The sequence below is a fragment of the Pseudomonas sp. ICMP 3272 genome (assembly GCF_001466905.1).
Taxonomy (GTDB): Bacteria; Pseudomonadota; Gammaproteobacteria; order Pseudomonadales; family Pseudomonadaceae; genus Aquipseudomonas; species Aquipseudomonas amygdali.
Genome location: NZ_LKEK01000013.1, coordinates 114619 through 162255, shown reverse-complemented (window position 1 = coordinate 162255; position 47637 = coordinate 114619). Strand labels below are relative to the sequence as shown.

General features: G+C 57.1%; 49 protein-coding genes, 2 tRNA genes and 3 pseudogenes (1 of these 54 only partly in view). 39 read left to right on the top strand and 15 right to left on the bottom strand.

From position 1 onward, the window contains the following. Positions 1–431: 431 nt before the first annotated feature. Positions 432–1760: an MFS transporter gene (locus AO068_RS03090; RefSeq protein WP_058407621.1), complete on the bottom strand. Its 1329-nt coding sequence runs from the start codon at positions 1758–1760 to the stop codon at positions 432–434. 617 nt (positions 1761–2377) lie between these two features. Between AO068_RS03090 and quiC the strand changes: the two genes are divergently transcribed. Together quiC and AO068_RS03080 are read left to right on the top strand one after the other, a co-directional pair. After that, the gene (gene quiC, locus AO068_RS03085; protein WP_057401620.1) at positions 2378–4285 is read left to right on the top strand and encodes a 3-dehydroshikimate dehydratase QuiC; all 1908 of its coding nucleotides are present in this window, start codon (positions 2378–2380) and stop codon (positions 4283–4285) included. Positions 4286–4392: 107 nt separating this feature from the next. Continuing rightward, complete coding sequence (locus AO068_RS03080) at positions 4393–5064, top strand: TetR/AcrR family transcriptional regulator (protein WP_010212247.1); 672 nt, start codon at positions 4393–4395, stop codon at positions 5062–5064. Positions 5065–5067: 3 nt separating this feature from the next. Here the strand turns inward: AO068_RS03080 and AO068_RS03075 are convergent, their stop codons facing one another. After that, complete coding sequence (locus AO068_RS03075) at positions 5068–5922, bottom strand: shikimate dehydrogenase (RefSeq protein ID WP_058400196.1); 855 nt, start codon at positions 5920–5922, stop codon at positions 5068–5070. A gap of 184 nt (positions 5923–6106) precedes the next feature. Here AO068_RS03075 and AO068_RS03070 point away from each other — a divergent pair, with 184 nt between their 5' ends. Beyond that, positions 6107–6997, top strand: coding sequence for a pseudouridine synthase (locus tag AO068_RS03070; RefSeq protein WP_058407620.1), 891 nt, complete (start codon positions 6107–6109; stop codon positions 6995–6997). Between the two features lie 76 nt (positions 6998–7073). Here the strand turns inward: AO068_RS03070 and AO068_RS03065 are convergent, their stop codons facing one another. Both AO068_RS03065 and mobA read right to left on the bottom strand, forming a co-directional pair. Continuing rightward, the gene (locus AO068_RS03065) at positions 7074–7298 is read right to left on the bottom strand and encodes a YgdI/YgdR family lipoprotein (protein WP_002553129.1); all 225 of its coding nucleotides are present in this window, start codon (positions 7296–7298) and stop codon (positions 7074–7076) included. 104 nt (positions 7299–7402) lie between these two features. Then, a complete protein-coding gene (mobA, locus tag AO068_RS03060) occupies positions 7403–8002 on the bottom strand; it encodes a molybdenum cofactor guanylyltransferase MobA (protein WP_058407619.1) in 600 nt (199 codons plus the stop codon). 75 nt (positions 8003–8077) lie between these two features. Here mobA and moaB point away from each other — a divergent pair, with 75 nt between their 5' ends. From moaB to AO068_RS03045, 3 genes are all read left to right on the top strand, one after another. Next, entirely contained in the window at positions 8078–8617 is a 540-nt protein-coding gene (moaB, locus tag AO068_RS03055; protein WP_002553131.1) for a molybdenum cofactor biosynthesis protein B, read from the top strand. 6 nt (positions 8618–8623) lie between these two features. Then, a complete protein-coding gene (locus tag AO068_RS03050) occupies positions 8624–9835 on the top strand; it encodes a molybdopterin molybdotransferase MoeA (RefSeq protein ID WP_058407618.1) in 1212 nt (403 codons plus the stop codon). Positions 9836–9922: 87 nt separating this feature from the next. Next, positions 9923–10849 carry a glycosyltransferase family 2 protein gene (locus AO068_RS03045; RefSeq protein ID WP_058407617.1) on the top strand — a complete coding sequence of 309 codons (927 nt, stop codon included), beginning with the start codon at positions 9923–9925 and terminating at the stop codon, positions 10847–10849. A 42-nt stretch (positions 10850–10891) separates the two neighbouring features. Here AO068_RS03045 and AO068_RS03040 read toward each other — a convergent pair whose 3' ends face one another. Further along, positions 10892–12700 carry a monovalent cation:proton antiporter-2 (CPA2) family protein gene (locus tag AO068_RS03040; RefSeq protein ID WP_058407616.1) on the bottom strand — a complete coding sequence of 603 codons (1809 nt, stop codon included), beginning with the start codon at positions 12698–12700 and terminating at the stop codon, positions 10892–10894. Positions 12701–12943: 243 nt separating this feature from the next. On the opposite strand from AO068_RS03040, the gene AO068_RS03035 reads away from it, so the two are divergent. Then, positions 12944–13132 carry a hypothetical protein gene (locus AO068_RS03035; RefSeq protein WP_005779813.1) on the top strand — a complete coding sequence of 63 codons (189 nt, stop codon included), beginning with the start codon at positions 12944–12946 and terminating at the stop codon, positions 13130–13132. Between the two features lie 33 nt (positions 13133–13165). Here AO068_RS03035 and AO068_RS03030 read toward each other — a convergent pair whose 3' ends face one another. After that, positions 13166–13558 (bottom strand): hypothetical protein, encoded by a 393-nt coding sequence (locus AO068_RS03030; protein ID WP_058407615.1) that lies wholly within the window; start codon positions 13556–13558, stop codon positions 13166–13168. A gap of 228 nt (positions 13559–13786) precedes the next feature. Then, positions 13787–14815, bottom strand: a complete 1029-nt coding sequence (locus tag AO068_RS03025; RefSeq protein WP_058407614.1) for a FecR family protein — start codon at positions 14813–14815, stop codon at positions 13787–13789. A 255-nt stretch (positions 14816–15070) separates the two neighbouring features. On the opposite strand from AO068_RS03025, the gene AO068_RS03020 reads away from it, so the two are divergent. The 4 genes from AO068_RS03020 to map all read left to right on the top strand — a co-directional run bounded on the left by AO068_RS03020 (position 15071) and on the right by map (position 17547). Then, positions 15071–16102, top strand: a complete 1032-nt coding sequence (locus tag AO068_RS03020; protein ID WP_058400202.1) for an Ldh family oxidoreductase — start codon at positions 15071–15073, stop codon at positions 16100–16102. A 102-nt stretch (positions 16103–16204) separates the two neighbouring features. After that, entirely contained in the window at positions 16205–16414 is a 210-nt protein-coding gene (locus AO068_RS03015) for a hypothetical protein (protein ID WP_058407613.1), read from the top strand. 87 nt (positions 16415–16501) lie between these two features. Further along, positions 16502–16759 carry a ParD-like family protein gene (locus tag AO068_RS03010; protein WP_002553140.1) on the top strand — a complete coding sequence of 86 codons (258 nt, stop codon included), beginning with the start codon at positions 16502–16504 and terminating at the stop codon, positions 16757–16759. After that, the gene (gene map / locus AO068_RS03005) at positions 16756–17547 is read left to right on the top strand and encodes a type I methionyl aminopeptidase (protein WP_058407612.1); all 792 of its coding nucleotides are present in this window, start codon (positions 16756–16758) and stop codon (positions 17545–17547) included. The genes AO068_RS03010 and map overlap by 4 nt, the downstream gene beginning before the upstream one ends. A 78-nt stretch (positions 17548–17625) precedes the next feature. Here map and AO068_RS26115 read toward each other — a convergent pair whose 3' ends face one another. The 3 genes from AO068_RS26115 to AO068_RS02995 form a co-directional block, all read right to left on the bottom strand. Beyond that, positions 17626–17862, bottom strand: coding sequence for a DUF6555 family protein (locus AO068_RS26115; RefSeq protein WP_058428135.1), 237 nt, complete (start codon positions 17860–17862; stop codon positions 17626–17628). A 234-nt stretch (positions 17863–18096) separates the two neighbouring features. Next, a complete protein-coding gene (locus AO068_RS03000; protein WP_058400205.1) occupies positions 18097–18798 on the bottom strand; it encodes an endonuclease in 702 nt (233 codons plus the stop codon). A 4-nt stretch (positions 18799–18802) separates the two neighbouring features. Further along, positions 18803–19054, bottom strand: a complete 252-nt coding sequence (locus tag AO068_RS02995; protein WP_004662361.1) for a DUF1654 domain-containing protein — start codon at positions 19052–19054, stop codon at positions 18803–18805. A 133-nt stretch (positions 19055–19187) separates the two neighbouring features. Between AO068_RS02995 and AO068_RS02990 the strand changes: the two genes are divergently transcribed. The 8 genes from AO068_RS02990 to AO068_RS02955 all read left to right on the top strand — a co-directional run bounded on the left by AO068_RS02990 (position 19188) and on the right by AO068_RS02955 (position 26579). After that, positions 19188–19412, top strand: a complete 225-nt coding sequence (locus AO068_RS02990) for a YgdI/YgdR family lipoprotein (protein WP_005746777.1) — start codon at positions 19188–19190, stop codon at positions 19410–19412. A 232-nt stretch (positions 19413–19644) separates the two neighbouring features. Beyond that, positions 19645–20565 carry a sugar ABC transporter substrate-binding protein gene (locus AO068_RS02985; protein WP_371875231.1) on the top strand — a complete coding sequence of 307 codons (921 nt, stop codon included), beginning with the start codon at positions 19645–19647 and terminating at the stop codon, positions 20563–20565. Positions 20566–20618: 53 nt separating this feature from the next. Further along, positions 20619–22172, top strand: coding sequence for a sugar ABC transporter ATP-binding protein (locus AO068_RS02980; RefSeq protein WP_058407611.1), 1554 nt, complete (start codon positions 20619–20621; stop codon positions 22170–22172). Next, positions 22169–23161 carry an ABC transporter permease gene (locus AO068_RS02975; protein WP_002553148.1) on the top strand — a complete coding sequence of 331 codons (993 nt, stop codon included), beginning with the start codon at positions 22169–22171 and terminating at the stop codon, positions 23159–23161. Before AO068_RS02980 ends, AO068_RS02975 begins: the two co-directional genes overlap by 4 nt. 1 nt (position 23162) lies before the next feature. Next, complete coding sequence (locus AO068_RS02970; RefSeq protein WP_058407610.1) at positions 23163–24179, top strand: LacI family DNA-binding transcriptional regulator; 1017 nt, start codon at positions 23163–23165, stop codon at positions 24177–24179. 30 nt (positions 24180–24209) lie between these two features. After that, on the top strand, positions 24210–25130 hold the full coding sequence (gene rbsK, locus AO068_RS02965) for a ribokinase (protein ID WP_058407609.1): 921 nt from the start codon (positions 24210–24212) through the stop codon (positions 25128–25130). After that, a complete protein-coding gene (rbsD, locus tag AO068_RS02960) occupies positions 25127–25531 on the top strand; it encodes a D-ribose pyranase (RefSeq protein ID WP_044323545.1) in 405 nt (134 codons plus the stop codon). The genes rbsK and rbsD overlap by 4 nt, the downstream gene beginning before the upstream one ends. A gap of 22 nt (positions 25532–25553) precedes the next feature. Next, positions 25554–26579 (top strand): nucleoside hydrolase, encoded by a 1026-nt coding sequence (locus AO068_RS02955; protein WP_057402304.1) that lies wholly within the window; start codon positions 25554–25556, stop codon positions 26577–26579. A gap of 27 nt (positions 26580–26606) precedes the next feature. Here the strand turns inward: AO068_RS02955 and AO068_RS02950 are convergent, their stop codons facing one another. After that, complete coding sequence (locus tag AO068_RS02950) at positions 26607–26801, bottom strand: hypothetical protein (RefSeq protein ID WP_002553154.1); 195 nt, start codon at positions 26799–26801, stop codon at positions 26607–26609. Positions 26802–27111: 310 nt separating this feature from the next. Between AO068_RS02950 and AO068_RS02945 the strand changes: the two genes are divergently transcribed. Next, complete coding sequence (locus tag AO068_RS02945; RefSeq protein ID WP_058407608.1) at positions 27112–27459, top strand: I78 family peptidase inhibitor; 348 nt, start codon at positions 27112–27114, stop codon at positions 27457–27459. 65 nt (positions 27460–27524) lie between these two features. Here the strand turns inward: AO068_RS02945 and AO068_RS02940 are convergent, their stop codons facing one another. Both AO068_RS02940 and AO068_RS02935 read right to left on the bottom strand, forming a co-directional pair. Continuing rightward, on the bottom strand, positions 27525–27737 hold the full coding sequence (locus AO068_RS02940) for a cold-shock protein (protein WP_003315566.1): 213 nt from the start codon (positions 27735–27737) through the stop codon (positions 27525–27527). Positions 27738–28032: 295 nt separating this feature from the next. Beyond that, positions 28033–28338, bottom strand: a complete 306-nt coding sequence (locus AO068_RS02935; RefSeq protein WP_058407607.1) for a hypothetical protein — start codon at positions 28336–28338, stop codon at positions 28033–28035. Positions 28339–28698: 360 nt separating this feature from the next. On the opposite strand from AO068_RS02935, the gene thrS reads away from it, so the two are divergent. The 12 genes and pseudogenes from thrS to AO068_RS27870 all read left to right on the top strand — a co-directional run bounded on the left by thrS (position 28699) and on the right by AO068_RS27870 (position 38346). Then, the gene (gene thrS / locus AO068_RS02930) at positions 28699–30621 is read left to right on the top strand and encodes a threonine--tRNA ligase (RefSeq protein WP_002553158.1); all 1923 of its coding nucleotides are present in this window, start codon (positions 28699–28701) and stop codon (positions 30619–30621) included. Next, the gene (infC, locus tag AO068_RS02925; RefSeq protein ID WP_170855886.1) at positions 30621–31172 is read left to right on the top strand and encodes a translation initiation factor IF-3; all 552 of its coding nucleotides are present in this window, start codon (positions 30621–30623) and stop codon (positions 31170–31172) included. The genes thrS and infC overlap by 1 nt, the downstream gene beginning before the upstream one ends. A 60-nt stretch (positions 31173–31232) precedes the next feature. Further along, on the top strand, positions 31233–31427 hold the full coding sequence (gene rpmI, locus AO068_RS02920) for a 50S ribosomal protein L35 (RefSeq protein ID WP_002553160.1): 195 nt from the start codon (positions 31233–31235) through the stop codon (positions 31425–31427). A 29-nt stretch (positions 31428–31456) separates the two neighbouring features. Continuing rightward, positions 31457–31813, top strand: a complete 357-nt coding sequence (rplT, locus tag AO068_RS02915; protein WP_002553161.1) for a 50S ribosomal protein L20 — start codon at positions 31457–31459, stop codon at positions 31811–31813. A gap of 104 nt (positions 31814–31917) precedes the next feature. Then, the gene (gene pheS, locus AO068_RS02910) at positions 31918–32934 is read left to right on the top strand and encodes a phenylalanine--tRNA ligase subunit alpha (RefSeq protein ID WP_003367019.1); all 1017 of its coding nucleotides are present in this window, start codon (positions 31918–31920) and stop codon (positions 32932–32934) included. Between the two features lie 28 nt (positions 32935–32962). Continuing rightward, positions 32963–35341 carry a phenylalanine--tRNA ligase subunit beta gene (pheT, locus tag AO068_RS02905; RefSeq protein WP_058407606.1) on the top strand — a complete coding sequence of 793 codons (2379 nt, stop codon included), beginning with the start codon at positions 32963–32965 and terminating at the stop codon, positions 35339–35341. Positions 35342–35344: 3 nt separating this feature from the next. Beyond that, positions 35345–35647, top strand: a complete 303-nt coding sequence (gene ihfA, locus AO068_RS02900) for an integration host factor subunit alpha (protein WP_002553164.1) — start codon at positions 35345–35347, stop codon at positions 35645–35647. After that, complete coding sequence (locus tag AO068_RS02895; RefSeq protein WP_002553165.1) at positions 35628–35984, top strand: MerR family transcriptional regulator; 357 nt, start codon at positions 35628–35630, stop codon at positions 35982–35984. The genes ihfA and AO068_RS02895 overlap by 20 nt, the downstream gene beginning before the upstream one ends. An 88-nt stretch (positions 35985–36072) precedes the next feature. Then, a tRNA-Pro gene (locus AO068_RS02890) sits at positions 36073–36149 on the top strand. 321 nt (positions 36150–36470) lie between these two features. Then, positions 36471–36964: pseudogene (locus AO068_RS02885) on the top strand (Hcp family type VI secretion system effector). Positions 36965–37059: 95 nt separating this feature from the next. Further along, positions 37060–37752, top strand: a complete 693-nt coding sequence (locus tag AO068_RS02880) for a DUF4225 domain-containing protein (protein WP_404944496.1) — start codon at positions 37060–37062, stop codon at positions 37750–37752. A 519-nt stretch (positions 37753–38271) separates the two neighbouring features. Continuing rightward, positions 38272–38346, top strand: a tRNA-OTHER gene (locus AO068_RS27870). 642 nt (positions 38347–38988) lie between these two features. On the opposite strand, the pseudogene AO068_RS26430 reads toward AO068_RS27870, so the two are convergent. Next, positions 38989–39840 (bottom strand): annotated as a pseudogene (locus AO068_RS26430) (IS5 family transposase). An 86-nt stretch (positions 39841–39926) separates the two neighbouring features. After that, positions 39927–40131: pseudogene (locus AO068_RS29160) on the bottom strand (DNA-methyltransferase); the annotation flags it as partial. A gap of 112 nt (positions 40132–40243) precedes the next feature. On the opposite strand from AO068_RS29160, the gene AO068_RS29480 reads away from it, so the two are divergent. The 7 genes from AO068_RS29480 to AO068_RS02835 form a co-directional block, all read left to right on the top strand. Further along, positions 40244–40534 carry a hypothetical protein gene (locus AO068_RS29480; RefSeq protein ID WP_058407626.1) on the top strand — a complete coding sequence of 97 codons (291 nt, stop codon included), beginning with the start codon at positions 40244–40246 and terminating at the stop codon, positions 40532–40534. A gap of 791 nt (positions 40535–41325) precedes the next feature. Then, the gene (locus AO068_RS02860) at positions 41326–43296 is read left to right on the top strand and encodes a hypothetical protein (RefSeq protein WP_235592571.1); all 1971 of its coding nucleotides are present in this window, start codon (positions 41326–41328) and stop codon (positions 43294–43296) included. 614 nt (positions 43297–43910) lie between these two features. Further along, positions 43911–44633, top strand: a complete 723-nt coding sequence (locus AO068_RS02855; RefSeq protein WP_019741340.1) for a GntR family transcriptional regulator — start codon at positions 43911–43913, stop codon at positions 44631–44633. Then, the gene (locus tag AO068_RS02850) at positions 44630–45418 is read left to right on the top strand and encodes an SDR family oxidoreductase (RefSeq protein WP_003432996.1); all 789 of its coding nucleotides are present in this window, start codon (positions 44630–44632) and stop codon (positions 45416–45418) included. The genes AO068_RS02855 and AO068_RS02850 overlap by 4 nt, the downstream gene beginning before the upstream one ends. Positions 45419–45502: 84 nt before the next feature. After that, entirely contained in the window at positions 45503–46435 is a 933-nt protein-coding gene (locus AO068_RS02845) for a 3-keto-5-aminohexanoate cleavage protein (protein WP_010200522.1), read from the top strand. Positions 46436–46481: 46 nt separating this feature from the next. After that, positions 46482–47360 carry an SMP-30/gluconolactonase/LRE family protein gene (locus tag AO068_RS02840; protein ID WP_058407604.1) on the top strand — a complete coding sequence of 293 codons (879 nt, stop codon included), beginning with the start codon at positions 46482–46484 and terminating at the stop codon, positions 47358–47360. Between the two features lie 82 nt (positions 47361–47442). Beyond that, positions 47443–47637: the beginning of an MFS transporter gene (locus tag AO068_RS02835; protein ID WP_058400212.1), read on the top strand. Its footprint extends 1128 nt past the window's final position; the window shows 195 of its 1323 coding nt (coding positions 1–195); its start codon is at positions 47443–47445; its stop codon lies beyond the right edge, outside the window.

Genomic DNA, 47637 nt, shown 5'->3' with positions numbered 1-47637 from the left:
CCTACTTTGGCCCCATCAAAGTAGGTCGCCGAGGGGCGAAAAGGTGACCTGATTCGACCCCCAATCCACCTGAAACCACAGAACCGCTTTGTGACGCGGAGCGTCACGAACTGCATTCCCACGCGGAGCGTGAGGAACGAGCGGCGTCTGGGATAACAAAGGTGACCTGAGTCGAACCCTAATCCACCTGAAACCACAGAATCGCCGTGTGACGCGGAGCGTCACGAACTGCATTCCCATGCGGAGCGTGAGGAACGAGCGGCGTCTGGGATAACAAAGGTGACCTGAGTCGAACCTCAATCCACCTGAGGTCGCAGACCCACGAGAGGCGTCCGGGAGAGCACTTTTCGTCACTCTGCGCAAAGCGTGGGGACAATAGCAAAAAGGCCCGGTCACTGAGTGAGCCGGGCCTTTATGACGGTGTCAGACGATTACTCGCTGAGCGTCGGCACCTTGCGCGGGGCCATGAAGTACAGCCAGATCAACGCGATGAAGTACATCGCCGGGATCATGGTGAACAGCACGTTGTAATTGTTGTTGGTGGCGGTCAACACGGCACCGACAATCTGGGTCATGAACATACCACCAATGGCCGCACACATGCCGCCGAAGCCGAACACGGTACTCATCATGTGCTTGGGCGTGTAGTCCATCACCAGGCTCCAGATATTCGCGGTCCAGGCCTGATGCGCACCCACCGCAAGCGAGATGGCCAGTACCGCCACCCACAGGCCGCTGGCGTTGGCGGCGAATACCACGCTGCAGATAGTGACGGCAAAGATCAGCATCGACAGCAGACGCGCAGTGGTCGCACGCATGCCGCGCCCGATCAGCCAGGAGGACAGGATGCCGCCACCCACGCTGCCGAAGTCAGCGGTCAGCCAGATCAGGATCAGCGGGATGCCCATCTGCGTCACGCTGATACCCAGGTTGTATTGCTGATTGAGAAACGGCGGCAACCAGTACAGGTAGAACCAGAACACCGGCGCAGTAATGGCGTAAGCCAGCGCGAACGCCCACGTGCCGCGCATCTTCAGAATGCCGGTGAAGGGCACCTTGACCGGCGCAGGTTCGACTTCCTGATTAATATAATCCAGCTCGGCCTTGCTGACGGTCGGATGCTCTTCGGGGTTGTAGTACTTCAGGCGCCACATGGTGACCCAGATCAGCCCCAGCGAACCCATCGCTATAAAGGCGGCCTGCCAGCCCCAGACGGTAAGGATCAGCGGCAGCAGCGCCGGCGTCAGCATTGCGCCGACGTTGGTGCCAGCGTTGAAAATGCCAGTCGCCACGGCACGTTCACCCGCCGGGAACCACAGACGTGTGGTCTTTACACAGGCCGGGTAGTTGGCAGCCTCGGTCAGGCCCAGAATGAACCGGCAGACCATGAAGCCCACAGCGGAAGTCGCAAGGCCATGAGCGCCGGTCGCCAGGCTCCACAGCAGCACCGCGAGGAAGAACGCGCGCTTGACGCCGACCTTGTCGATAAAGCGGCCTTGCAGCACGAAGCCCACCGCGTAACCGACCTGAAACCAGAAGTTGATGTTGGCGTAGTCCATCGCCGTCCAGCTCATTTCCTTGGCGAGGATGGGCTGCATGACGCCAAGCGCCGCTCGGTCGATGTAGTTCAGCGTGGTGGCGAAGAACACTAGGGCGAGCATGCCCCAGCGCGTCTTGCCCACGGCGAGTGCGCCGCGAATCTTTTCGCCCATCCCGGCACGGGCGGCCTGGGCGACAGGGTTGGTCTGGGTGTTAAGCATGATGTTCTAACCATCCGTTCCAGGACTGTGCTGCTGGCAACAGTCGGACTGAGAAGTCCACTCGATGCAGGCGTTGTGCAGGTAAAGTGAAGTCGTAGAACCGTGATTCGACTGGCCTGTTGACTCAGGCTTTCATCGAGACGATCCGTCGGGCCGACAATTTACAGGTTGGGCCGCGCAAGTGTGTTGGAATGTTTCAGGCGACGCAGATCCGCGCGGGGCTTTTGGCCGGACGAGTTCGTTGAACCTGACGTCTGGTGAGACGGACGGGCGAGCGGGCGAGCAAAGCGAGAAGGGTGCACATGAGCAATGTTCCTGTTTTTTGAATTGTTATGGGTTGCTGCTGATGAAGCAAAAGATCAAAACGTTTGACTGCGGGTCTACCCTGCAATGTGATGCTGATGTTGAGCATTGCGTGGTACAGCGTCAATTGAGTAAAACGGCTTTTGTTCGATAATCGAACGTAAAACTAACCGGTTCGTACACTTTATGTTGCTGTAGTATTTTGACAGGCAAATACTTTACTCGCACCTCTGAATAAGGCCGGGAAAGGCCAGGAATGCGGTGCTGTCCAGTCGCGACCGAAACAGGTCGCGTTCATCCAGGAGCTGAAAAGCATGCAGCGTTCAATTGCTACCGTATCCTTGAGCGGTACTCTGCCCGAAAAGCTCGAAGCCATCGCCGCAGCCGGCTTTGACGGCGTCGAGATTTTCGAAAACGACTTGTTGTATTACGACGGTAGCCCACGCAACGTCAGGCAGATATGTGCTGATCTGGGCATTGCCATTACCCTGTTCCAGCCGTTCCGGGATTTTGAAGGCTGCCGCCGTGATCGCCTGCAGCGCAATGTCGACCGTGCCGAACGCAAATTCGATCTGATGCAGGAACTGGGCACCGATCTGGTGCTGGTCTGCAGCAATGCGTCTGCCGATTCGGTGGGCGACGAGAACATTCTGCTGGATGACCTGAGCCTGCTGGCCGAGCGTGCCGGAGCCCGTAACCTGCGTGTCGGTTATGAGGCGCTGGCCTGGGGCAAGCATGTGAACACCTGGCAACAGGTCTGGAACCTGGTGCGTCAGGTTGATCATCCGGCACTCGGTGTGCTGCTCGACAGCTTCCATACCTTGTCACTCAAGGGCGACCCGAGCGCGATTGCGCAAATCCCGGGTGACAAGATCTTCTTTGTGCAAATGGCCGACGCGCCGATTCTGGCCATGGATGTGCTGGAGTGGAGCCGCCATTTCCGCTGCTTCCCCGGTCAAGGCGAGTTTGATCTTGCGGGTTTCCTCGCGCCGATTCTGCGCAGTGGCTACACCGGTCCGTTGTCGCTGGAAGTGTTCAACGACGGTTTCCGTGCCGCCCCGACTCGCGCCAATGCGGCGGACGGTTTGCGTTCGCTGCTTTATCTGGAGGAAAAAACCCGCCAGTTGATGGCGCGTGACGAGCCAGCCGCTGCGCCTGAAATACTCTTCAACCCGCCCGCTGCCAGCACTTACAACGGCGTCGAGTTTCTGGAGTTCGCGGTCGACGAGAGCCACGGCGCGCGCCTGTCAGGCTGGCTGCAACGGCTGGGCTTTGCCAAGCTGGGTCAGCATCGCTCCAAGGCGGTCAGTCTGCTGGGGCAGGGTGATATCAAGATCGTGCTCAATGCCGAACCCTATTCTTTTGCCCACAGCTTTTTCGAGGCCCACGGGCCGTCGCTGTGCGCCACTGCCTTGCGCGTCGATGACGGCCATCAGTCGCTGGAGCGTGCTCGGGCCTTCAAAGGCCAGCCGTATCGCGGGCTGGTCGGCCCCAATGAGCGGGAGATTCCTTCGGTCCGCGCGCCCGACGGTAGCCTGATCTATCTGGTTGATAACGCTGCGCCCGGAGAATCGATTTACGACAGCGATTTTGTCGTCGACCCGCAAGCGGTTGCCAAGGGTGGTTTACAGCGTATCGACCACATGGCCATGGCGCTGCCCGCTGACAGCCTGGACAGCTGGGTACTGTTCTACAAAAGCATTCTGGACTTCGAGGCCGATGACGAAGTGGTCTTGCCCGACCCCTATGGTCTGGTGAAAAGTCGTGCCCTGCGCAGTCGTTGCAGTACCGTGCGCCTGCCGCTGAACATTTCCGAGAATCGCAACACGGCCATTTCCCACGCGCTGTCGAGCTATCGCGGCTCTGGGGTGCATCACATTGCGTTCTCCTGTGAAGACATCTTTGCCGAGGTCAGCCGCGCCAAGGAGGCGGGGGTGCCGTTGCTGGACATCCCGCTCAATTACTACGACGACCTGGCAGCCCGCTTCGATTTCGATGAAGAGTTTCTCAGCGAACTGGCGTATTACAACGTGCTTTATGACCGCGATGCGCAGGGCGGCGAGCTGTTCCACGTCTACACAGATGCCTTCGACGGGCGCTTCTTCTTCGAGATCCTGCAACGCAAGAATGGCTACGTGGGCTATGGCGCGGCCAACGTGCCGGTGCGTCTGGCGGCGATGGCCAAGGCGCGCAATGTGGCAGCGCGTCAGGCGCGGCTGTAACGCGAGACCGAAAGTAGAGCTGCTGCGAGGGTTCGAATTCCTCGCAGCTTCCCTCTGCCTGCGGTCAGCTTCATACTTCGCGCATTACCCGTGGTCATGAGCCAACAATGAAAAAAATCGACTCCGCCGTTGCCGTTGAACCTGCCGCTACCGTGCCCAAGGGCCGCAAGAACAATCCGGAAAAAACCCGCGAAGACATTCTTCAGGCTGCTGTCGCCGAATTCGTTGCCCACGGTCTTACAGGAGCGCGCGTCGATGCCATCGCCGAGCGCACTAAAACCTCGAAACGGATGATCTATTACTACTTCGGCAGCAAGGAGCAGCTGTATGTCGAAGTGCTGGAAAAACTCTACGGTGCGATTCGCAACACCGAGAGCGAGCTGAACCTGAGTGAGTTGGAGCCTGTCGAGGCTATTCATCGCGTGGTGGAGTTCACTTTCGATCACCACGACAGCAACGTCGATTTCGTCCGCATCGTGTGCATCGAAAACATACATTACGGCGAGAACGTCAAACAGTCCGATTCGATCCAGGCCAAAAGCCAGAACATCATCAGGGCGCTCGACGGCATCCTGCGTCGCGGCGAGGCCAGTGGCTTGTTCCGCGATGGCGTTCATCCCGTGGACCTGCACCTGATGATCAGTTCGTTCTGCTTTTACCGGATCTCCAACCGCCATACCTTCAGCGAAATTTTCCAGATCGAGCTGTGGAGCGAGGAGGTCAAACAGCGTCACAAGGCGATGATTTGCGACGCTGTGCTGCGTTATCTCAAGCGCTGAGGTTTACAGCGTATGGAAGTGCGCCATCATCCGTTCTGCATCGGCTGACTGGCCACTGAACAATTCGAACGCCTTGACCGCCTGAAACACCGCCATGGTGCTGCCATCCAGCGTGCGGCAGCCCAGTGCACGGGCATGCTTGAGCAGTTCGGTTTCCAGCGGGAAGTAGATGATTTCCGCGACCCACAGCTCAGGGCGCAGCAACTCGACCGGCAGCGGCGTACCTGGCAGTTTGGTCATGCCGACCGGCGTGGTATTGACCAGGCCATCGGCTTTGGCCATCGCGGCAGGCAAATCGACACCCACCTGCGCCCGTCCGGCACCGAAATGCGCGTTGAGGTTGTCCACCAGGCCTTGCGCGCGTTGCGGCTCGACTTCGAATACCGTCAGGCATTCGACGCCAGCGCTCAATAACGCATGAGCCACGGCAGCGCCTGCGCCACCTGCGCCCATTTGCACCACCTGCTGACGTGGAGCCTTGTCCAGGCCGCGTTGGAAGCCTTCGGCAAAGCCCAGGCAGTCAGTGTTGTGACCGATGCGCTTGCCGTCCTTGAACACCACGGTATTCACTGCGCCGATACCGCGGGCTTCGGCGGACAGCTCGTCGAGTAAGGGGATAACTGCCTGCTTGCACGGAAAGGTGATGTTCAGGCCGGTGAAGCCGCAGTTTTGCGCGCTTTCGATAAGCCGGGGCAGGGCGCTGATGTCCAGTTGCAGGGCGTCGATATCAATCAGCCGATACAAGTAGCGCAGGTTCTGTGCATCGCCTTCGTGCTCGTGCATGGCGGGCGTTCGCGAGGCCTGGATACCCGAGCCGATCAGGCCGGCGAGAACGGATGTTTTTTCAGCATGGGTCATAGAATACGTCTCTTGTTTTTGTGCCACTGCCCGGTCCAGAGCAGGTGTTGAGCGGAATGTACCAGATGGTTAATAGTGCCGCAGGTGGCAGGCGATTACTACGCAGCGATGTTGTGCGGTGATCGCCCTAATCAGTGATAATCCACGGCCAGCCGCTTCAGATCAGCCAGAGTTCACGCCGCACATGCCCGATTCCGTTTTCAGCGCCGCACAGCAACAAGCCAGCACGTTGTACCTGCCACCGGGCGCGTGGGCCACAGTGCTTGATTGCCTGTGCGCGAAATTCACCGCCATCAGCCGCGAACAATGGCTGGACCGTATTGCCCGCGGGCGGGTACTGGACGAAAACGGCAAGGCCATCGCGCCTGACCTTGCGTACCGGGAGGGCCTGCGCATTCACTATTTCCGTGAGGTGCCCAATGAAACGCCGATCCCGGTGCTCGAGACGATTCTGTACGCCGACGAGCATCTGGTGGTGGCGGACAAACCGCACTTTTTGCCCGTGACACCCGCAGGCGAGTACGTCGAGCAGACGTTGCTGCGCCGTTTGATCCATCGCCTGGGCAACCCCGATCTGGTACCGCTGCACCGTATCGACCGGCACACCGCGGGGCTGGTGCTGTTTTCCGCCAACCGACAGACGCGCTCGGCTTATCAGGCACTGTTTCCCACCCGGCAGATCGACAAGTTCTACCAAGCCATTGCGCCAGCGCTGCCGGGCCTGGAGTTTCCACGTTTGCACGAAAGCCGTCTGGTTGAAGGCGAACCGTTCTTTCGCATGCAGGAAGGAGCAGGGGCGAGCAATACCCGGACGCAGATCGAGGTGCTCGAGCGGCAGGATCAATTGTGGCGGTACGGGCTTTATCCGGTGACCGGCAAGAAACATCAACTACGCGTGCACATGGCAGCGCTGGGCGCGGGGATCTGCAACGATCCTTTCTACCCGGACGTGGTAAAAGACCCTGTCGACGATTATCAAAACCCTCTGAAGCTGCTGGCCAAGGGCTTGCGCTTCATCGACCCGCTCAGCGGTGAACAGCGTCAGTTCGAGAGCCTGCTTGAACTCGACTGGTAAGCGCTAAAGCCGGGCTGACGGCCAAAAAAAACCCGCACTCGGCGGGTTTTTCCAAATCAGTCACGCGACGCCCGGATCACAGATCCTTGACGGTACGTACCTGATCCTTGTTGATGCGGGTCTGCTTGCCGTCGAGTTGCTTGAACTCGTAGAAGCCCGATTCTTCATCGTACTTTGGCGTGTCGACAGCCTGGATTTCACGACCATCGTTCAAGGTGATCACAGTGGGCGATGCGCAGCCGGCGAGGGAGGCAATGCTCAATGCAAGCAGGAAGGCAGCGGGAAGGGTCCGTTGTTTCATTACTGTGTCTCCAGATGGATTCTTGATTTACTGAACTCTCAGACGGATACACCGTCGGCAAAGTTCCGTATACACCGTCAGCAAGTTCAATAGCCAGCCACTTGCTACGGTTTCTCGCTGATCCCGGTCAATAGACAGGGGGTGTTCAGGTTGGCCAGGCGTGAATCACCGGCTTCCAGTTGCAGGGCGACTGGTTGCAGCGGTTCCAGGGCCCGTCTCGGGCTGCGTTCGCCGGCCTGCCATGCGGCTTCCAGCGTTGCGGCGTGAGCGATGGGGATCATACATAAAAGCGGCTGCCAGTGCTGGCCTTCACGCACCATTATTGGTCGCTCCGGGCATTCAACAGCCTTCTCGCGCAACGCTTTCAGCAACGGTTCATCGACCAAAGGTACATCGCAGGGCAAAACCAGCAACCACGGATGCCGGGCGAGTGGCAGGGCGGCGCGAATTCCGGCCAGAGGGCCGTTGAAATCGGCATCATCGTCCTGCACCAGTTGATCGGCGTACTGCGCATAGCGCTCGATGTTGCGGTTGCAGGAAATAATCAGGTCGTCGGTCAGCGGCCGGGTCAGCCGGTGCAGATGCTCGATCAGCGTCTTGCCCTGCCACTCGATCAGGCCCTTGTCGCGCCCGCCCATGCGCTGCCCGCGACCTCCGGCCAGCAGCAGGATAGAGCAGGGCGGCAGTGCGGCAAGGACATTCATCAAACACTCGGCGGGCAGTCAAAAGGAGTGCTGTGATATAACACCGGCCTGTTTCCTTAACAACTGGATGAGGCCATGAAAGCCAAGGCTGACACACCTTTCGTACCCCTGAATATCGCCGTGCTGACCGTCAGCGATACCCGCACCCGTGAAACCGATACCTCGGGCCAGATGTTCGTCGACCGCCTGACCGACGCCGGTCATGGCCTGATCGAGCGTGTGCTGCTCAAGGATGACCTGTACAAAATCCGCGCTCAGGTAGCGACCTGGATCGCTGACGATCAGGTGCAGGTCGTGCTGATCACCGGTGGCACCGGCTTTACCGGCCGTGACAGTACGCCGGAAGCCGTGGCTTGCTTGCTGGACAAGCAGGTTGATGGTTTTGGTGAGCTGTTCCGGCAGATTTCGGTGCCGGATATCGGCACCTCGACCATTCAGTCTCGTGCATTGGCGGGCCTGTCCAATGGCACCCTGGTGTGCTGCCTGCCGGGCTCCACCAATGCGGTGCGTACGGCGTGGGACGGTATTCTCGCCCAGCAACTGGATTCGCGCTTCCGGCCCTGCAACTTCGTGCCGCACCTAAAGCAGGCCGAGCCCTGTGCGACTCGTGGTTGAGTGCTGATGAACAACGAGCCGAAAACCTTGCTGCCTGTCGAAGAGGCTATCGCGCGGCTGCTGGCGATGGCCGAGGCCACGCCGATCACTGATCGCCAGCGTGTTCCGCTGGCCGATGCCGAAGGCCGCGTACTGGCGGTAGATCTGGTCTCCACGCTGGATCTGCCGCCCTGGCCGAACAGCGCCATGGACGGTTATGCCTTGCGCACGGCGGACTGGAGCGGCGAGCCGTTGACGGTCAGCCAGCGCATCTTCGCCGGTCAGGCACCCGAGCCGCTGGCCCCTGGCACCTGTGCACGAATCTTCACCGGCGCGCCGATGCCTGAAGGTGCCGATTGCGTCGAGATGCAGGAAAACGCCGAGGTGCTGGCGGATCAGCGCGTGTGCTTCAGCGAGCCGCTGAGCGTCGGGCAGAACATTCGTCCACAGGGGCAGGAAACCCGCGTTGGCGATACCGTGCTGGCGGCCGGAACGCGGCTTGGTCCTATTGAATTGGGCCTGGCCGCTTCGCTGGGCCTCGCCGAGCTTGAGGTGATCCGGCGGGTGCGTGTCGCGGTGCTGTCCACCGGCGACGAGTTGATTGAACCAGGTCAGCCATTGGGGCCGGGGCAGATCTACAACAGCAACCGGGTGTTGCTGTGCAGTTGGCTGAAGCGGCTCGAATGCGAGGTGGTGGATGCAGGCATCCTGCCGGACGATCTGGCGAAGACTCGTGCTGCGCTGGCGAATCTGCACGATGTCGACCTCATCCTCTCCACGGGCGGCGTCTCGGTGGGCGAAGCGGATTTCCTGGGTCACGCATTGCGCGAAGAAGGCGAGCTGACGCTCTGGAAGCTGGCCATCAAACCCGGCAAACCGCTGACCTTCGGGCATTTTCGTGGCGTACCGGTGATTGGCCTGCCCGGCAATCCCGCCTCCACGCTGGTCACCTTCGCTTTGCTGGCGCGCGCTTACCTGCTGCGCCGCCAAGGTGTGATTGACGTAGCACCGTTGCAGTTTCCGGTGCCCGCAGGTTTTGTCTGGACGCGTCCGGGCAATCGTCGCGAATACCTGCGCGGGCGTCTGGAACAGGGCAGGGCCGTGGCCTATCGCAACCAGAGCTCGGGTGTATTGCGCAGTGCTGCCTGGGCTGACGGCCTGATTGAAGTGCGTGAAGGTTCAACCGTGGCCGAAGGGGACTGGGTCAACTTCATCCCGTTGAGTGAAGTGCTGGGCTGAGTGGATTAATGGTTGGGCGGGCACGCATGAGCTACTCTCAACATCGCTGACAAGTTGGGCAACCGGACTTCGCCCTGGAGTATTGTTATGGCGCCATTGAGAGTGGCTTGTGTGATCCCGACCTACAACGGACGCAAGGATCTGGAACGTCTACTGGACTCGCTGGCTACGCAGACTGCGAGCTTCGATACACTGATCGTCGACTCCAGTTCTTCAGATGGCACGCTGGAGCTGGCGCAAGCCCGTTGTGCCAACGTATTGCGCATCGACAGCGAGGACTTCAACCACGGCGGCACCCGGCAGATGATGGTCGATCTGCATCCCGACTATGACGTCTATGTCTACCTGACCCAGGACGCCTACGTTGAAGATATCAATGCCATTGCCAACATTCTGTTGCCTTTCGCCGACCCCAAGGTCGGCGCGGTCTGCGGGCGTCAACTGCCGCACAAGAATGCCAACCTGTTGGCTCAGCATGCACGGTTGTTCAATTACCCTCCGACGTCGCAGATCAAAACCTTGGCCGATGCCCGCACGCTGGGCATCAAGACGCCATTCATGTCCAACTCGTTCGCGGCCTATCGCGGTGAAGCGTTGCGGGAGATCGGCGGCTTTCCCCGGCATGTGATTCTTTCCGAAGACATGTACGTCACTGCCAAAATGCTGATCGCTGGCTGGAAAGCAGCTTATGAAGGTTCGGCCGTATGCCGTCATTCGCACAACTACAGCCTGCGCGAGGAGTTTTGCCGTTACTTCGATATCGGTGTGTTCCAGTCCCGAGAAGCCTGGATCTACGAAACCTTTGGTGGCATCGGCGGCGAGGGCATGCGTTACGTCAAGTCCGAGCTTAAATTCCTCGGACCCCGGCGAATTCTCTGGTGGCCCATGTCGTTCGTGCGTAATGCGCTGAAGCTGCTGGCCTACAAGCTGAGCAAGCAGGAAAAGCGCCTGCCCCGCGGTGTGAAAAAAAAGCTCGGGATGTACAAGCGCTACTGGGACAGCCCTTACGCCTGAGCGAACCCTGCGCCGGACGCTGAGCGCCCGGCGTCTGGCACATCAGCTTTTCGCGGCTTCTTCGTCCAGACGGTCTGCCTCGAACAGTTGCGCGAGGTCGGCCCTGGCTTCGCGGGCGGTCTGCAGAACCTTGGCGTCGTCGTCATACACTTCATGCTGTGCGGCCAGCACTTGTTCGTCGTGGCGCTTGAAGCGACTGATGCGCGCGTCGGCCTGTGCTTCGGTCAGGCCCAGCCCCATCAAGGTCTGACGGCTCATCTCCAGGCTTGAATAGAACGTCTCACGTACGGCATGAGCGCCAATGTCCATCAACCGGTGAACGTGCTGGCGGTTACGTGCGCGGGCAATGATCTTCATGTGTGGATACAGCTTGCGGATCAACTCGGCGGTCTTGATGTTGGTGTCCGGATCATCCGTCGCAATGACAAAGTATTCCGCTTCATCAACCTTGGCTGCACGCAGTATTTCCGGACGCAGCGGGTCGCCATAAAACACCGGCACATTACCGAAGCTGCGCGAAAACTCGATCGATTCCACGGCGGTATCCAGAGCGATGAAAGGGATTTTCTGCGCCCGCAGGATCCGCGCTACGATCTGCCCCATACGGCCCATGCCTGCGATGACCACGCGTGGTTTGTCAGTCTGGATATCGCGGTATTCGTCCGGCACGTTGACGGCCTTGGCCTTGGGTTTGATCCAGCGCGCCAGAGCAATGAACAACAGCGGCGTGATCGCCATCGACAGCGTGATGGTCAACACCAGCATGTCGTAAAGCCCTGCCTCGAACAGCCCTTGAGCGCTGCCGATCTTGAACACCACGAAGGCAAATTCGCCACCGGCGGCCAGCACCAGGCCCAGTTGCAGCGCGCTGCGGTTATTGAGGCCGCCAGCGGTACGACCGATCAGGAACAGCATCGGCAGCTTGATTCCGATCAACAGCAGCGTCAGGCCCAGCACCGCGAGGGGCGAACTGAGCAACAGGCCGACGTTGGCACCCATGCCGACACTGATGAAGAACAGCCCCAGCAACAACCCCTTGAACGGTTCGATCTGTGCTTCCAATTCGTGACGGTATTCGGAGTCTGCCAATAGCAGACCGGCGAGAAATGCGCCCAGTGCCATGGACACGCCCACCAGTTCCATCAGCCACGCCGTACCAATCACTACCAGCAAGGCAGTGGCGGTCGAGACTTCCTGGATTTTGGTCTTGGCAACGATGCGAAATACCGGACGCAGCAAATAGCGTCCGCCGATCACCACGATGGCAATGCTGCCCAGCACGCGCAGGCCGTGGTTGATGCTTTCGCCGGTGTCCATTGCGTGATCGGCCCCGGCGAGGAATGGCACCATGGCAATCAAAGGAATTGCTGCAATGTCCTGAAACAGCAGGATAGCGAACGCCATCCGGCCATGCGGGCTGTTCAACTGCTTGCGCTCGGCCAGACTCTGCAAGCCGAAGGCCGTGGATGACAGCGCCAGGCCAAGACCCAGAATGACCGCAGTGTTCAGCGACTGGCCGAAGGCAAACAACGCGATCCCGCCAATGACCAGGCCTGTCAGCAACACCTGCGCCATGCCGACGCCGAACACCGATTTGCGCATGACCCATAAACGCTTTGGCGACAGCTCAAGACCAATGATGAACAGCAGCAAGACCACGCCCAGCTCTGAAATGTGGCTGACGCTCTCCGTGTCGCCTATCAAGGCCAGCACCGAAGGGCCGATGATCACTCCCGCGAACAAATAGCCGATCACCGCGCCCAGCTTCAGGCGCTTGGCCAGCGGTACTGTCAGCACGGCGGCGAGTAGAAACACTACTGCGGCCTGCAACAGGCTGCCTTCATGGGGCATGTAAAACTCCTTGGTAATAATTGAACACACTGTTTGAGCAGGGCGGTATTAAAGCATGGGAGTTTTACACGGCAACGTTCATCGCGGCATGACAATAATCAACGCGGTTGATAGAGCGCGCGTGAAGGATGCGAAGGAGGGGAGCAGGGCAGGCTGACGATGCCATTCGTCGCGCATCGGCGTAAGCTATGCGCGCAAACAGGCAGTGCCAACTGCCCGCTCACGAGCATTCAGGAAACCGTTATGACCAACAAGCAGCGTTTGATTTACTCGATTCTGATCGCCCTCGGCGTTCTGGCGATCATGCTGGGCTTGTCGCACCTGCAAAACAGCGGTGTCATCACCGAAAAAACCTTTCAGTACATCGCAATCAGCGTGGCCGTACTGGTCGTGATTCTTAACGGGATCATGCGCCGCAAGGTCAAGCGGTAAGCGCGGCAAGTGGCAAGGATGACGAGGCCCGTTTTACTGGGCACCATCCTTGCTCGCATCACCCAGCCATTGTCGGGCACGAGGGTGCAGGCTGTAGGTCTTGTCGTCATTGAGATGAATCACGCCTTCATCGCACAGGCGCTTGAGCACTTCGCGCACACTTAGAAACGACAGCGGTACATCAAGCCTGAGCAGCTGGCTGTGCACGCCCCGTACTCCCAATGGCTGGCCTTCCTCGCTCGATACCAGAAGCGCATCAAGCACCTTGAGCCTGACCAGGCTGGTACGCAGACCAAAGCTTTTCAGGAGCAGTCGGATGTGCTCGTTTCCGGGCCGCTCTGTCTCCAGAGAGGGCGACTGTGCCTGCGCAGCCAGTGCTGTTTGGCGCAGCAGGGTGCGAGTCGTGATTCCTTGGCGATTGAACATCCACAAACTCCTTTTCAGGCTTTTTTAAACAATCTCAGTTACTAAGACGAACGAGCGCAGCAAAACCTCAGTTATCAATGGAAAAAAATAAAAACGCCAACACGCACGGGGTGGCCGCAGCGCTGTGCGTTTCAGGGTAGATGAAGATCGGGCAGTCGCGGGGGGACGGTTGATCCGGCTATCGGCGGATACAAAATCGCTCTGCGTCAGTCAGGTACGCGAGAGCGCTCAGCCTTTTGGCGCGTCGGGTATCCGGCGGTTGAGCACCGGGTTGCCGTTCTGGTTCTGCGTGACATAAACCGGCAGCACCTTGGGCAGAGAGGCCAGCAGGCTGGACAGGTCGCGCGTGTTGAAACTGCCGCCCAGGCGCATCGCACCGGTTGCGGTATCCGCCAGCAGAATAGGCGTTTGCAGGTAGCGATTGATAAGTGGCAGCGCCTGGCTGAGAGGCAGATCATTGAAGATCAGCTTGCCATTACGCCACGCCAGGCTCGAATCCTTTGTGTCGGTCTGGCTGATCAGGGGCGCGTCGTCGCCTGCCTTGTAGCTGGCCTGCATGCCAGGGTCAAGATGATGGCTTGATGACGGATGCGCGCGATCACTGCTGACCTGAACCGAGCCCTCGACCAGCGTTACACGTACCTGGTCCTGATACATCCACACATTGAAGCGTGTGCCCGTGACCTTGATGCTGCCCTTGCCGGCATCGACTACAAAGGGGTGTGTGTTGTCGTGGCTGACCTCAAAGAACGCCTCACCCTTTTTCAGCGTAACGCTGCGTCGATCCTTGTAGTTGGCGTAGGTCAGCTCGGTGCCGAGGTTCAGTTCGGCACGGCTGCCATCTGCCAATACCACAAGACGCGTCGCGGTATCGGCGTTGTAGGACTCATAGGCGTCAGGCAGCCAGCCCTGATTCCAGCCCACATAGCCGGTGACCGGGACAGCCAGAGCAATGACCGCAGCGGCAGCCGCGAGTGGTGCCAGGCGGCGCTTGCGACGAAGTACGGGCTGGTTGTTCTGGGTAGCCTGAATCGGAAGTGCAGGGGCTGGATTGAGCGGTTCGATTTGTCCGGTAATGTCCCAGACTTCCCGCATCGCCTCATACTCCACCGCATGCAGAGGATGGGCCTTCAGCCATTGCTCGAACGCTTTTCGTTCTGCGGCCGTGCAGTCTTCGGCATGCAGGCGCATGCACCAATGCGCAGCGGCATTGGTGATCGCGTCGTGTTCTGCCTTGCTGAAAAGAGGGTCGCTCATGGGCGCTCCGGCCTATACCGTTGGCGCATTCTACCCTTGGATATCAGGGAGAGAGAACATTTGCAGGAATTACCCGTCAACGCACAGCGTAATTCCTTGTGAATGCAAGCAGCTCTCATTGAAACCTGTTCGCGACAATCGAGCACACCGTAGTGCGCAGGGAGTGTTTTTGCAGAGCCTGCAGCGCTACTCTCGTTGCTGGTATTTCGTGCGGTTGTTCCCGGTACCTTGCCATGACATGAACAGGAGCCTCAGATGCGCGCCACCCCTAACGATCAGCCGGTCCGGACCGTTTCATATCAGCAACTGACAGATCTGTTGCGGCGGATCTTCCTTGCACACGGCACCTCCCCGGAAGTTGCCGATGTGCTTGCCGAGAACTGCGCCAGCGCCCAGCGCGACGGCTCGCACAGTCATGGCATCTTTCGCATGCCTGGCTACATCTCATCGCTGAGCAGCGGCTGGGTGGACGGCAAGGCAGTGCCGTTGATCGAGGATGTCGGTGCCGCGTTTGTCAGGGTCGACGCCGGTAACGGCTTTGCCCAGCCTGCGCTGGCGGCAGCCAGATCATTGCTGATCGACAAGGCGCGCAGTGCCGGGATTGCGATTCTGGCGATACGCAACTCTCATCACTTTGCCGCGCTGTGGCCGGATGTCGAACCTTTCGCCGAAGAAGGGCTGGTCGCCCTGAGCATGGTCAACAGCATGACCTGCGTAGTGCCACATGGTGCGCGTCAGCCCTTGTTCGGCACCAACCCCATTGCCTTCGCTGCACCGCGTGCCGGGAGCGGGCCTATTGTTTTCGACCTGGCGACCAGCGCCATTGCCCATGGTGACGTTCAGATCGCAGCGCGTGAAGGGCGACTGCTGCCGGCGGGTATGGGCGTGGATCGCGACGGCCGGCCCACTGAAGACCCCCGCGCCATTCTCGATGGCGGGGCACTATTGCCCTTTGGCGGTCACAAGGGTTCTGCACTGTCGATGATGGTCGAGCTGCTGGCGGCAGGGCTGACAGGTGGTAATTTCTCTTTCGAGTTCGACTGGTCGAAGCATCCCGGCGCGCAGACACCCTGGACCGGCCAGTTGCTGATCGTCATCGATCCGGACAAAGGCAGCGGTCAGCATTTTGCACAGCGTAGCGAGGAACTGGTAAGGCAGCTCCACGGGGCAGGGCAGGAACGCCTGCCGGGGGACCGACGCTACAGCGAGCGTGCGCGGTCGATGGCGCACGGTATCGACATCGCTGAGGCTGATCTGGAGCGCTTGCAGGGGCTGACGGGCGGTTGAGCCGCTTACAAATTCGCTGACCATTCGTCGCAGTCAGTCTTGTGTCGGCGCTCGGTTCTAAATACTGTATGCATGAACAGTAAAGAACGAATGAGGTCTGTCATGTCCCTTAAGTCAGTGCAAACGTCAGTACAAAGCCCTGTTGCTCAGCAGCATCGTACTCTCTCTACCGTCAATGAAATGCAGCGTGAGGATTTCCTCCGGCTGGCGGCGGGGCTGCGGCAGTTCAATGGCTACGAGCAGGATGTATCGATAGCCATTGCGGCAGCCCGCGCGAGTGGTGAATACCGTCAGGCAAGCGCGATGGAATAGTGCGGCCGATAGCGGTCATGACGCGTCTCGGGTTGATTGTAAGTATATGTAACGTATATGCTTCATATATTCAATTTGAGGTGAATCATGGGTCTGGTAAAGATTTCCGAAAACATGCACGCCAACCTGCGCTCTGCCAGTGTTGCGCTCAGTCGCTCCATCAATGCGCAGGCTGAGCACTGGATGCGCATCGGCATGCTTGCCGAATTGCACCCGGCACTGGATTACAGCGAGATCTGCCAGATGTTGATCCGTATCGAGAACGCAGGCGGCACGGTGCTGACTGCTTCGAACTTCAACGTTGCAGAGCTTTCTGCGTCCAGCCTTTCCAAGGCGGCCTCATGAGCAGCGCCATCGGTATCAAGACCGAACAGGACCTTGTGCAGTTGCGCATAGCCGGAATGCTGGCTGCCGATGTGCTCGCAATGATCACGCCTCACGTCAAGGCTGGCGTCAGCACCGAAGCGCTTGACGATATCTGCAACGAATACATCGTCAAAGAGCTGAAAGTGATTCCCGCGAATGTGGGCTATCACGGTTTTACCAAGACCACCTGTATCTCTCCCAATGCAGTGGTCTGTCATGGCATACCTTCTGCCACCGATATTCTGAAAGATGGCGATATCGTCAATATCGATGTCGCGGTCATCAAGGATGGCTGGTACGGCGATACCAGCCGTATGTATCTGGTCGGTGAGGTCAGCCCCCTGGCAAAACGTCTTGTCGAGACGACCTACGAGGCAACCCGCGCCGGTATTCATGCAGTGCGCCCCGGGGCGACGCTGGGTGATATCGGTTATGCCATTCAGAGCATCGCTCATCGTGAAGGCTTTAGTGTAGTGCGTGAATATTGCGGGCACGGCATTGGCCGCAAGTACCACGAAGAGCCTCAGGTTCTGCACTACGGCGCTCAGGGCAAAGGCCTCAGGCTGAAGCCGGGCATGGTGTTCACCATCGAGCCGATGATCAATGCCGGCAGGGCCGGTACTCGTACTCTGCCGGATGGCTGGACGGTTCTGACCAGCGATCTTTCATTGTCTGCGCAATGGGAGCATATGGTTGCAGTCACCTCTACCGGTTTTGAACTGCTGACGCCCTGGCCTGAAGGTACGGGTCATTATCCTGCCATTTAGACGTGAGTGGTCCGGTGATTTGAGTGCATAAAAAATGGCCTTCCCGAGAGGCCATTTTTTTTGATCAAGGGTGATGTTTCAGTATTGCGGCGAAGATCTTTTCCAGCGTACTTCTGTTACGCCAAAACGCTCTGCCTGCAAGGTCGCCATTCCTATCGGCCCTGCAGACATATTGCCACTCACTGTGCCAACGCCGGCGTGCAGCGTTGCGCAGTGCAATGCGTCGCACTGGCACAGTTGCCTGGTCTTGTGCAGGAAACAACGAGGTTCGCCATTGAACTGATAGTGAATTTCAAATTCCGTTTGATGATTCATCTTTCCTGCCCGTGAGCCTGACGGCATGCCATCAAAATAGTGTGATTATTCCAGTGGGGCATGCGCGAGAAACCTTCTCCGGTCACGCTGCTGTCTTCAGATCGTAGAGCGAAAATCGCGTCGTTTCGAGATGTAGTTAACAGTTGTCCGATGAGTGGTTTTGGGTTCACTCAAACGCATGAATGGATGACCGAATGGTCATCCAAACGAAGATCTTCTTTTTTGAGGCAAGCCTCATTTACAGGACTTGAGGTCTACCGGGCCGACAAAATCATTACCCCGTCCCATGACGCAAGCGACCTGCTGATTGCGCTGGCGCTCCCAGGCCTGGGGAGGATAAGTCTTGTCCCAGGCTTGATAAAGCTGCTGGTCCTGGCGCGACAGGCGCAAGTTGTATTGTTTACTCATGTAGAAGTAGGTGCGGGCGATCATGCCGCGAATGGAAGGGCGAGGCATGACCTTTTTCGCCTTGAAATCCACTTGCGTCAGGCATGAACCGTACTGGCCTTTTTGCTCGGGTATCCAGCCAAAGCTGAAGTTGCTGCGGTCGCCATTCACTTCGCCGATGCTGGGCACCAGGTTATGCAGGTCTGCCTCGGCGCGTTTATAAACGGCATCGGTCTTTGTGCAGTTTTTGCGCCCGCCGTTCTGCCAGCATTGGCGCAGATGGCCGATCTGCCAGGCCGGAACGATGTGTTCCCATTCAATACGACTGGCGCGCTTGGCGCTCTTGCGCGGGACATAGCCGCAGCCCGCAAGATCGACCCGGTTGCCGGTGTATTTGCAGCCGCAGTAAAATTCGGTCGATTGTGGTGCGTATAACCCCCAGGCGACTTTCTTGGCTTCGCTGAAAGTACGCGGAGCTTCGGCCTGAGCGCTGAATGAAGCGGTGATGAGCAGGGTGGTGCAAAGCAGTGTCGAGAATCGAAACATCATGCCGTCAGTCTTCCTTCGGCAACGTCCAGAATATTTGCACGCCACCATCGTCGCGCCAGGCGAGGGTGACGTTGTCGTTCTCGGCTATTTCTTCAAGAAGCTGCGCCCAGTCGTCCTCTGACTCATCCGGTTGACGAAAAAGCAGGGCAGCCCTGGATTTCTGCGCGGTAGGCGAGTTGATGATCTTCTGTACCCGCATGCCCATGCGCTCGTAAGGGCCGGGAGTGGAGGCGGTCGCTGCGGTTTGTTTGGCCACGGATAAGGTTCCTGATTTTTGCTGTACGGGCATACAGTATTTCAGTGTCGGATCTTTCGCAACATCTATGTAAGATAAAGCGCTTGAAATGGCACACTATTGTCTTGAAAAACCAACGCTCCCGGAGTCGCGCATGAATATCAAGTCACTGGCATTTCCGTTACTGGCCGCAACTGCTGTACTGCTGGCAGGCTGCTCCACGCCTTCGGTCGTCACGCTTCAGAACGGCACACAATACATCACCAAGGACATGCCCAAGACCAAGAGTCGTGATGGTTTCTACGAGTTTGAAGACATCTCCGGCAAGAGAGTCCGCATCAAGGCCGACGAAGTGGCTACGGTCAGACCGGAGGAGTGAAATCCGACTGAGCACTAATGCTCGTTCCCTGCGCGTTGGGGGCGAGCAGTACGAACAGATTTCATTTTCGACGGATTGACAAACCCTGCGGGTTTTTTCATAGTTCATCCCTCGCAAACGTTTGCGTGTTGATGCATTGCATCGACCCTGCGTCGTTCGCCCGAACAATAATCACAAGATCGGAGATGAACTCATGAAGCTGCCATTCGCTGGACGCCTTCTCGCTGTCGCCATGTTCGCTGCTGTTACCGCAGTCATGCCCCTCTCTGCTGCATACGCTCAGACGCCTGAAAAACCCAAGGTCGCACTGGTGATGAAGTCGCTCGCCAATGAATTTTTCCTGACCATGGAAGACGGCGCCAAGGCTTATCAGAAAGAGCACGCCACCGATTTCGACCTGATTTCCAACGGGATCAAGGACGAGTCAGACACCTCTGCGCAGATTCGTATCGTCGAGCAGATGATTGTCTCCAAAGTCGACGCCCTGGTGATCGCGCCTGCCGACTCCAAGGCGTTGGTGCCGGTGCTCAAGAAAGCGACAGACGCCGGTATCAAGGTCGTCAATATCGACAACCAGCTTGATCCCGACGTGCTCAAAAGCAAAAGCCTGATGATCCCGTTCGTGGGGCCGGACAACCGCAAAGGTGCCGAGCTGGTAGGCGACTACCTGGCCAAGCAGCTCAAGAGCGGTGACGAAGTCGGCATTATCGAAGGCGTGCCGACCACCACCAACGCTCAGCAACGTACCGCCGGTTTCAAGGATGCCATGGACAAGGCGCAGATGAAGGTCGTGTCTGTGCAGTCCGGCAACTGGGAAATCGACAAGGGTAACGCCGTTGCTTCGGCGATGCTCAATGAATACCCGAACCTGAAGGCCCTGCTGGCCGGTAACGACAGCATGGCGCTGGGGGCGGTTTCTGCGGTGCGTGCAGCAGGCAAGGCTGGCAAGGTCATGGTCGTGGGTTACGACAACATCAACGCGATCAAACCGATGCTCAAGGACGGCCGAGTGTTGGCCACTGCTGACCAGTTTGCAGCCAAACAAGCGGTCTTTGGTATTGAAGCTGCGTTGAAGCTGGTCAAAGGCGAGAAGGTCGACACCAACGAAAAAGGCGTCATCGAAACGCCAGTAGAACTTGTTACCAAACCTTGATCCACGCCGCGTAAAGGTGCCCGTCCTTGCAGGACGGGCACTGGGAGAAATGTATGTCAGCGTCTGTTCAGACAGCTGTTCTTTCGGTCAGTGGCATCGGTAAAACCTACGCTCAACCCGTGCTCGGTGACGTCGATCTGACGTTGATGCGTGGCGAAGTGCTGGCCCTGACCGGGGAAAACGGTGCCGGTAAAAGCACCTTGTCGAAAATCATTGGCGGCCTGGTGACACCCACTACCGGGCGCATGGAGTTTCAGGGGCAGCCTTATGAACCTGCGAGTCGTACCCAGGCCGAAAAGCTCGGGGTTCGCATGGTCATGCAGGAACTCAACCTGCTGCCGACCCTGACCGTTGCCGAAAACCTGTTCCTTGACGACCTGCCGCGTCGTGCTGGCTGGATCGACCGCAAGCGTCTGCGTGAAAACGCGATCAAGGCTATGGCTCAAGTGGGGCTGGACGCTATTGATCCCGATACGCTGGTCGGCGATTTGGGGATCGGTCATCAGCAGATGGTCGAGATCGCTCGCAACCTGGTTGGCGACTGCCATGTGCTGATCCTCGACGAGCCTACTGCCATGCTCACCTCCCGCGAGGTGGAAATGCTGTTCGAGCAGATCACGCGATTGCAGGCTCGTGGCGTCTCGATCATCTACATCTCCCACCGGCTTGAGGAGCTTGCCAGGGTGTCTCAGCGCATAGCCGTACTGCGCGATGGCAAGCTGGTGTGCGTCGAGCCGATTGCCCGTTACAACAGCGAGCAACTGGTCACGTTGATGGTCGGCCGTGAACTTGGCGAACACATGGACATGGGCGCCCGGCAGATTGGCGAAGTAGCGCTGTCAGTCAAGGGGCTCACTCGTGCCGGCAAGGTTCAGGATGTTTCCTTCGATGTGCGGCGAGGTGAAATCTTCGGTATTTCCGGGCTGATCGGTGCCGGACGCACCGAGTTACTGCGCCTGATCTACGGTGCAGATGTTGCCGACAGTGGTGCGATTGAAGTTGGGCAGCCACTGCAAGCCGTCACCATTCGTTCACCCTCGGACGCCGTGGAGCACGGTATTGCCCTGATCACGGAAGACCGCAAGAGCGAAGGGCTGCTGATGTCGCAGTCAATCAGCGCCAACATTGCGCTGGGTAATATGCATTCGATCTCCAGAGCAGGCCTGGTTAACGCCGACGACGAACTGAAGCTGGCGCAGCGCCAGGTGGCTGCCATGCGTATTCGCAGTTCCAGTCCGGACCAATTGGTCTCCGAGCTATCAGGCGGTAATCAGCAGAAGGTCGTGATCGGTCGCTGGCTGGAACGTGATTGCCCGGTGATGCTGTTCGACGAACCGACCCGAGGCATCGACGTCGGTGCCAAATTCGATATCTACGCGCTGCTGGCCGAACTGACCCGTCAGGGCAGGGCGCTGGTGGTGGTTTCCAGTGATCTGCGCGAACTGATGTTGATCTGCGATCGTATCGGTGTGCTGTCTGCCGGTCGCCTGATCGACACGTTCGAGCGCGACAGCTGGACCCAGGACCAATTGCTTGCCGCTGCCTTCGCCGGTTATCAGAAACGTGACGCGCTGCTCAATGACGCCGCGCCCAGGAACGACTCATGAAAAATACTCCTTCTCCGACGCTGACCGTGCCGGCCCGTCGCGGCGGCAATTACTTTGGTCTTGGCACCTACATCGGGCTGGCGGGTGCGCTGCTGGTGATGATCGTGCTGTTTTCCCTGCTCAGCGATCACTTTCTGTCCTATCAGACATTCAGCATGCTGGCCAACCAGATCCCTGACCTGATGGTGCTGTCGGTCGGCATGACGCTGATCCTTATCATCGGCGGTATCGACCTGTCCGTTGGGTCGGTGCTGGCGCTGGCTGCTTCGGCTGTGAGTGTGGCCATCCTGGGCTGGGGCTGGAGTGTGTTCCCGGCCGCCTTGCTAGGCATCGCCTGCGCGACCCTGGCAGGCACGATTACCGGCTCCATTACCGTTGCCTGGCGCATCCCTTCGTTCATCGTCTCCCTCGGTGTGCTGGAGATGGCTCGTGGCGCGGCCTACCAGATGACCAATTCGCGCACCGCTTATATCGGTGATTCGTTCGCCTGGCTATCTGACCCGATCGCGTTCGGTATCGCGCCGTCGTTCATCATCGCATTGCTGGTTATTTTCATTGCTCAGGCCGTGCTGACCCGCACTGTTTTTGGTCGCTATCTGATCGGCATCGGCACCAATGAAGAAGCGGTGCGTCTGGCCGGTATCAATCCCAAACCCTACAAGATCCTGGTGTTCTCGCTGATGGGCCTACTGGCCGGTGTGGCGGCGCTGTTTCAGATATCGCGACTGGAAGCGGCTGATCCGAATGCCGGTGCAGGTCTTGAGCTGCAAGTGATTGCCGCCGTCGTGATCGGTGGCACCAGCCTGATGGGCGGGCGCGGTTCGATCATCAGTACTTTTTTCGGCGTGCTGATCATTTCGGTATTGGCCGCAGGCCTGGCGCAGATCGGTGCGACCGAGCCGACCAAGCGCATCATCACTGGTGCGGTGATCGTGATCGCAGTAGTGCTGGACACCTATCGCAGTCACCGGGCACGGCGCCAGGGCTGATATGGCGACTATCAAGGATGTCGCGGCGCTGGCGGGGATCTCGTACACCACGGTCTCCCATGTGCTGAACAAGACCCGGCCGGTGAGCGAGCCGGTCAGGCTCAAGGTCGAAGCGGCCATCGCGCAGCTCGATTATGTGCCCAGCGCCGTGGCGCGTTCGCTGAAGGCCAGGAGCACATCGACCATCGGCCTGTTGATTCCCAACGGTATGAATCCGTATTTCGCCGAGTTGGCGAGGGGCATCGAGGACTACTGTGAGCGCAACGGTTTTTGCGTGATCCTTTGTAATTCCGACGACAACCCGGAAAAGCAGCGCAGTTACCTGCGTGTTTTGCTGGAAAAGCGCGTTGACGGGTTGATTGTCTCGTCTGTGGCGGGTGATGCCAGCGTCGCCTGTGGCCTCACCGAGGTGCGCACGCCGCTGGTAATCGTCGACCGCGAGCTGCAAGGCATCGAAGCTGACATGGTGCGCATCGATCACGAGCAGGGCGCCTGGCTGGCAACACGACATCTGCTGGATCTCGGGCATCGTCACATTGCCTGCATTGGCGGACCGCGCGACAGCATGGTTGCCGAAATGCGCCTGGCGGGTTATCGGCGGGCCATGCAGCAGGCATCTGTCGAGGTCGGCCCGGATTGGGCGGTGCACAGCGAATTTACCAGTTCGGCTGGCCACGCAGCTGCGGGCCTGCTACTGGCCAGGCATGCGCCGACAGCGATTTTTGCCGGCAACGATGTCATCGCCATCGGTGTGCTGCGCGCAGCTGCCGAGCGTTCGATTCGCGTGCCTCAGGATCTGTCGGTCATCGGCTTTGATGACATTCAGATGAGCCGCTACGTCTATCCGGCCCTCACCACTGTGGGGCAATCGATCATGCAACTGGGCGAAACCGCCGCCGAAATGTTGTTAAACCGAATCGCCGCACCGCATACAGGTCCTGTCGAAAAAAGACTCGTGACGCCTTGCGTCTTGGTGCGCGAGTCCACGGCAGCGCCGAACACTTTGTCCAATGAATGACGCGCACGCACAGCAACGGATTAATGAGCCATGCAAGCAAAAATAGTGATAGTGGGCAGTCTGAACATGGATCTGGTCATCCGCGCCCAGCGTCTGCCGCGCCCCGGCGAGACGCTGAGCGGGGAGACGTTCGACACCGTGCCTGGTGGTAAAGGCGCCAACCAGGCAGTTGCCGCAGCGCGCCTGGGTGGCAGTGTGGCGATGATCGGCTGTGTGGGTGCCGATGCCTACGGGGAGCAACTGCGTGCAGCACTGCTGGCCGAGCATATCGACTGTCAGGCCGTGACGGTCGTTGAAGGCGTGTCCACCGGGATCGCTTCGATTGTGGTCGACGCCAGCAGTCAGAATGCAATTGTCATCGTTGCCGGAGGCAATGGTCGGCTCACTCCGGCATTGATCGAGCGTTTCGACGCATTGCTGGCGGGTTCCGGGATCGTCATCTGCCAGCTTGAAGTGCCGACTGAAACAGTTTTCCACACCCTGACCCGCGCCCGCGCGCTGGGCAAGACCGTCATTCTCAATCCTGCCCCGGCCAGCGAGCCTTTGCCGGCAAACTGGTATGGCCTTATCGACTATCTGATCCCCAATGAAAGTGAGGCGCAGACCCTGACCGGTGTGACTGTCGACTCCTCGGCGGCGGCTGAAGAGGCGGCAGCGGCCATGCTGGCTGCCGGGGCGCGCAACGTAATCATTACCCTGGGTGAGCGCGGAACCCTGTTCGCCAGTGCTGCGGGCGTGAAACATATCCCTGCGCGTCGTGTACAGGCCGTGGACACCACCGCTGCAGGTGATACCTTTGTCGGTGGTTTTGCCGCAGCACTGGCGGCGGGTCAGAGTGAATCGCAGGCCATTCGCTTCGGTCAGGCCGCGGCAGCCATATCCGTGACCCGCGCGGGTGCCCAGCCGTCCATCCCGACGTTCGAGGAAGTAAAGGAATTCGATTCACTATGAAAAAGACCCCGCTACTCAACATTGCCCTGTCTCGCGTCATTGCGTCGCTGGGGCATGGCGACATCCTGATGATCGTCGACGCTGGAATGCCAGTACCGGCAGGCGTCGAGCTGATCGACCTGGCGCTGACTCGCGGCGTACCTGATTTCGTCAGTGTGCTGGACGTGGTGCTGAGTGAGATGCAGGTCGAAAGCCATGTGCTGGCCAACGAAATGGCCGAGGTCAAGCCGCCCGCATTGCAGGTCATCGAAAGCCTGAACCTCGATGATCAATTGGGTCAGCAGCGCTGGATAAGCCATGAGGACCTGAAAGTATTGAGCCGCAAGGCCAAGGCAATCATCCGTACCGGAGAATGCCAGCCGTACAGTAATGTGGCGCTGGTTTCCGGAGTTGTGTTCTAGCTATCAAGAAAGGGAGTTTCATATGACGTTGATGCAGTTTTCCAGACAGTTCATTCGTGGAGCATTGCTCTTGTCCATACTGAGTAGCGCTGCCGTTCAGGCGGCAGAAAAGCGTGATCTGATCATCGATACCGATCCCGGCGCGGACGACGTCGTTGCGCTGCTGCTGGCGCTGGCGTCACCCGAAGAATTGAACGTGATGGCGATCACCACCGTGGCCGGCAATGTCCGTCTGGACAAGACCTCGCGCAATGCCAGGCTGGCGCGTGAATGGGCCGGGCGTGAAGAAGTGCCGGTGTATGCCGGTGCGCCCAAACCGTTGGTGCGCACACCTATCTACGCAGAAAACGTTCACGGTCAGGAAGGGTTGCCCGGCGTGCCCGTGCATGAGCCAGCCAAGGGGTTGGCCGACGGTAATGCAGTCGATTACCTGATCCGCACCTTGAGCAAGGCCAAGCCGCACAGCATCACTATCGCCATGCTCGGTCCGCAGACCAACCTGGCGCTGGCGCTCGTGCAGGCACCGGAAATCACCCAGGGCATCAAGGAAGTGGTGGTCATGGGGGGCGCGCATTTCAACGGCGGTAACATTACGCCGGTTGCCGAATTCAACCTGTTTGCTGACCCGCATGCTGCGCAGATCGTTCTGGCCAGTGGTGTGAAGCTTACTTACGTACCGTTGGACGTGACCCATAAGATCCTGACCAGCGAACAACGCCTCAAGCAGATTGCCGCATTGGGCAATAACGCCGGCAAGCTGGTCGACGGCATTCTCAATGAATACGTCAAACTGGACATGGAGCATTACGGCTTGCCCGGTGGTCCGGTTCACGACGCCAGTGTCATTGCCTGGTTGCTCAAGCCCGAGTTGTTTTCCGGGCGGCAGATCAACGTTGCGGTCGACACCCGCGAGGGCATTGGTTTCGGTCAGACAGTGGCTGACTGGTACGGCACGCTCAAGCAGCCGCAGAATGTATTCTGGGTCGAGAATGGCGACGCTCAGGGTTTCTTCGATCTGCTGACCGAGCGTCTGGCGCGACTGAAGTAACCCATCACGCGGGCTGCAACAGGTGCATCAGACCGGCAGCCCTGCCGTGGCATAACGGCTCAGTACCTGGCTGATGAAGGCGCGGGCACCCTCGGTGCCCAGTTCCTTGATCAGCAGGTCGACGGCAATGATCATCAGCTCTTCCGGGTTTCCGGGGCTGTGCGAGCAGTGGCCCTGAGGCCATCTGGCCTTGATGTCTGCATCCAGAGTTATGGCTGTCATGTCTGTTGATCTCCAGTGAAGGGTCACGCACTACGCTGTTCGCTTCCCGGCGCTTGCGTCTCTCGCAGTAAACCATTCCGCGCACATTTTGACACTTCTACTTACATCTCATACCGATAGTCAGAGTCTATGGCCATAGGTTGTAAACGTTTTGTGACGATTTCACCGCGCGCCCTGTGTGATCCCAAGGCAGACTCTCGGCCCAGGCAGATCAACAGGTTGCCGATGGCTTCTCAACTAGAGTTGTGCAACCAACGCGTCTGAGCGCGGTCGGACAGGTCTGGAATGTTTTATTGGCAGAGGAGGGTGTATGCCCCGGAAGTTCGCAACATTGGGTTTTGTGGTCGTGGCGTCGTTGCTGGCAGGATGCAGCAGCACGTCCTCTGATAAGGACGCTGAAGCGTCCGTCAAGGCAGACGCTCCCGCATCCGCCAGTAACGCCAACGCCATACCTGGCCGTTGTGATGCAGGGCTTGGCCAGTTCGCAATCGGCAAGCCAGCGTCCATCGACCTTCTGTCACAAGTGCGCGCCCGTACCGGTTCTCAGGATGCCCGCATTCTCGGGCCTGACGACATGGTCACGCTGGAATACCGATCCGAGCGGGTAAACGTCAATACCGACGTTTCGGGAAAGGTGACGCGCATCAACTGCGGTTGAGTCGGCACTTTTCTGTGGCGCATAAAAAACCCCGTCAGTGACGGGGTTTTTTTATGTCAGGTGAATCAGGCTACCTGAACTTCTTCTGCTTGCATGCCTTTCTGGCCTTTAGCCGCAACAAAAGTAACGGTCTGGCCTTCTTTCAGGCTTTTGAAACCGTCGCTCTGGATTGCTTTGAAGTGTACGAACAGGTCGTCACCGCCACCCTGTGGAGTGATAAAGCCGAAGCCTTTTTCATCGTTGAACCATTTTACGGTGCCGGTTTGGCGATTAGACATGGTGTATCTCCAGAAACATAATTTTCAATAACGTGCTGCTCAGGCCAACTGGGCACACGGGCCTATCATAGTCGAAATGCGCAAAAAGACAGCTACTAAGGTTATCTCTTTAGCCTGGGCCCCTGCATATGCAAAGCGTCATACACGTAAAGTGGCTAAATGATGTCTCTGATTGCCTTGCATCAAGACTGTGCAGCATATGCTGAAAGCCCCGCTCTGCAAGGCTTTCAGGTTAGCGGCGGGGCGTAGCTCTCGGCATTTCAGGCGGCTGCTTTACCGAGTTAAAAAAAATGATTTATTTTGATTTGGTGCAGTTTTCGGCAACCAGTTTCTGCAGTTTTTGCGTCAATGCAGGGGCAGGAGCGCTATCGGTACTGCTCAATGCTTCGATTTCCTGCTGAGAAAACTCCTTGTTCACTACCCGGGCGCTGCAATCGCAATGAGCTTGTGCGGCCTTGGCATCCTGCTTGTGCTGATTCGCCGCGGCGATGCATTCCTGCGTGAACGTGTCTTGCACGGTTTTTTCCATGGCGGCCTGAGCGCCCCAAGGGGCCAGGACGGCGGCGCAGGCGAGGAGTGCGGACAGACGGGAAAGCTTCATGGTGTTCTCCTTTTGCTGACTTTAGTGAACAAGGAAACGTACAGGATCCTGACTGGTTAAGACGCCCATCACGCCTGCCAGTTCAGGTGACGTGTTATTTGGTGTGATTTACGCATATGGACGTCCGGTGTAGGCCGAGCTGTGCTAGGATGCGCGTCCTGTTATTTTCAAGTGTCCCCATTGCTGATGGCTTTGGACGCGACGCAGGCAGGTTTTTCGTACATTCCAGTCATCTGGTCCGGTTCAAGGTTGGCCCCAAGGCTCCTGCCACTGTGAGGCAGGCATACCACCGGATCACGTACTGGCTCATCCCAACCCACGTGACCTTTGGTAGGGGTCACCACTAGGAGAGGAGGCGCCATGCCAACTATTACTCTTCCCGACGGCAGTCAACGTTCATTCGATCATGCGGTTTCCGTAGCCGATGTCGCGCTTTCAATCGGCGCCGGGCTGGCCAAGGCCACCGTGGCCGGCAAGGTTGACGGCAAGCTCGTTGACGCCTGCGACCTGATCGAAAACGATGCCAGCCTGCAGATCATCACCCCCAAGGATCAGGAAGGGCTGGAAATAATCCGTCACTCTTGCGCTCACCTGGTCGGGCATGCGGTCAAGCAGTTGTATCCGACTGCAAAAATGGTCATCGGCCCGGTGATCGACGACGGCTTCTATTACGATATCGCCTACGAGCGCCCGTTCACGCCTGACGACATGGCGGCGATCGAGCAGCGCATGCAGCAGCTGATCGAAAAAGATTACGACGTCATCAAGAAAGTCACCCCGCGCGCTGAAGTGATCGAGGTGTTCACCGCCCGTCACGAAGACTACAAGCTGCGCCTGGTCGAAGACATGCCGAACGAGCAGGCCATGGGCCTGTATTACCACGAAGAATACGTCGACATGTGCCGTGGTCCGCACGTGCCGAATACGCGTTTCCTGAAATCGTTCAAGTTGACCAAGCTGTCCGGTGCCTACTGGCGCGGTGACGCCAAGAACGAGCAATTGCAGCGTGTCTACGGCACTGCCTGGGCTGACAAGAAGCAGTTGGCTGCCTACATTCAGCGCATCGAAGAAGCCGAAAAGCGCGATCATCGCAAGATCGGCAAGCGCCTCGGCCTGTTCCATACCCAGGAAGAAGCGCCGGGTATGGTGTTCTGGCATCCGCAGGGCTGGACCCTGTATCAGGTGCTTGAGCAGTACATGCGCAAAGTGCAGCGTGAGAATGGCTACCTCGAGATCAAGACCCCGCAAGTGGTCGATCGCTCGCTCTGGGAGAAATCCGGGCACTGGGCCAACTACGCTGACAACATGTTCACTACCGAGTCCGAGAGTCGCGACTACGCGATCAAGCCGATGAACTGCCCTTGCCACGTGCAGGTGTTCAATCAGGGCCTGAAGAGCTACCGCGAGCTGCCGATGCGTCTGGCCGAGTTCGGTGCCTGCCACCGTAACGAACCGTCGGGGGCCTTGCACGGCATCATGCGTGTGCGTGGCTTCACTCAGGACGACGCTCATATCTTCTGTACCGAAGATCAGATGCAGGCCGAATCTGCCGCATTCATCAAGCTGACGCTGGATGTCTACGCCGATTTCGGTTTCAAGGACATCGAACTCAAATTGTCCACTCGCCCTGAAAAGCGTGTAGGCTCCGACGAGCTTTGGGACCGTGCCGAGACGGCGCTTGCCTCTGCGCTCGACAGTGCTGGTCTGCCCTATGATCTGCAGCCGGGCGAAGGCGCGTTCTACGGTCCGAAAATCGAGTTTTCCCTCAAGGACTGCCTCGGCCGGGTCTGGCAGTGCGGCACCTTGCAGCTGGACTTCAACTTGCCGATCCGTTTGAGCGCCGAGTACGTTTCGGAAGACAACAGTCGCAAGAATCCGGTCATGTTGCACCGTGCGATTCTTGGGTCTTTCGAGCGTTTCATCGGAATTCTGATCGAGCATTACGAAGGCGCGTTTCCAGCCTGGCTGGCGCCTACCCAGGCAGTGATCATGAATATCACTGACAAACAGGCCGATTTTGCCCTTGAAGTGGAAAAAACTCTGGCTGAAAGCGGGTTTCGTGCCAAGTCCGACTTGAGAAATGAAAAGATCGGCTTTAAAATCCGCGAGCATACTTTGCTCAAGGTTCCTTATCTCCTCGTGATTGGAGATCGGGAGGTTGAAATGCAAACTGTCGCTGTGCGTACACGTGAAGGCGCTGACCTTGGCTCGATGCCGGTTGCCCAATTCGCTGAATTCCTCGCACAAGCGGTTTCCCGGCGTGGTCGCCAAGATACGGAGTAATTATTATTAAGCGTGAAATGAGACAAGATAAACGAGCTGCACCCAAGGCCCCGATCAATGAAAATATCTCGGCCCGCGAGGTTCGTTTAATTGGCGCTGACGGCGAGCAGATTGGCATCGTCTCGATTGATGAAGCGCTTCGTATTGCCGAAGAGGCTAAGCTGGATCTGGTAGAGATTTCTGCCGACGCACTTCCTCCGGTCTGCCGTGTGATGGATTACGGCAAATCGATCTTCGAGAAGAAGAAGCAGGTTGCTGCAGCGAAGAAAAACCAGAAGCAGATCCAGGTTAAAGAAATCAAGTTTCGTCCAGGGACGGAGGAAGGGGATTACCAGGTAAAACTACGCAACCTGGTACGTTTCCTGAGTGACGGGGACAGGGCCAAGGTATCGTTGAGATTCCGCGGTCGTGAGATGGCCCACCAGGAGCTGGGTATGGAGCTGTTGAAGCGGGTTGAAGGTGACCTGCTCGAATACGGTTCCGTCGAACAGCATCCTAAGATGGAAGGACGCCAGCTGATCATGGTCATCGCCCCGAAAAAGAAGAAATAACCACCAGGGCACGGCAGGCCTTGCGGTTATATTTATCAACTGAATGCGGAGTATCCGAACATGCCAAAGATGAAGACTAAAAGTGGTGCAGCTAAGCGGTTTTTGAAAACCGCCAACGGCATCAAGCACAAGCACGCTTTCAAGAGCCACATCCTGACCAAAATGTCGACAAAGCGTAAGCGTCAACTGCGCGGTAGCAGCTTGCTGCATCCGTCTGACGTGGCAAAAGTCGAGCGCATGCTGCGCCTTCGTTAATTTTGATCAAGATATAGAGGAAGTAACTCATGGCTCGTGTAAAGCGTGGCGTCATTGCCCGTAAGCGTCACAAAAAAATTCTGAAACTTGCAAAAGGCTACTACGGCGCGCGTTCACGCGTATTCCGTGTTGCCAAGCAAGCGGTAATCAAGGCAGGCCAATACGCCTACCGTGACCGTCGTCAGAAAAAACGTCAGTTCCGCGCTCTGTGGATCGCTCGTATCAACGCTGGTGCTCGTGTTAACGGTCTGTCCTACAGCCGTTTCATTGCCGGCCTGAAAAAAGCGTCCATCGAGATCGACCGTAAGGTTCTGGCTGATCTGGCAGTGAACGAAAAAGCGGCGTTTGCTGCGATTGTCGAGAAAGCTAAAGCCACCTTGGCCTAAGTCCCCGACAATCACTGGCCCCGGTTCTCCGGGGTCGGTGTTAAACGTCATAAATAGGGGAAGAGCCTTCAGCTCTTCCCCTATTTTGTATCTGGAGTCTGTACATGGAAAACCTGGACGCGCTGGTCTCTCAAGCTCTTGAGGCTGTGCAAAGCGCCGAAGATATCAATGCCCTGGAGCAAATCCGGGTTCACTACCTTGGCAAGAAAGGCGAGTTGACTCAGGTGATGAAGACCCTGGGTAACCTGCCAGCTGAAGAGCGTCCGCAAGTCGGCGCGCTGATCAACGTTGCCAAGGAGCGTGTCACAGAGGTTCTCAATGCACGCAAGGCATCGTTCGAGCAGGCAGAGCTGACTGCCAGGCTCGCTGCCGAATGCATCGATGTGACCCTGCCGGGCCGCGGCCAGACCTCAGGTGGTCTGCACCCGATTACCCGTACTCTGGAACGTATCGAACAATTCTTCACGCACATTGGCTACGGCATCGCCGAAGGCCCTGAAGTCGAAGACGATTATCACAACTTCGAGGCGCTCAATATCCCAGGCCATCACCCGGCCCGGTCGATGCATGACACCTTCTATTTCAATGCGAACATGCTGCTGCGCACCCATACCTCACCGGTACAGGTCCGCACCATGGAATCGCAACAGCCGCCGATCCGCATTGTCTGCCCAGGCCGTGTGTACCGTAGCGACTCCGATATCACCCACTCGCCGATGTTCCACCAGATCGAAGGTCTGCTGGTTGATCGCGACATCAATTTTGCCGACCTGAAAGGCACCATCGAAGAATTCCTGCGGGTGTTCTTCGAGAAAGAACTGGCCGTGCGCTTTCGTCCTTCGTATTTTCCGTTCACCGAGCCGTCGGCAGAAGTGGATATGGAATGCGTGATGTGCAGTGGCAAGGGCTGCCGTGTCTGCAAGCAGACTGGCTGGCTAGAAGTCATGGGCTGCGGCATGGTCCACCCGAACGTGCTGCGCATGTCGGGTATCGACCCTGAAGAGTTTCAGGGCTTCGCGTTCGGCATGGGCGTAGAGCGTCTGGCCATGCTGCGTTACGGCGTCAATGATTTGCGCCTGTTCTTCGACAACGATTTGCGGTTCCTCGCGCAATTTCGCTAAGTCGTAACGAACCTTTCAGGAGAGCAGGATGAAATTCAGTGAACAATGGCTGCGTGGCTGGGTAAGCCCGCAGGTTTCCCGCGACGAGCTGGTTGCTCGTCTGTCGATGGCCGGTCTTGAGGTTGACAGCGTCACGCTGGCCGCCGGCGCTTTCAGTGGAGTGGTCGTGGGCGAGGTGCTGAGCACCGAACAACACCCCGATGCCGACAAGCTGCGCGTGTGCCAGGTCAGCAATGGCAGCGAAACCTTTCAGGTTGTGTGTGGCGCGCCAAACGTGCGCCCCGGTTTGAAAATTCCGTTCGCCATGATCGGTGCCGAGCTGCCGGGCGATTTCAAGATCAAGAAAGCCAAGCTGCGTGGCGTCGAGTCCAACGGCATGCTGTGTTCGGCTGCCGAGTTGCAGGCTGGCGAGGGCAATGATGGCCTGATGGAGCTGGCCGCCGATGCGCCGGTCGGTGAGGACATTCGCGTCTACCTGAACCTGGACGACGCCAGCATCGAGGTCGACCTGACCCCGAACCGTGGCGACTGCCTGTCGGTGGCCGGTCTGGCGCGTGAAGTCGGCGCGTTGTACGCCGCTGACGTGACGCGTCCGCAGATCGCTGCTGTCGCTGCCGTGCACGATGAAGTGCGCCCGGTTGAAGTTCTGGCTCCAGCAGCTTGCCCACGTTACCTGGGCCGCGTCATCCGCAACGTTGACTTGTCGCGTCCTACTCCGTTGTGGATGGTCGAGCGCCTGCGTCGTTCCGACGTGCGCAGCATCGATGCGGCTGTCGACATCACCAACTACGTGATGCTCGAGCTGGGGCAGCCTCTGCATGCTTTCGATCTGGCCGAAATCAACGGTGGCATTCGTGTGCGCATGGCGGAGGAGGGCGAGAAGCTCGTTCTGCTCGATGGTCAGGAAGTCAGCCTGCGTGCCGACACCCTGGTCATTGCCGACCACCAGCGTGCTCTGGCAATTGCCGGTGTCATGGGTGGCGAGCACAGCGGCGTAACTGCCGGTACTCGCGATATCTTCCTGGAAAGTGCTTTCTTCGACACCATCTCGGTGGCTGGCAAGGCGCGTTCCTACGGTCTGCACACCGATGCCTCGCACCGTTACGAGCGTGGTGTTGACTGGCAACTGGCCCGTGAAGCCATGGAGCGTGCGACTGGCCTGCTGCTGGAAATTACCGGTGGTGAGGCTGGTCCGATAACAGAAGTGGTCAGCGAACAGCATTTGCCATCGATTGCTCCGGTTACGTTGCGCGCCAGTCGCGTCGAGCAGATGCTCGGTCTGGTCATTGAAAACGCCGAAATCGAGCGTCTGCTGACAGGCCTGGGCCTTGCTGTGGCTGCCGAAGCCGACGGCCAGTGGCGTGTAGAAGTGCCAAGTCATCGCTTCGACATCAGCCTTGAAGTCGATCTGATCGAAGAGCTGGCACGTCTGTACGGTTACAACCGTCTGCCGGTCCGCTACCCGGAAGCCCGTCTTGCTCCTCAGGCCAAGGCCGAAGCCAAGGGCGATCTGCCCGAGCTGCGCCGCCTGCTGGTTGCCCGCGGTTATCAGGAGGCGATTACCTACAGCTTCATCGACCCGAAATGGTTCGAACTGTTCTCGCCGGGCGCCAAGCCACTGTTGCTGGCCAACCCGATTTCCAATGACATGGCCGCCATGCGCGCCTCGTTGTGGCCGGGTCTGGTCAAAGCGCTGCAGCACAACCTTAACCGCCAGCAGGACCGCGTACGCATGTTCGAAAGCGGCCTGCGCTTCGTCGGTCAGCTTGACGGCTTGAAGCAAGAGCCGATGCTGGCGGGTGTGGTATGCGGCAGCCGTCTGCCGGAAGGTTGGGCGCAAGGCCGTGATGCGGTCGATTTCTTCGACGTCAAGGCTGACGTCGAAGCGGTTCTGGGGTTTGCCGGTGCGCTGGGTGAGTTCACCTTCAAACCGGGCCAGCATCCCGCCTTGCACCCAGGCCAGACAGCTCGCATCGAGCGCGATGGTCGTGAAGTCGGTTTCCTGGGCGCCATTCACCCGGAACTGTCGAAAACCCTGGGCCTGGATCGTCCGGTCTTTGTTTTCGAGCTGGTTCTGGCTGAAGTATCGACAGGCCGTCTGCCGAAATTCCACGAGCTTTCGCGCTTCCCGGAAGTGCGTCGCGACCTGGCCTTGCTGGCTGATCGCGACGTTTCGGCCAGTGCGGTTCTGGACGTTATTCGTGAAAATGCAGGCGAGTGGCTCACAGACCTCAGGTTATTTGATGTTTACCAGGGTAAAGGCATTGATCCACATAGAAAAAGCCTTGCAGTCGGCTTGACCTGGCAGCATCCATCGCGCACTCTTAATGACGATGAGGTAAACGCAACGACACTTGCTATCCTCACCTCGCTTGAGGAGAGGTTAAACGCCACGTTAAGGAAGTAGCGTATGGGGGCTCTGACGAAAGCTGAGATGGCCGAACGTCTGTACGAAGAGCTGGGCCTGAATAAACGGGAAGCCAAGGAACTGGTTGAACTGTTTTTTGAAGAAATCAGGCACGCTCTGGAAGATAACGAGCAGGTGAAGTTGTCAGGTTTTGGCAACTTCGACCTTCGAGACAAGCGCCAGCGGCCTGGGAGAAATCCCAAGACCGGTGAAGAAATTCCGATTACGGCGCGCCGTGTGGTCACCTTTCGTCCAGGGCAGAAGCTGAAGGCCCGAGTTGAGGCATATGCTGGAACCAAGTCATAACGATGAGCTACCGCCGATCCCCGGCAAACGCTACTTCACCATCGGTGAGGTCAGCGAGCTCTGCGCGGTAAAACCGCACGTTTTGCGTTATTGGGAGCAGGAGTTTCCTCAACTCAACCCCGTCAAGCGACGCGGAAACCGCCGGTATTATCAGCGCCAGGATGTGCTGATGATCCGTCAGATCCGCGGCTTGCTCTACGATCAGGGCTTCACCATTGGTGGTGCCCGACTTCGTCTTACCACCGGGGAACCGAAGGACGATACCCAGCAGTACAAGCAGATGATCCGGCAGATGATTGCCGAGCTGGAAGACGTACTGGTTATGCTCAAAGCGTAATTGAGCATCCAGGATACTTCCAAAATTCAAACGCTTAGGGTATATTTCTCAACGTTTTCGCAGGTTGAAAAACAGATACACGCCTAGTCGGGGCGTAGCGCAGTCCGGTAGCGCACTAGCATGGGGTGCTAGGGGTCGAGTGTTCGAATCACTCCGTCCCGACCATATTATTCAGTGACTTAGCCCAACCTGAGAAGGTTGGGCTTTTTCATGTGCGTGAGTTTTGAGTGACCTGCTGTCTCTCGATGGTTATCACCTTTTCCAAATTGTCACAAACGGCCCGTGTGATCATTTTCTGACACCATGTTTGCAGCCTAGGTCATGTATCCAGGATCTGAGCATTGGTCCTGCGCTTCGCTGTGGGATGCTCCGCTGAGGGACGGATAGGGCAAGGAAGGTGGTTGTAGAATTTTAAAGTGGTAATGATTCTGCAGCAGTACTAAAGTGTGACTGATTTTTCCATTTTTTCGAAGAACAGGGAGTTCTATGTCTTTTGATGCGTTTATGAAGGTTGATGGTGTTGAGGGCGAGTCTCTTGACGATGGGCACAAAGGTTGGGTCGAATTGCTTTCCTACCACTACAACGCCATGCAGTCCATCAGTCAGACTGCCAGCTCGAATGGAGGGGCTACTGCTGGAGGGTTTCCCTTGGCGATTTCCAGATCAGTAAATATGTGGATAGAGCCACCCCTAAGCTATTTGAGCTTTGCTGTAGGGGTTCGCATATCAAAAATGTGACCATTCGAATCCATCGTGCAGGAACTGAAAAATTCAAGTATTTGGATATCGTACTTGAAGAAGTCCTGATCTCATTAGTAAGCGGTCAAGGTGCCGACCAGTCAGGCTTCCCTATAGAAGTAGTAAACCTGAATTATGGCCGCATTAAATTTGAATATTCACAGCAACGCCGCGCTGATGGTGGTAGTGCCGGTATCGTTTCTGGTGGCTGGGACAGGACTGCGAATAAGCCATTTGCGTAGGCGAATGGATTCAATGTCAACAGATAAAGTGGAAGATTTAATCTCAGGGGTAGATGTATGACTAGCGGCACATACGTCATTTGGAGGGGTGAAGAATGAAACCAACAGACGAAAATCGCACAAGCTATTTGATGATTAGTGCCGCCGCTGAAAAGCTAGGAGAGCAAGCCTGTACATTAGGTATTAAGCATATTGATAATGCCGTTCTGCGATTGCAATTCAATCGTGAAGTCTCCTATTACGCAAAAAGTATTGTTAATGATGTTTCTGAAGGTAAAAAAAGTCCTGAGCAGGGGCTAAAAGAAATAAAAGATGAACAAGATAGCTTGTTTGCCCAGTCATGGGAGATTGCCAAAAAAGGCGTTGGAGTAGTCGCCGGAGCAATGCAATTCGGAGCTGGTGCGGGCATTTGCTATGGCTCTTTAGGTACGCTGTGCCTCGTTGCAGGTGTACCAATTATGGCTCATGGTGCAAATAACGTTTATGAAAACGGGCGCAACCTTTGGGAGGGGCGTAGTGATACAGAGGGCCCAGTAAGAAAGGGATACCAAGCAGCAGCGAAAGCAGTTGGTTACGGAGCACGAGAAGGAAATATGGTCTACGGGTCAGCCGACCTTGCGATGTCTGTATATGGGGTCACGAAGCTGGTTTTAAAGCCGGATTCCTGGCGGCTATTTAGATATATTAGAACTGATTATGTTCGTGCATATCGAAACACGTCAGTACCTGTATTGGTCATAGATAGAGCCGCCGACACCATCACAGTAGACGGAATGCAAAAGCAGTGAACCGACAAAAAGCTGGACGATTTTTTTCACACGCAAGAGTTTATTTTTTCGCGATTGCGTGCGCTGCTTTTCATTCAGTATGGATATTGCTTCTCCTTAATTATTTTTTTGATCTTAGTGTTCTTGTGGCTAGGTTTATAGTTGTGCTGTGTTTTATTATTATTTCTTTTTTTTGTATTAAGTTGTTCCATAAAAAAATAAACAGGCTTTGATGTGCATGTCTGCAATATACAGTTTTTCTTAGTTAATTAGAGACTCAATAATGAGTCGCTCAGTATGCCGATTACGTACGCTTGGCCATGTCCAATACTGTTGATTTCAGGGCTGATCGAGAGGTGGCCTTGCCCCCGATAAACGTATCCCTTAACCCGGCGTCGGGGTTGAGCATCTAGGGTTGTTGATCTTGCCAGTTCTGCTTGTAGTGGCTGAAACCCCCTTGCGCTGCTTGCTTGCACATAAAAGACTTGTCGCTTTTTAGAAGAGGCACAGCCCTGTGCCAGCGTCCTCCAGGGTAATAGGTGGGGTGTAGTGAACTGTAGTGGTCTAATGATTTTGTGCTAGGGGTCGAGTGTTCGAATCACTCCGTCCCGACCATATTTTTCAATGACTTAGCCCAATCTGAGAAGGTTGGGCTTTTTCATGTGCGTGAGTTTTACGTGGCATTAGATTTTTGCTAAGGCGATCTTCGTCTGATTTGTTGATTAGACGCCTCCGTGCCCGGTATTAATCTGTATGTTTTAGGATCAGGAGGGCAGGTATCCCCGCCCTCCGTCAGCCTAAGGAAAAAACTTGTCTATGATACCGCTGGCAAGAAACGCCAACGCCCAGAGACTGATTTCTACCTGTACCGCTTTTGTCCGCAACTTGAACATGGCAATAGCCCTGCTAGGTGCTGACAGCGCTGCCAACTTTTAAGGGTTGGTTATTTGTAAAGCGCCATGCCGGGCGCTTGCTTTTGGCTTACCGCGAATGGCCGCAAGCAGTAGCTTAAATGTCTGAGGTATCCGATCGGCACAGCCGGGAACGGGCTCATTCACTTTCACCTTAAGCAGCTTGACTGAGCTGCAGTCGGAAGAGTCACCCCCCTAGGACGTCCTGGCTTAGCGAGGAATCGTCGTGGCTCGACTTTACACGATCAACACATAACAAGTAATCCTCCCGCAAAGTTTTTTGAGATTTACTAAAGAATCAATAGTAGATAGGAGCTAAAAGCAAGCCCGCATACTTGGGTTAATTTTAGGTTTTGTACGAAAAGTATTGCTGCATACAACGTAGGCTGCAGGCCAGCGTGACCATGGCTGCGTAGCTCTTGGCCAACTTGTCGTAGCGAGTGCCGATTCGGCGGTTCTCTTTTAGCCAGCCAAACATCCGCTCAATGATGTTGCGCTGCCGCTACTTTGGACGATCAAAAAGTCGGGGCAAGCCAGGCCGGGGTTTGCGTGGCATGGCGCGTAGCGGGATCACAGGCTGTATTCGGTAACGGTCGCATTAGTAACGCAGGTATTCTGCGTCATAGCCTTTGTCAGCCAGTAACCATCTACTGCGTTTGCGTGGTCGCCCCGGCTTACCGGGAATGCGCACCTGATCCAGCAACGGCTGGGCGTGGGCTATATCGCTGGCTTGTCCCGGTGACAGCATGAAGCGCAATGGCACGCCATTAGCGTCGCAAACCATATGAATCTTGGTTGTCAGGCCGCCTCGACTGCGCCCCAGAGCATGGTTTAGCGCTTCTTCAGGCCCCCCTTTTTTCCGGCGCCTGAAGAGGCTCGGGTTGCACGTACCGCCGTGGAGTCGATTATCCAGGTGTCCAGATCGATCAGTCCTTCCTGGTTGAGTCGAATGTGCAAGCGTTCCAGTATACGGTCGAACGTACCGTTATCGCGCCAGTCACGAAAACGCTGATACACCGTCGACCAGGGCCCAAAGCGTTCCGGCAGATCTCGCCAGGCAGCACCCGAGCACAAAACCCAAAGGACCGTGGAGTACCAGACGATCATCGCTACGTGGGCGACCCATTTTCTGCTCGGGAGAAACCAGATCCTTGATCAATTCCCACGATGCGTCAGAGAGTTCGTAGCGCTTTGCCATGCGGGCCTCCAGCCAATCATGGCGGCAATTCTACCCCAGCCGACTTTTCGTACAAAAACTAGTGAGCCTTCGTGCAACGATCACGCTCCGTCAGCGCGAAGCACTTGGCGCACTTCGCGAAACACATCGACCAGCCGAGCCATTAACTCGGCCGAGCAATCTGGCCTTCTACGCCATAATCACGCAGACCTTGGCACACAGGCTGGTCACGCACGTATGCACGCTTTCATCTGGCAGCGTGAGCATTATGTCGATGCAGTCGCCTATCCGTATTTGGTGGCGCTGGCTCATATCGAATTCATAAAGGTGGCGTGAGTTGATTAAGTGGTCTATTAACTTGATGAGGGTCTTAACGAGGAGTGCAATCTTGGTCGGTAGAATTTCTGATTCAGAACTCCATGAAATGCGGATTCGCAAGCTACAGAACGACATCTCTGATTCAGAGCGTCTCGGCATACCCGTGAAATTCATGCACCTGTCGGCTCTGACACCCACCAGCAGAGAACATCATGTTGAAAGGCATGGTGAGCTCTTCACAGGGCAGGAGATGCTTGATTGGTGGGCAGAGGGGGATAACCGTGTGCGCTGTCGCTGTGCATGCACCCCAGTGCTTTTAGATAATCAGGGGAGGCCTATGACTCCAGATCTCATGGTTAAAGCCAAGATGGATCTGAAGGTTTTCAAAGCGTCCTGACCTCACGGTTCGTAGCATTCAGCGTAATAGGCGAGGCTCGGGTTAGGCCGTGATGCGCTCGCCGACCACCTTTTCGTATCTTGCAATCAGGCGATGTGGCTGACACCCATATACCCATGACCCTGACTACTTGCCTGCGCCAGATCCCTCATCTCGAAATTGATTGATGTGACACATGTTGCGCGCATCGGCTACCGGATCTATCGCTGACCGCTTTAGATTTGGCCGGGGTCGTATTGCATGAACTCAATGCCATGCTTTTTATTCAGTCGATTCGGTAGGTAGCGGCTGCCGCTCGACGTCTGAACGAGCATTTCTTCTGAAGCGGCAGGCGAATGATCAATTTGTTTCATTAATGCAGGCATGGTTGACCCCACGCCATACCGTCACAGGGGCGCTGCGATTAAAAATGGAAGGGGTTACTGCGTGATTTGCGATGCGTAGGCGCTGGCATCCACGCGGTGGATCCGGCCAGAGCAAAGAACTGTCTGCGTCGGATGATTTGGCGGCGTTCGCGTTGGTATCCGTGGTTTCTCAGTGACAGATGCGATCTGTCTCGGACGATGTTGACAAAGCTTATTACCATTAGTACTGTATTTATATACAGTATTCGGGTGGCTCCTATCTGGATTAGCTGACGAAATGGCACTCTGGCAATAATGATTGCCCGTGTGCTGCCGGTGAGGAGCTCATCTGTCGGCCAGCTTATTTCACGCCATTCAGCTCCCCGAGAAACCGAGCGGAGATATGAGCGTTGCATCCACTTAAAATCTAACTTGAGAAACTAATCTATGCCTGATACCAATGCGTACTACCTGGAAAGTCTGACAGACCTGCGAGCCGCAAGCGGAGGCGCAAATTACGCGTTTACTCATGCAGGGGGCGGATTTTGGAGGCGAGACCCCCTGGACACAGTTTCTCCCGAAAATCTCGATGCGGGTCTATTGGTCGCAGCTGACGGTAGCCGCTGGAAACTGGATAAAACGTCCGGGCCCACTCGAGCTGAAGTTGGAAAACCGGGAACGTCGTTCAACGATAACGGCTGGATAGTCGGGTGGTATACCCCTGGAGAAAACATCAACGGCAACGGAAATAAGTTTAACTACGCCTCGTTGTACATTCCCAACGACCGCGTCGTGCAACAAAATGGTCTGAACGGTGCCACCGGTTCGAAAGTGGACGGCCTGAACGTGACAATGGGTTTTGGTGGTCCTTCGACGCGCGGGGGGCGACATGCTATTGACGGGGTGTTGCTACAAGGATTCGGTACTGAGGGGGCCACAGATCAAAACAACGGAGACCGAAATTATGTTGGCGTACAAGGTCAAGTGCTGACTAATTCGGGAGATGGCGGGACGAGTCCCTCTGATCTGCGTGGTGCGTATTTCGGCGGATCTGATTATGTAGGGCTGTACGGCACGGCTAAATACGTAAATAACATTACCGGTCGGGAGGTCAACACTGACATCCAGGCGAGCGACGGCACTCGTGTTGATTATCACACGGGTATCCAGATCGCTTCCAATATCGGTGAGCGCGGCTTTACTCTGGATACTGCTATTTCTGTATCGAACCTGGGTGGATCTCCTCGAGGCTGGGGAAATGGTATCAGCTTCAGCGGAAAGAACGGGGGGGCTGCGTTCGAGGCCGATAGTACTGCCATTAGGGTTTTCCCTTCCGGAGCTGCAGGCGGGGCGCTTGGTACTCTACTCGATACTCGAGGTGTGACGGTAGGTCAACTCATAGCCGCTGATGGAGTGTCTTTGCGCAGAGGCATCCTTGATCTGGCGACCTCTGGAGCGCTAGTGAACCTTGGGTCTTCCACCGCCGCAGGTGTCGTGCAGTTTCAGGGCCGCTCATCCGGTCTCTCTTCTGCGTGGGATGCACGCTTGGCTTTTATCGGTGGTACATCAACTACGGGTCAAGGGGTTGCCCAGATTGATGCCGGTCTAGTTGCCACCAGTGCGGCAGTCGTTCGGAGTACCGCAGCCAACTACACCGCATTAGGCACTACCGCTTATCCGTTCAGCCAGGTTGTCATTCAGACGAGCCCAATCGTAACGTCTGACGTGCGTCAGAAAACGGAAATCGAAAAACTTACATTGGGGCTGGACTTCGTCCGTAGCTTTGCTGCTGCGGAGCAAGGATTGATCCAGTACCGGATGGCCCAAACTGGTGGCAAAGTACAGAAGGTCCAGACGGGAACGCGCAAAGTCGAGCGCCAGGCTACAGAGACTGTCGAGACGGTTGTGCATTATCTGGAGATGGTTGAAGGCAAAGCGATCCAGAAGACTCGCACGGAACAGACCGAAGTCCCTATATTTGATGTCCTGCAGGTTTGGGACGAGAGTGGCAATCCGGTAATGGTTGAGGAAGAGTTTGTAGCAGGCTCTCATGAGGAACTGAACGAAAACCAGGAAGTCCGCACCGTTCTTGACTATGCCACGCGTCAAATGCAGCTTACGACCAAGGTTCCTCGTATGGAGGTTGTGGAGGAGCCTGTTTATGAACAGGCGGTGTACCAGAGGGAGGGTGGACGGGTCCATTTGGGTATTAGTGCTCAAGAGCTGCGCGCGCAATTGCTGGCGCACGGCATAGATGATTGCGCAGCATGGTGCTTGGCTGACCCGGAAGACCCGGAGTCGACGCAATCAGTAAGAGAAGCTCAGTTGATTCCGGTTTTGTTGAAAGCGGTAGCGGAACTGGCCTCCGAAGTCGAAACGCTCCGAAGCTTCGCCGCAGTGGGTAATAACGCTAACTGACGGGCGCAAGTGCTTTGAAAGAACGGGCTAGCTATTAGGCCCGCTGAGAATAAGGCCTGCGTACTGATTATTATCCTCTGCTGTATCACTTTGAAAAACCTGAGGCTTTTCTCAAGGTGAAGCTGGGTCTTGATCGGACGTTCGGCCTGCAGTGCTTAGTCTGGGGTATTGCCAATGCTGGAGAGGAAGCTGAGAAAGTCGCCCCTTGCTCTCTGACGATCTTGTCTCGATCAAGTCCTTGATGGGGGAGGGATTTCTGGTCCGCTGGCCAGGTATATCTATACGAGACCACCTTCCTCACACCGTTTTTTATAACTGCTATAACTGCCCATAAACTCTCACCCGTTAACCGTTTCAGTGTGCCGAAATACAGGCTACCACTGTCGGCTTTACAGCACTGCTTTGCACCCAAGTCATTATGGCTTTAGACACGCCTGCAACGATCAGCGCATTTACCAAGCGCAGGCAGCAAGAAATCGGCAGCGAGCGCTTTGTCGACAGCCACCGAAAAAACGCTCTTCAAAGCATTGTCGTACCCCCCTGAAAACAATTTGACATATGTTATTTGTGATCACATATTAGCCCCATAAGAACGCCAATATGAGTCACTCCCCATGACAGACCGTCCGATCCTCCTGCCCGCCATGCGGCAGGTTTCCCGCGATACCCTCCAGGACCAGGTTTACCGACAGATCCGTGAAGCGCTGATGAGCGGGCGCTTTCAGCCGGGTCAGAAGCTGACGATCCGTGGTCTTGCCGAGGCGCTGGGCTCGAGCCCGATGCCGGTGCGCGAGGCATTGAATCGTCTCAGTGCAGAGAACGCCTTCGAAGTCACCGAAACCGCTCGTCTTCGCGTGCCCATGATGACCCCGGAGCGGCTGCGTGAAATTCGTGATGCCAGGGTCGCGCTGGAAGGTCTGCTGGCCGAGAAGGCGGTCATTCTGATCAATGACGCCGACCTTGCAGACATCAGCCAGCTCTGCGAGCAGATGCAGAAGGCTGCAGACAGCGTTGATGTGGCCCTATACCTGTGGACCAACTTTGCCTTTCACCGGCGCATTTATGCGGTCGCCAAGGCTGAGTTGATCGTTGCGGCAGTGGAGAATTTCTGGCTGCACATAGGCCCGTGTTTCGCACTTGTCGCGCCTGACAGGGCGCACCTTCAGCGTTCGATGGAGGCACACAACCGTATCGTCGAGGCGCTGGCGGCGCGTGATGGGGCGGCCGCTCGTGCAGCGGTCACTGACGACATCATGCAGGCGGCTGATTCTCTGACGCGCCTGATCGCAAAGAGCGACCGCTCCAGGTCGCGGGTCTCGGGAGTGAAAAAAGCATGAGTGTTCTCAATCGGCTGGTTCCCTACACAGGGCTGCGCGTGCTGATTTCCGGTGGTGCCGCCGGGATCGGTGAGGTGTTGGCGGCGGCTTACATGGAAGCCGGGGCAAAGGTGCATGTGTGTGATGTCAGCGAGGCGGCCATTGCGGCATTCCTTGATCGCCATCCAGGCAGCGTTGCCACGCGCGCAGACGTTGCTGATCCGGTGCAGATCGAAGCGGTGTTCAGGGTGCAGCGCGAACAGTTCGGCGGTCTTGATGTGCTGATCAACAACGCCGGGATCGCCGGCCCTACGGCAGGCATTGATGCCATTAGCGAAGAGGAGTGGCAGCGCACCATCGACATCAATCTCACCGGGCAATACCGCTTTGCTCATCACGCTGTGCCGCTGCTCAAGGCGTCGCCCAACGCTCATCTGATCCATATCGCGTCTGTCGCCGGTCGTCTGGGCTACGCCTGGCGTACACCGTACGCGGCGACCAAATGGGCGATTGTCGGCCTGATGAAGTCGCTGGCGTCCGAATTGGGTGAGAGCGATATCCGCGTCAATGCCTTGCTGCCCGGCATCGTCGAAGGCCCGCGTATGGACGGTGTGATTCGTGCGCGTGCGCAACAGATGAATGTGCCTGAGGAGGAGATGCGCGAGGAGTACCTGAAAAAGATTTCGCTCAAGCGCATGGTCACCGCTGAGGACGTTGCCGCGATGGCGCTTTTCTTGTGCTCGCCCGCCGCACGCAATGTCACGGGCCAGGCCATCAGTGTGGATGGCAACGTCGAATACCTCTGAGTATCAGGCTCGATAGGACCGGACAGCGTCCGAGTCGTGTTCCACACCAGACTTTCTCGCCAAGAACAAGAACGGAGAATGCTCATGCCCAAGAAACGTCCGATCATTATTACCTGTGCCGTCACGGGGGCCATTCATACGCCCTCGATGTCGCCTCATTTGCCGATCACGCCGCAGGAAATCGCCGATGCAGCCGTCGGTGCCGCCGAGGCGGGGGCCTCTATCGTCCACTTGCATGCCCGCGACCCGGTTGACGGGCGGCCCAGTCAGGATGTCGATCTGTTTCGGCAATTTCTGCCGCACATCAAGGCCAGGAGCGATGTGGTGATCAATATCACCACCGGCGGTGCGCCGACCATGGGCGTTGAAGAGCGCTTGCAACCTGTGGCGCAACTCAAGCCGGAACTCGCCTCGTTGAACATGGGATCAATGAACTTCGGGCTGTACGAAATGCTCGATCGCTACAGCGAATTCAAGCACGACTGGGAACGGCCGTACCTGGCCGAGAGTGATGACCGGATCTTCCGTAACACCTTCCGCGACATCGCGCACATCCTCAATACCTGTGCCGAGAACCGTACGCGCTTTGAAATCGAATGCTATGACATCGGCCATCTGTATACCGCCGCGCATTTTCTGCAGCGCGGGCTGCTCAAGGCACCGATTTTCATTCAGTCGGTATTCGGTTTGCGTGGTGGTATCGGCGGGCACCCCGAGGACCTGGCGCACATGCGTCGCACGGCCGACCGTCTGTTTGGTGACGCTTACCAATGGTCGATTCTGGGGGCCGGTCGCAATCAGATTCCGCTGGGCACCATGGGCCTGTCGATGGGCAGTCATGTGCGGGTCGGCCTTGAAGATTCGCTGTGGGATGGGCCGGGCAAACTGGCGGCGTCCAACGCCGATCAGGTCAAGCGTATCCGCACAGTTATAGAAGCGCTGGGCGGGCAGGTGGCAACGCCTGATGAAGCCCGTGAAATGCTTGATCTGAAGGGGCAGGACAAGGTTAATTTCTAGTCTCGCAAAACGTGTCATCTCAATAACAACAAGACAGAGGTGAAAAATGCGTATCGAAATCGTTGTCGACGTGAAGACCACGCTGGGCGAAGGCCCGGTCTGGGATGTCGAGCAACAGCGTCTGTACTGGATCGACAGTTTCGACGGTCGTGTTCTGCGCTGTACGGATGACGGGCGCGAGTTGCGAGCCTGGGATGTCGGCCAGAAAATCGGTTCCATGGCCCTGCGCAGGAATGGCGACGCGGCGCTCGTCGCGTTGCAGAGCGGCATCTACAACCTTGATTTGCCGACCGGTGATCTCGAGCTGATAGTCGACCCCGAACCGGGGCTGCCGAACAATCGACTCAATGATGGCAAGGTCGATCGGCAGGGCCGGTTCATCGTGGGCTCGATGGACACGCAGGAGGATCAGGCCAGCGCGAAGCTGTATCGCCTCGACCCGGACCTGAGCCTGCACACGCTGGATGAAGGCATCATCGTGTCCAACGGACCGTGCTGGAGCCCGGGCGGTGAAACCTTTTATTTCGCCGACACCTGGTCCGGGGATATCTGGGCCTATGACTACGACAACACCAGCGGCGCGGTCGCCAACAGACGAACCTTTGCCAAGGTCGACACCTCAGCAGGAGGCGCGGCGGATGGCTGCACCGTCGATGCCGAAGGCTGCCTGTGGCAAGCGCTGGTCTACGCCGGAAAACTGGTGCGCTACACCCCGGACGGGCAGGTGGATCGCATCATTGACATGCCCGTGAAGAAAGTGACGAGCCTGACCTTCGGCGGACCGAACCTGGACACGCTGTATGTCACCTCCATGGCCAGGCCGCCGTTGCCACGCTTTCCGGAAGATGGTCAGCAACGCGGTGCCTTGTTTGCGATCACCGGGCTGGGCGTGCAAGGCATCGCTGAACGGCGCTTTGCCAGTTAACCCGTCAACAGACTGAACCTGAACGTTAAGGACGACTGACCCTTTCTCGCTTGGGCGTGCCTGGCACGCCTGGAGAGTTCCCATGCCAAATAACAAGAATGCATCGCTGGGCAAGATTCACCGGTTTTCGTGGGTGTCGTTGTTGGTCTGCTGGATGATCTGGATTCTGAATGCCTATGACCGCGAGATTGTATTGCGCCTGGGGCCGACGATTTCCAAGCATTTCGAATTGTCTGCGGACCAGTGGGGTACGGTGGCCACCGTCGTCATGCTGGCT

What these genes read in the sequence shown, in the direction of transcription:
- AO068_RS03065 (WP_002553129.1), bottom strand. Translation starts at nt 7,298, where the DNA reads ATGAAACAACGGACCCTTCCCGCTGCCTTCCTGCTTGCATTGAGCATT.
- rpmI (WP_002553160.1), top strand. Translation starts at nt 31,233, where the DNA reads ATGCCAAAGATGAAGACTAAAAGTGGTGCAGCTAAGCGGTTTTTGAAA.
- AO068_RS02945 (WP_058407608.1), top strand. Translation starts at nt 27,112, where the DNA reads ATGCCCCGGAAGTTCGCAACATTGGGTTTTGTGGTCGTGGCGTCGTTG.
- pheS (WP_003367019.1), top strand. Translation starts at nt 31,918, where the DNA reads ATGGAAAACCTGGACGCGCTGGTCTCTCAAGCTCTTGAGGCTGTGCAA.
- AO068_RS02955 (WP_057402304.1), top strand. Translation starts at nt 25,554, where the DNA reads ATGACGTTGATGCAGTTTTCCAGACAGTTCATTCGTGGAGCATTGCTC.
- map (WP_058407612.1), top strand. Translation starts at nt 16,756, where the DNA reads ATGAGCAGCGCCATCGGTATCAAGACCGAACAGGACCTTGTGCAGTTG.
- AO068_RS02855 (WP_019741340.1), top strand. Translation starts at nt 43,911, where the DNA reads ATGACAGACCGTCCGATCCTCCTGCCCGCCATGCGGCAGGTTTCCCGC.
- ihfA (WP_002553164.1), top strand. Translation starts at nt 35,345, where the DNA reads ATGGGGGCTCTGACGAAAGCTGAGATGGCCGAACGTCTGTACGAAGAG.
- AO068_RS02845 (WP_010200522.1), top strand. Translation starts at nt 45,503, where the DNA reads ATGCCCAAGAAACGTCCGATCATTATTACCTGTGCCGTCACGGGGGCC.
- quiC (WP_057401620.1), top strand. Translation starts at nt 2,378, where the DNA reads ATGCAGCGTTCAATTGCTACCGTATCCTTGAGCGGTACTCTGCCCGAA.
- AO068_RS03000 (WP_058400205.1), bottom strand. Translation starts at nt 18,798, where the DNA reads ATGATGTTTCGATTCTCGACACTGCTTTGCACCACCCTGCTCATCACC.
- AO068_RS03040 (WP_058407616.1), bottom strand. Translation starts at nt 12,700, where the DNA reads ATGCCCCATGAAGGCAGCCTGTTGCAGGCCGCAGTAGTGTTTCTACTC.
- AO068_RS03070 (WP_058407620.1), top strand. Translation starts at nt 6,107, where the DNA reads ATGCCCGATTCCGTTTTCAGCGCCGCACAGCAACAAGCCAGCACGTTG.
- AO068_RS02970 (WP_058407610.1), top strand. Translation starts at nt 23,163, where the DNA reads ATGGCGACTATCAAGGATGTCGCGGCGCTGGCGGGGATCTCGTACACC.
- AO068_RS03025 (WP_058407614.1), bottom strand. Translation starts at nt 14,815, where the DNA reads ATGAGCGACCCTCTTTTCAGCAAGGCAGAACACGACGCGATCACCAAT.
- AO068_RS03015 (WP_058407613.1), top strand. Translation starts at nt 16,205, where the DNA reads ATGTCCCTTAAGTCAGTGCAAACGTCAGTACAAAGCCCTGTTGCTCAG.
- thrS (WP_002553158.1), top strand. Translation starts at nt 28,699, where the DNA reads ATGCCAACTATTACTCTTCCCGACGGCAGTCAACGTTCATTCGATCAT.
- AO068_RS02940 (WP_003315566.1), bottom strand. Translation starts at nt 27,737, where the DNA reads ATGTCTAATCGCCAAACCGGCACCGTAAAATGGTTCAACGATGAAAAA.
- AO068_RS02850 (WP_003432996.1), top strand. Translation starts at nt 44,630, where the DNA reads ATGAGTGTTCTCAATCGGCTGGTTCCCTACACAGGGCTGCGCGTGCTG.
- AO068_RS02840 (WP_058407604.1), top strand. Translation starts at nt 46,482, where the DNA reads ATGCGTATCGAAATCGTTGTCGACGTGAAGACCACGCTGGGCGAAGGC.
- AO068_RS03080 (WP_010212247.1), top strand. Translation starts at nt 4,393, where the DNA reads ATGAAAAAAATCGACTCCGCCGTTGCCGTTGAACCTGCCGCTACCGTG.
- AO068_RS03075 (WP_058400196.1), bottom strand. Translation starts at nt 5,922, where the DNA reads ATGACCCATGCTGAAAAAACATCCGTTCTCGCCGGCCTGATCGGCTCG.
- AO068_RS03090 (WP_058407621.1), bottom strand. Translation starts at nt 1,760, where the DNA reads ATGCTTAACACCCAGACCAACCCTGTCGCCCAGGCCGCCCGTGCCGGG.
- AO068_RS03045 (WP_058407617.1), top strand. Translation starts at nt 9,923, where the DNA reads ATGGCGCCATTGAGAGTGGCTTGTGTGATCCCGACCTACAACGGACGC.
- AO068_RS03035 (WP_005779813.1), top strand. Translation starts at nt 12,944, where the DNA reads ATGACCAACAAGCAGCGTTTGATTTACTCGATTCTGATCGCCCTCGGC.
- AO068_RS02980 (WP_058407611.1), top strand. Translation starts at nt 20,619, where the DNA reads ATGTCAGCGTCTGTTCAGACAGCTGTTCTTTCGGTCAGTGGCATCGGT.
- moaB (WP_002553131.1), top strand. Translation starts at nt 8,078, where the DNA reads ATGAAAGCCAAGGCTGACACACCTTTCGTACCCCTGAATATCGCCGTG.
- AO068_RS03010 (WP_002553140.1), top strand. Translation starts at nt 16,502, where the DNA reads ATGGGTCTGGTAAAGATTTCCGAAAACATGCACGCCAACCTGCGCTCT.
- AO068_RS02985 (WP_371875231.1), top strand. Translation starts at nt 19,645, where the DNA reads ATGTTCGCTGCTGTTACCGCAGTCATGCCCCTCTCTGCTGCATACGCT.
- AO068_RS02950 (WP_002553154.1), bottom strand. Translation starts at nt 26,801, where the DNA reads ATGACAGCCATAACTCTGGATGCAGACATCAAGGCCAGATGGCCTCAG.
- AO068_RS02860 (WP_235592571.1), top strand. Translation starts at nt 41,326, where the DNA reads ATGCCTGATACCAATGCGTACTACCTGGAAAGTCTGACAGACCTGCGA.
- rbsK (WP_058407609.1), top strand. Translation starts at nt 24,210, where the DNA reads ATGCAAGCAAAAATAGTGATAGTGGGCAGTCTGAACATGGATCTGGTC.
- rplT (WP_002553161.1), top strand. Translation starts at nt 31,457, where the DNA reads ATGGCTCGTGTAAAGCGTGGCGTCATTGCCCGTAAGCGTCACAAAAAA.
- AO068_RS02990 (WP_005746777.1), top strand. Translation starts at nt 19,188, where the DNA reads ATGAATATCAAGTCACTGGCATTTCCGTTACTGGCCGCAACTGCTGTA.
- pheT (WP_058407606.1), top strand. Translation starts at nt 32,963, where the DNA reads ATGAAATTCAGTGAACAATGGCTGCGTGGCTGGGTAAGCCCGCAGGTT.
- AO068_RS26115 (WP_058428135.1), bottom strand. Translation starts at nt 17,862, where the DNA reads ATGAATCATCAAACGGAATTTGAAATTCACTATCAGTTCAATGGCGAA.
- AO068_RS29480 (WP_058407626.1), top strand. Translation starts at nt 40,244, where the DNA reads ATGCGGATTCGCAAGCTACAGAACGACATCTCTGATTCAGAGCGTCTC.
- AO068_RS02975 (WP_002553148.1), top strand. Translation starts at nt 22,169, where the DNA reads ATGAAAAATACTCCTTCTCCGACGCTGACCGTGCCGGCCCGTCGCGGC.
- rbsD (WP_044323545.1), top strand. Translation starts at nt 25,127, where the DNA reads ATGAAAAAGACCCCGCTACTCAACATTGCCCTGTCTCGCGTCATTGCG.
- AO068_RS02895 (WP_002553165.1), top strand. Translation starts at nt 35,628, where the DNA reads ATGCTGGAACCAAGTCATAACGATGAGCTACCGCCGATCCCCGGCAAA.
- AO068_RS03020 (WP_058400202.1), top strand. Translation starts at nt 15,071, where the DNA reads ATGCGCGCCACCCCTAACGATCAGCCGGTCCGGACCGTTTCATATCAG.
- mobA (WP_058407619.1), bottom strand. Translation starts at nt 8,002, where the DNA reads ATGAATGTCCTTGCCGCACTGCCGCCCTGCTCTATCCTGCTGCTGGCC.
- AO068_RS02880 (WP_404944496.1), top strand. Translation starts at nt 37,060, where the DNA reads ATGAAACCAACAGACGAAAATCGCACAAGCTATTTGATGATTAGTGCC.
- AO068_RS03030 (WP_058407615.1), bottom strand. Translation starts at nt 13,558, where the DNA reads ATGTTCAATCGCCAAGGAATCACGACTCGCACCCTGCTGCGCCAAACA.
- AO068_RS02935 (WP_058407607.1), bottom strand. Translation starts at nt 28,338, where the DNA reads ATGAAGCTTTCCCGTCTGTCCGCACTCCTCGCCTGCGCCGCCGTCCTG.
- AO068_RS03050 (WP_058407618.1), top strand. Translation starts at nt 8,624, where the DNA reads ATGAACAACGAGCCGAAAACCTTGCTGCCTGTCGAAGAGGCTATCGCG.